This window comes from Cryobacterium sp. MDB1-18-1 (genome assembly GCF_004402735.1).
Lineage (GTDB): Bacteria > Actinomycetota > Actinomycetes > Actinomycetales > Microbacteriaceae > Cryobacterium > Cryobacterium glucosi.
Map to the genome: position 1 here is coordinate 112643 of NZ_SOFR01000055.1, position 57671 is coordinate 170313.

52 protein-coding genes and 1 tRNA gene (2 of these 53 running past the window's edge) are annotated in these 57671 nt (G+C 68.3%); 25 read left to right on the forward strand and 28 right to left on the reverse strand.

The window, feature by feature from the left end; genetic code table 11:
• On the forward strand, positions 1-317 hold the end of the coding sequence (locus E3O50_RS14490; protein ID WP_134559457.1) for a beta-ketoacyl-ACP synthase II. 916 nt of this gene lie to the left of the window's left edge; only the last 317 of its 1233 coding nucleotides appear in the window; its start codon lies beyond the left edge, outside the window; its stop codon occupies positions 315-317.
• A 93-nt stretch (positions 318-410) separates the two neighbouring features.
• The gene (locus tag E3O50_RS14495) at positions 411-1739 is read left to right on the forward strand and encodes a nicotinate phosphoribosyltransferase (RefSeq protein WP_134445817.1); all 1329 of its coding nucleotides are present in this window, start codon (positions 411-413) and stop codon (positions 1737-1739) included.
• A gap of 37 nt (positions 1740-1776) precedes the next feature.
• Here the strand turns inward: E3O50_RS14495 and E3O50_RS14500 are convergent, their stop codons facing one another.
• The 4 genes from E3O50_RS14500 to E3O50_RS19710 are packed head-to-tail and all read right to left on the reverse strand — an operon-like array spanning position 1777 to position 4922.
• The gene (locus tag E3O50_RS14500) at positions 1777-2070 is read right to left on the reverse strand and encodes a DUF3039 domain-containing protein (RefSeq protein ID WP_134445818.1); all 294 of its coding nucleotides are present in this window, start codon (positions 2068-2070) and stop codon (positions 1777-1779) included.
• 20 nt (positions 2071-2090) lie between these two features.
• Complete coding sequence (locus tag E3O50_RS14505; protein WP_134445819.1) at positions 2091-2573, reverse strand: DNA alkylation repair protein; 483 nt, start codon at positions 2571-2573, stop codon at positions 2091-2093.
• 7 nt (positions 2574-2580) lie between these two features.
• Complete coding sequence (locus tag E3O50_RS14510; RefSeq protein WP_134559459.1) at positions 2581-4158, reverse strand: hypothetical protein; 1578 nt, start codon at positions 4156-4158, stop codon at positions 2581-2583.
• The gene (locus E3O50_RS19710) at positions 4134-4922 is read right to left on the reverse strand and encodes an ABC transporter ATP-binding protein (RefSeq protein ID WP_241975394.1); all 789 of its coding nucleotides are present in this window, start codon (positions 4920-4922) and stop codon (positions 4134-4136) included. Before E3O50_RS19710 ends, E3O50_RS14510 begins: the two co-directional genes overlap by 25 nt.
• Before the next feature lie 1665 nt (positions 4923-6587).
• On the opposite strand from E3O50_RS19710, the gene E3O50_RS14520 reads away from it, so the two are divergent.
• From E3O50_RS14520 to E3O50_RS14530, 3 genes are read left to right on the forward strand one after another with little or no spacing between them, the layout of a single operon-like run.
• Positions 6588-7280, forward strand: coding sequence for a phosphocholine cytidylyltransferase family protein (locus E3O50_RS14520; protein ID WP_134559461.1), 693 nt, complete (start codon positions 6588-6590; stop codon positions 7278-7280).
• A gap of 42 nt (positions 7281-7322) precedes the next feature.
• Positions 7323-8123 (forward strand): ABC transporter permease, encoded by an 801-nt coding sequence (locus E3O50_RS14525; protein ID WP_241975384.1) that lies wholly within the window; start codon positions 7323-7325, stop codon positions 8121-8123.
• Positions 8123-8905: an ABC transporter ATP-binding protein gene (locus tag E3O50_RS14530; RefSeq protein WP_134445822.1), complete on the forward strand. Its 783-nt coding sequence runs from the start codon at positions 8123-8125 to the stop codon at positions 8903-8905. Before E3O50_RS14525 ends, E3O50_RS14530 begins: the two co-directional genes overlap by 1 nt.
• A 6-nt stretch (positions 8906-8911) precedes the next feature.
• Here the strand turns inward: E3O50_RS14530 and E3O50_RS14535 are convergent, their stop codons facing one another.
• Positions 8912-9187, reverse strand: a complete 276-nt coding sequence (locus tag E3O50_RS14535) for a helix-turn-helix transcriptional regulator (RefSeq protein ID WP_134445823.1) — start codon at positions 9185-9187, stop codon at positions 8912-8914.
• A gap of 117 nt (positions 9188-9304) precedes the next feature.
• Here E3O50_RS14535 and E3O50_RS19715 point away from each other — a divergent pair, with 117 nt between their 5' ends.
• Entirely contained in the window at positions 9305-10336 is a 1032-nt protein-coding gene (locus tag E3O50_RS19715) for a hypothetical protein (RefSeq protein ID WP_241975385.1), read from the forward strand.
• A gap of 8 nt (positions 10337-10344) precedes the next feature.
• Here E3O50_RS19715 and E3O50_RS14545 read toward each other — a convergent pair whose 3' ends face one another.
• The 5 genes from E3O50_RS14545 to E3O50_RS14565 all read right to left on the reverse strand — a co-directional run bounded on the left by E3O50_RS14545 (position 10345) and on the right by E3O50_RS14565 (position 16188).
• Positions 10345-11571, reverse strand: coding sequence for a hypothetical protein (locus tag E3O50_RS14545; protein ID WP_134445824.1), 1227 nt, complete (start codon positions 11569-11571; stop codon positions 10345-10347).
• 24 nt (positions 11572-11595) lie between these two features.
• Positions 11596-12474, reverse strand: a complete 879-nt coding sequence (locus E3O50_RS14550; RefSeq protein ID WP_134445825.1) for a glycosyltransferase — start codon at positions 12472-12474, stop codon at positions 11596-11598.
• A gap of 3 nt (positions 12475-12477) precedes the next feature.
• The gene (locus E3O50_RS14555) at positions 12478-13305 is read right to left on the reverse strand and encodes a CDP-alcohol phosphatidyltransferase family protein (RefSeq protein ID WP_134445826.1); all 828 of its coding nucleotides are present in this window, start codon (positions 13303-13305) and stop codon (positions 12478-12480) included.
• Positions 13302-14288, reverse strand: a complete 987-nt coding sequence (locus tag E3O50_RS14560; protein ID WP_134445827.1) for a glycosyltransferase family 2 protein — start codon at positions 14286-14288, stop codon at positions 13302-13304. Before E3O50_RS14560 ends, E3O50_RS14555 begins: the two co-directional genes overlap by 4 nt.
• Before the next feature lie 199 nt (positions 14289-14487).
• The gene (locus E3O50_RS14565; RefSeq protein WP_134445828.1) at positions 14488-16188 is read right to left on the reverse strand and encodes a trypsin-like peptidase domain-containing protein; all 1701 of its coding nucleotides are present in this window, start codon (positions 16186-16188) and stop codon (positions 14488-14490) included.
• Positions 16189-16391: 203 nt separating this feature from the next.
• Between E3O50_RS14565 and E3O50_RS14570 the strand changes: the two genes are divergently transcribed.
• A complete protein-coding gene (locus E3O50_RS14570; protein WP_134445829.1) occupies positions 16392-17627 on the forward strand; it encodes an aminotransferase class I/II-fold pyridoxal phosphate-dependent enzyme in 1236 nt (411 codons plus the stop codon).
• Between the two features lie 109 nt (positions 17628-17736).
• On the opposite strand, the gene E3O50_RS14575 is transcribed toward E3O50_RS14570, so the two are convergent.
• A complete protein-coding gene (locus E3O50_RS14575; RefSeq protein WP_134559463.1) occupies positions 17737-18822 on the reverse strand; it encodes an alkene reductase in 1086 nt (361 codons plus the stop codon).
• A 230-nt stretch (positions 18823-19052) separates the two neighbouring features.
• On the opposite strand from E3O50_RS14575, the gene E3O50_RS14580 reads away from it, so the two are divergent.
• Complete coding sequence (locus tag E3O50_RS14580; RefSeq protein ID WP_134559465.1) at positions 19053-20174, forward strand: alpha/beta hydrolase; 1122 nt, start codon at positions 19053-19055, stop codon at positions 20172-20174.
• 53 nt (positions 20175-20227) lie between these two features.
• Here E3O50_RS14580 and E3O50_RS14585 read toward each other — a convergent pair whose 3' ends face one another.
• Complete coding sequence (locus tag E3O50_RS14585; RefSeq protein WP_134445832.1) at positions 20228-20962, reverse strand: glucose 1-dehydrogenase; 735 nt, start codon at positions 20960-20962, stop codon at positions 20228-20230.
• Between the two features lie 151 nt (positions 20963-21113).
• Here E3O50_RS14585 and E3O50_RS14590 point away from each other — a divergent pair, with 151 nt between their 5' ends.
• Together E3O50_RS14590 and E3O50_RS14595 are read left to right on the forward strand one after the other, a co-directional pair.
• Positions 21114-21845 (forward strand): TetR/AcrR family transcriptional regulator, encoded by a 732-nt coding sequence (locus tag E3O50_RS14590; protein ID WP_166790664.1) that lies wholly within the window; start codon positions 21114-21116, stop codon positions 21843-21845.
• A gap of 116 nt (positions 21846-21961) precedes the next feature.
• Positions 21962-22348 (forward strand): ATP-dependent DNA ligase, encoded by a 387-nt coding sequence (locus E3O50_RS14595; RefSeq protein WP_241975386.1) that lies wholly within the window; start codon positions 21962-21964, stop codon positions 22346-22348.
• Positions 22349-22361: 13 nt separating this feature from the next.
• Here the strand turns inward: E3O50_RS14595 and E3O50_RS14600 are convergent, their stop codons facing one another.
• Positions 22362-23219, reverse strand: coding sequence for a carbon-nitrogen hydrolase family protein (locus E3O50_RS14600; protein WP_134559469.1), 858 nt, complete (start codon positions 23217-23219; stop codon positions 22362-22364).
• A 118-nt stretch (positions 23220-23337) separates the two neighbouring features.
• On the opposite strand from E3O50_RS14600, the gene E3O50_RS14605 reads away from it, so the two are divergent.
• The 10 genes from E3O50_RS14605 to adhE all read left to right on the forward strand — a co-directional run bounded on the left by E3O50_RS14605 (position 23338) and on the right by adhE (position 36765).
• A complete protein-coding gene (locus tag E3O50_RS14605) occupies positions 23338-24015 on the forward strand; it encodes a response regulator transcription factor (RefSeq protein ID WP_134445835.1) in 678 nt (225 codons plus the stop codon).
• A gap of 13 nt (positions 24016-24028) precedes the next feature.
• Entirely contained in the window at positions 24029-25411 is a 1383-nt protein-coding gene (locus E3O50_RS14610) for a HAMP domain-containing sensor histidine kinase (RefSeq protein WP_166790665.1), read from the forward strand.
• 84 nt (positions 25412-25495) lie between these two features.
• Positions 25496-27034 (forward strand): glycosyltransferase family 39 protein, encoded by a 1539-nt coding sequence (locus tag E3O50_RS14615; protein ID WP_134559473.1) that lies wholly within the window; start codon positions 25496-25498, stop codon positions 27032-27034.
• A gap of 5 nt (positions 27035-27039) precedes the next feature.
• Positions 27040-27780: a polyprenol monophosphomannose synthase gene (locus E3O50_RS14620; protein WP_134559474.1), complete on the forward strand. Its 741-nt coding sequence runs from the start codon at positions 27040-27042 to the stop codon at positions 27778-27780.
• A 187-nt stretch (positions 27781-27967) separates the two neighbouring features.
• Positions 27968-28684 carry an NUDIX domain-containing protein gene (locus E3O50_RS14625; RefSeq protein WP_134445839.1) on the forward strand — a complete coding sequence of 239 codons (717 nt, stop codon included), beginning with the start codon at positions 27968-27970 and terminating at the stop codon, positions 28682-28684.
• Between the two features lie 44 nt (positions 28685-28728).
• Entirely contained in the window at positions 28729-30054 is a 1326-nt protein-coding gene (gene nadA, locus E3O50_RS14630; protein ID WP_134445840.1) for a quinolinate synthase NadA, read from the forward strand.
• A complete protein-coding gene (gene nadB, locus E3O50_RS14635) occupies positions 30051-31760 on the forward strand; it encodes an L-aspartate oxidase (RefSeq protein WP_241975387.1) in 1710 nt (569 codons plus the stop codon). The genes nadA and nadB overlap by 4 nt, the downstream gene beginning before the upstream one ends.
• On the forward strand, positions 31754-32638 hold the full coding sequence (gene nadC / locus E3O50_RS14640) for a carboxylating nicotinate-nucleotide diphosphorylase (RefSeq protein ID WP_134445841.1): 885 nt from the start codon (positions 31754-31756) through the stop codon (positions 32636-32638). Before nadB ends, nadC begins: the two co-directional genes overlap by 7 nt.
• A gap of 35 nt (positions 32639-32673) precedes the next feature.
• Positions 32674-33819, forward strand: coding sequence for a cysteine desulfurase family protein (locus E3O50_RS14645; RefSeq protein ID WP_134559476.1), 1146 nt, complete (start codon positions 32674-32676; stop codon positions 33817-33819).
• 216 nt (positions 33820-34035) lie between these two features.
• Positions 34036-36765, forward strand: a complete 2730-nt coding sequence (gene adhE / locus E3O50_RS14650; protein ID WP_134445843.1) for a bifunctional acetaldehyde-CoA/alcohol dehydrogenase — start codon at positions 34036-34038, stop codon at positions 36763-36765.
• Between the two features lie 77 nt (positions 36766-36842).
• Here the strand turns inward: adhE and E3O50_RS14655 are convergent, their stop codons facing one another.
• Entirely contained in the window at positions 36843-38351 is a 1509-nt protein-coding gene (locus tag E3O50_RS14655) for a CoA-acylating methylmalonate-semialdehyde dehydrogenase (protein WP_134559478.1), read from the reverse strand.
• 88 nt (positions 38352-38439) lie between these two features.
• Between E3O50_RS14655 and E3O50_RS14660 the strand changes: the two genes are divergently transcribed.
• Complete coding sequence (locus tag E3O50_RS14660) at positions 38440-39063, forward strand: LysE family transporter (protein WP_134445845.1); 624 nt, start codon at positions 38440-38442, stop codon at positions 39061-39063.
• Positions 39064-39093: 30 nt separating this feature from the next.
• Here the strand turns inward: E3O50_RS14660 and E3O50_RS14665 are convergent, their stop codons facing one another.
• The 4 genes from E3O50_RS14665 to E3O50_RS14680 form a co-directional block, all read right to left on the reverse strand.
• Positions 39094-39561, reverse strand: coding sequence for a GNAT family N-acetyltransferase (locus tag E3O50_RS14665; RefSeq protein ID WP_134445846.1), 468 nt, complete (start codon positions 39559-39561; stop codon positions 39094-39096).
• A 120-nt stretch (positions 39562-39681) separates the two neighbouring features.
• Positions 39682-39755, reverse strand: a tRNA-Met gene (locus E3O50_RS14670).
• Between the two features lie 177 nt (positions 39756-39932).
• Positions 39933-42833, reverse strand: coding sequence for a UPF0182 family protein (locus E3O50_RS14675; protein WP_174774617.1), 2901 nt, complete (start codon positions 42831-42833; stop codon positions 39933-39935).
• A 126-nt stretch (positions 42834-42959) separates the two neighbouring features.
• Positions 42960-44093 carry a S16 family serine protease gene (locus tag E3O50_RS14680; protein ID WP_241975389.1) on the reverse strand — a complete coding sequence of 378 codons (1134 nt, stop codon included), beginning with the start codon at positions 44091-44093 and terminating at the stop codon, positions 42960-42962.
• A gap of 186 nt (positions 44094-44279) precedes the next feature.
• Between E3O50_RS14680 and E3O50_RS14685 the strand changes: the two genes are divergently transcribed.
• Entirely contained in the window at positions 44280-45596 is a 1317-nt protein-coding gene (locus tag E3O50_RS14685) for a zinc-dependent metalloprotease (RefSeq protein ID WP_134445988.1), read from the forward strand.
• A gap of 8 nt (positions 45597-45604) precedes the next feature.
• Here the strand turns inward: E3O50_RS14685 and E3O50_RS14690 are convergent, their stop codons facing one another.
• The 5 genes from E3O50_RS14690 to E3O50_RS14710 form a co-directional block, all read right to left on the reverse strand.
• On the reverse strand, positions 45605-46468 hold the full coding sequence (locus E3O50_RS14690) for an aldehyde dehydrogenase family protein (protein WP_134445847.1): 864 nt from the start codon (positions 46466-46468) through the stop codon (positions 45605-45607).
• Positions 46465-47994 carry an aldehyde dehydrogenase family protein gene (locus tag E3O50_RS14695; protein ID WP_134445848.1) on the reverse strand — a complete coding sequence of 510 codons (1530 nt, stop codon included), beginning with the start codon at positions 47992-47994 and terminating at the stop codon, positions 46465-46467. The genes E3O50_RS14690 and E3O50_RS14695 overlap by 4 nt, the downstream gene beginning before the upstream one ends.
• Before the next feature lie 10 nt (positions 47995-48004).
• Entirely contained in the window at positions 48005-49024 is a 1020-nt protein-coding gene (gene deoC / locus E3O50_RS14700) for a deoxyribose-phosphate aldolase (protein ID WP_134445849.1), read from the reverse strand.
• A 63-nt stretch (positions 49025-49087) separates the two neighbouring features.
• Positions 49088-50038, reverse strand: a complete 951-nt coding sequence (locus E3O50_RS14705) for a sugar-binding domain-containing protein (RefSeq protein ID WP_134445850.1) — start codon at positions 50036-50038, stop codon at positions 49088-49090.
• 190 nt (positions 50039-50228) lie between these two features.
• Positions 50229-51452 (reverse strand): MFS transporter, encoded by a 1224-nt coding sequence (locus tag E3O50_RS14710; RefSeq protein WP_134445851.1) that lies wholly within the window; start codon positions 51450-51452, stop codon positions 50229-50231.
• A 40-nt stretch (positions 51453-51492) separates the two neighbouring features.
• Between E3O50_RS14710 and E3O50_RS14715 the strand changes: the two genes are divergently transcribed.
• On the forward strand, positions 51493-52188 hold the full coding sequence (locus E3O50_RS14715; RefSeq protein ID WP_166790666.1) for a maleylpyruvate isomerase family mycothiol-dependent enzyme: 696 nt from the start codon (positions 51493-51495) through the stop codon (positions 52186-52188).
• 42 nt (positions 52189-52230) lie between these two features.
• Here E3O50_RS14715 and E3O50_RS14720 read toward each other — a convergent pair whose 3' ends face one another.
• The 5 genes from E3O50_RS14720 to E3O50_RS14740 are packed head-to-tail and all read right to left on the reverse strand — an operon-like array spanning position 52231 to position 55753.
• Complete coding sequence (locus E3O50_RS14720) at positions 52231-53181, reverse strand: bifunctional riboflavin kinase/FAD synthetase (RefSeq protein WP_241975390.1); 951 nt, start codon at positions 53179-53181, stop codon at positions 52231-52233.
• On the reverse strand, positions 53178-53666 hold the full coding sequence (locus tag E3O50_RS14725) for a hypothetical protein (RefSeq protein WP_134445853.1): 489 nt from the start codon (positions 53664-53666) through the stop codon (positions 53178-53180). The genes E3O50_RS14720 and E3O50_RS14725 overlap by 4 nt, the downstream gene beginning before the upstream one ends.
• 37 nt (positions 53667-53703) lie before the next feature.
• On the reverse strand, positions 53704-54072 hold the full coding sequence (locus tag E3O50_RS14730) for a hypothetical protein (RefSeq protein ID WP_134445854.1): 369 nt from the start codon (positions 54070-54072) through the stop codon (positions 53704-53706).
• Complete coding sequence (truB, locus tag E3O50_RS14735) at positions 54069-55073, reverse strand: tRNA pseudouridine(55) synthase TruB (protein ID WP_134445855.1); 1005 nt, start codon at positions 55071-55073, stop codon at positions 54069-54071. Before truB ends, E3O50_RS14730 begins: the two co-directional genes overlap by 4 nt.
• On the reverse strand, positions 55070-55753 hold the full coding sequence (locus E3O50_RS14740) for a TetR/AcrR family transcriptional regulator (protein WP_241975391.1): 684 nt from the start codon (positions 55751-55753) through the stop codon (positions 55070-55072). The genes truB and E3O50_RS14740 overlap by 4 nt, the downstream gene beginning before the upstream one ends.
• A 94-nt stretch (positions 55754-55847) precedes the next feature.
• On the opposite strand from E3O50_RS14740, the gene E3O50_RS14745 reads away from it, so the two are divergent.
• A complete protein-coding gene (locus E3O50_RS14745; RefSeq protein ID WP_241975392.1) occupies positions 55848-57272 on the forward strand; it encodes a DHA2 family efflux MFS transporter permease subunit in 1425 nt (474 codons plus the stop codon).
• A gap of 123 nt (positions 57273-57395) precedes the next feature.
• Positions 57396-57671, forward strand: partial view of a 2-dehydropantoate 2-reductase gene (locus tag E3O50_RS14750; RefSeq protein ID WP_134559482.1) — the start only. The gene runs 732 nt beyond the window's last position; the window shows 276 of its 1008 coding nt (coding positions 1-276); it begins with the start codon at positions 57396-57398; its stop codon lies beyond the right edge, outside the window.

Here is a 57671-nt window from a genome sequence, read left to right on the forward strand (position 1 = left end):
CGCAGGCCAACGACCGCGCCGAGACCTCCGCGATCCGGCGGGCGCTCGGGCATGCCGCCGACCGCATCGCCGTCACGGCGCCCAAGTCGATGACCGGCCACATGATCGGTGCGGCCGGGGCGCTGTCCGGACTGCTCTGTGCGCTGAGCATCAAGACGGGCATCATCCCCCCGACGATCAACTACACGACGCTGGACCCCGACTGCACGCTCGACTACGTGCCGCTCGTGGCCCGTGAGCGGCCCGTGCGCTACGCCCTCGCGAACGCCTTTGGCTTCGGCGGCCAGAACTGCATCGTCGCGTTCGGCGCGCTGTAGGGAGAGTATGACCAGGCGCGGCCGGGGCAGGCTGGGAACGCCGGCCGCGGCCCGTCCGCTGGGGCAACCCCGCCGGAGGAATAGGCTGGCCGCGTGACTGAATCCTCCGCGTTCCGCACCGACCGATACGAGCTCACCATGGTGGACGCCGCCATCCAGAGCGGCACCGCAGACCGGGAGTGCCTCTTCGAGGCGTTCGCCCGGCGGCTGCCGGATGGGCGCCGCTACGGCATCGTCGCGGGCACGGGGCGCCTGCTCGAGCTCATCCGGGACTTCCGATTCACGGATGCCGAGCTCACCTGGCTGCGCGACAACCACGTCGTGCGCACGCCCACCCTCGACTGGCTCGCCGACTACGCCTTCCGCGGCAATATCTGGGGCTACCAGGAGGGCGAGGCGTACTTCCCCGGCTCTCCCCTGTTCTCCGTCGAGGGCAGCTTCGCCGACGCCGTCGTGCTCGAAACCCTGGTGTTGAGCGTGCTCAACTACGACAGCGCCGTCGCTAGCGCGGCCGCGCGCATGGTCTCGGTGAGCCTCGGCCGGCCGATCGCCGAGATGGGCTCGCGCCGCACGAGCGAGTACGCCGCCGTCGCCGCCGCCCGCGCGGCGTACATCGCCGGGTTCGCGTCCACGAGCAATCTCGAGGCCGGGCGCAGCTGGGGCATCCCCACGATGGGTACGGCGGCCCATTCCTTCACGCTCCTGCACGACAGCGAAGCGGATGCCTTCGAAGCCCAGGTGGCGGCGTTCGGCTCCTCGACGACCCTGCTCGTCGACACCTACAACATCCAGGCCGGAATCGACAGGGCCGTCGCGGTCGCCGGGACAGGGCTCGGTTCGATCCGGATCGACTCAGGGGACCTCCCGACCGTCGTCGCCGGCGCGCGCGCCCAGCTCGACTCGCTCGGCGCGGTCAACACCCACATCACGGTGACAAGCGACCTCGACGAGTATTCGATCGCCGCACTGTCGGCGTCTCCCGTCGACGCGTTCGGCGTCGGCACCTCCCTCGTCACGGGTTCTGGTGCCCCCGCCGCCGGGATGGTCTACAAGCTCGTCGCGCACCGGAACGACGCCGGCGAGTGGGTGTCTGTCGCGAAGACATCCGCGGCCAAGGTCTCGGTCGGGGGCCTCAAGCGGGCCGTTCGACGTCTCGACGCGAGCGGAACGGCCCGCGCCGAGGTCGTCCTGCTCGGCGGCGACCCCGCAGACACGACGGAGCCCGCGGAGGAATCCGGGCGGGACCGGGTGCTGCTCGTCCCGCTCGTCACAGACGGCGTGATCGACGAAAGCCACCTCGGGGCGGCCGGCACGGAACGCGCGAGACTGCACCATGCCTCTGTGATGCGTGAGCTGCCGATCGAGGCTTTCCGCCTCGGCCGCGGGGAGCCCGTCATCCCGACGATCTACGAGCAGGGGTAGACAGGTACGGGTAGACCGGAAGGGGTCTGCGGAACCGCTACTTCTTCATCGTGTCGTAGATCTCTTTACAGGTCGGGCAGATCGGGAACTTCTCCGGGTCGCGACCGGGAATCCACATCTTCCCGCACAGTGCCTTGACCGGCTTGCCGGAGATGGCGCTCTCGAGGATCTTGTCTTTGGGTACGTAGTGGGAGAACCGCTCGTGGTCGCCCGGTTCGATCTGCTCGGTGTTGAGCAGTTCCTCGAGCTCGCGGTCGAGCGTGGACGTACCGCCGCCCGGCTGGCCGGGGTTGCCCGGTTCGGCGATACTGGCGCGAATGATTCTGATCATGGGTCCTAGTCTAGGCAGCGTCAGGCTTCCCTCACGAGGGCGGCGGTGCGGCGGAGCCACGGGTCCTGGTCGCGCGCCCAGCGCTCGATGGCGGCATCCGCCCTGGTGCGAGGGAGTCCGGAGAGCCGTCCGACGAGGGGGCGGGTGACATCGCGGGCGAGCGGATCCGCGAGCGCGGCCAGCCGGGCGTCGCGGAGGAAGCCTTCGATCCGGGTGAGATCGGTGTTGGTCAGCAGTGCGACGTTCGACTGCAGCAGGACGACGGCGGCGAACCGGCGCTCGAAGACGGGAACGTCCCACAGCTCTGTGCTGAGCGCCGTGACCTCGTCATGCGTCAGCCCCGGGTACCGCCGGGCAGCGTCCCGGATCGTGCCCCGGATCGCCCCGATCGTCGCCCCGTAGAAGTCCAGGTCGCTTCCGAGTCTGGTCTTCTCCGCCTGGGCCCGGTATTCGTCCCCCTCGTTGCGCAGGGTGGTATCGACGAACTCGCAGGCGGCGCTCACCGACGGGTCAGGCGCGCAGCGCCGAGGCGAGCATCTCGGGTCCGCGGGCGTCGAACGTTCGGCCCCCGAGCCAGATGCCGCCCCAAAGGGTGAGCAGGCCGACGACGACACCGCTCGCGAGGGACGGCAGCAGCCAGACCGGATCGACAAAGAGGCCGAGGACCGCGAACCCGATCGCCGGGAGCGAGAGGATGACCGATCCGACGAGGGTCACGGACTGGATCAGCGCTGCCGCGGTGTCGGAGGCTTGCGGCTGCGTGAACGGACTGTCGCCTGGCTTGGATGCCGGGTAGGGGAAGCGCGCCGAGCTGTAGCTCGAGAAACCGAGTCCGGTCAGCAGGATGCAGGTGCTCACGCCGAGCACGGCGGGGAACGCGCCCCAGTCGCCGTACACGGCGACGCTGATGCACGAGCCGATGCCGATCAGTGGGATTCCGACCAGGAACGCGGGAACGAGCCGGCCCATCCGGTCGGCCATGCCCCGGGTGCCGGAGACGACGTGCAGCCAGATCGCGGTGTGGTCGAACGCGACGTCGTTGTGAAGCGCCCAGCCGAGGAAGATGCACATCAGCGGCACCGGCAGGAGCGCGAGGGCCTGGACCGGAACCCCGGCGAACGCGAGCGGGAGAACGACGAGCACCGGGATCACCGGGATCATCACGAGGGACATGCCGTAGCGGGGGTCCCTGCGCCAGTAGGTCAGGCTTCGTGCGGCAATGGCGCCCGCGGCATTGTTCGGCAGGCGGTCGAACCAGCCGAGGCCGCCGTACTCCTTGGCGACGGCTTCCCTGCCGGGTGAGACGAGCATCCGGCTCACGAGCGCTTGCCAGGCGACCCAGAGGACGAGCAGGAATGCCGCGGCCTCGAGCAGCTTGAGGAGTGCAGCACCCCAGTCCCCACCTGCCGCATCGCCGGGCGCCGACCAGGCCGCCCCGAGCGGAGTCCAGCCGAGGATACTGCTGAGGCCGCCCATGAAGCCCGTGCCGTAGAGACTCCAGTCGAGGTTGACCACGAGCACGGTGACGGGAGCGAACATGACGAGCAGGAGAACGCCGACGATTCCGGCGATCTCCCGCGCGCGGCGAGTGGCCAGCAGGAACGAAGCAATGGACGTACTGACCCGGGAGCCGAGCATGCAGGTGGCAAGGAGGAGCGCCGCGGACAGGACGGCGAACACGGTCTCACCGGGTCCGCGCGACCAGGTCACGATGGTGCCGAGCAGCACGATCGTGAGCACGATTGCGGGGACGCCGATCAGTGCGGACACGGCAAGCCCCAGCGACAGTTGCCGGTTGGGGATGCCCATGACCGCGAACTTGCGGGGGTCCATGCTGTCGTCGATGCCCGTCATGAGCGGAATCAGCAGGAAGCCGAGCACGACGAGCGAGCCGGCGACCACGATGCCGTCACGGATCGAACCGACGCCGTCGTCGACGAAGCGCAGGCCGACAAGCAGGGCGAAGATCCCGGCCGCGACCGCGAGCCCATAGAGCAGTCCGATCACGATGCCGACGACCTGCCAGGGGCTCCGCCGGAAGAGATTGCCGAAGAGCCGGAGCTTCAGTCCGAGAAACTGTGCAACCATTCCATCCCCTCCGCCACTTTTCGCCCTCCGGCGAGTTCGATGAACCGTTCTTCGAGGGTCTGCCCGCCACGCACCTCGTCGACAGTGCCGGCCGCGAGGACCTTGCCGTTGACGATGATCGCGACGTGATCGCAGACCCGCTGGATCAGGTCCATGCTGTGGCTCGAGAGGACGACGGTGCCGCCACTTGCAACGTACTTCTGCAGGATCTCGGTCACGTTGACTGCCGAGACCGGGTCGACGGATTCGAACGGTTCGTCGAGAACGAGCAGGCGCGGCGAGTGGATCATCGCGCAGGCCAGGGCGATCTTCTTGGTCATGCCCGCCGAGTAATCGGCGACCAGTCGGTTGAGTGCGTCCTCGAGTCCGAACGCAACGGCGAGGTCGGCGGATCGTTTCCGGACGGTCGCCCCGTCGAGCCCGCGGAGCACGCCGGCGTAGTAGAGCAGCTGGGCGCCGGTCAGGCGGTCGAAGAGACGCAGTCGGTCCGGCAGCACCCCGATGACGCGCTTCGCGGCGACCGGGTCGCTCCAGACGTCGATGCCGTGGACCTCGATCGAACCGTCGTCCGGACGGAGGAGGCCGGTGACCATGGAGAGGGTCGTGGTCTTGCCCGCACCGTTCGGGCCGACGATGCCGTAGAAGGAGCCGGTGCGGACCTCGAGGTTGATTCCGGAGACGGCGAGCGTGCTTCCGAAAGACTTACGCAGGGCCGTGACAGAGAGGACGACAGGGGCGGGTGCGGTACGGGCACCGGGAGCGATGGCGAGGTTCGCGGCAGCCGGCTCGGCAGGCTCGACCTCTGGCTCTGGCTCCGGTTCCGGTTCGGGTTCCGGCTCGGGTTCTGGTTCCGGTTCCGGTTCGGACACGAGCTCCGGCACGGGCGGGGCCTGCGGCTCCACCGAGTGCACGGTTTCGGGCTCGGTTTCTGTCTCGGGCACGAGTTCGGTTTCCGACTCGGTGACGGGCTCAGTTTCGGGCTCACTGGGGAGATCGGTGACGGGCTCCGCGTCAGGCTCGGTTGCGGGCTCGGTGACGGTCGCCGGCTCGTCGAGAGTCGAGGACCCTGCCGCCTTCGCGACGATCGGCACGGGTGCTGCGGCGACGACGGGCCCGGGGTCGGGCTCCGGAGCGTCGATCGGCTCAGGGACAGCGACGAGTCCCGGTTCCGGAACGGATGGGGCAATCGGCTCACCAGCACGAACCGGTGCCGGTACCGGCATGACCTTGGTCGCGGGCGGAGGTGTCGGGTCCGGACGGACCGTCGACACCTCGTCGTCCTTCGGCTGCGTGGCTGCCGGCGTGGTGGACTTGTTCTCGACGGGGGGCAGGTGCAGGCCGAGGACGGCCGTGGCGACCCAGTCTCTGGAGGTCCCGACTCCCGGGCGGATGCGTGGGGGCTTGGGAACGGCGGGAGGCGCTGAGACAACGGATGGCACGACGATCGGCACGACGCCGGGTACGGGAAGCCGGCCGCCGCGTGCGGGCGCGTCCGGCGGCATGGGGCCGAGTGAACGCTTGGCGAGGGCCTCGGTGCGGGCCTGCGCCTGGGCGCGGGCAAGCGCCTCCGGGTCGGGACGCGGTTTGATCGCGGCCAGAGCCAGGGCATCGGCCTGCGCCTTCGCGCGTGCGGCGGCATCCGCCTGGGCGCGCGCCTCGGCCGCCTCGTACTCGCGAGCCTGGGCAGCTGCGTACTCTTCGGCTTCGTCACGGGCACGAGCCTCCGCCTCCGCCTCGGCCTGCGCCTGGGCGAGGGCTTCCGCGGCGGCAAGGGCCTCCGCACGGACGACGGCAGCCTTCGCGGCACGCGACTTCGCCGCGCTCGCCCTCGCGGCGCGTTGACGAGCGGCCGTCTCGGCCTTTTCTGCGGTCGTGCGGGTCTTGGCCGCGGCTCCTGCCGCAGGGGCGACATGGGTCGGGGACGGCTCGGCCGGATCAGCGGGTTTCTGGGGAGCCGCGGCAACCTTGCGAACCGGGCTGGCGCGGGGCTTCTGGGTTCGGGCGACGGGGGTTCGGGCTGCCGGAGTTCGGGGTGAAGCGGTGCGCGCCGAGGTTGCGCGGTCGGGCGTCGTCTTGGCCGGACGCGCCGGAATGGCTGCGTCGTTCGACGGGGCCGAATCGGACGCGGGCACAGTTGTGGTCGGCTCGTTGGGCTCGGAGTTGGGAGGCACGTGAGTCACCTCGCCAACCCTACCAACGACCCTCCGACAAGACTGGATGGCGGGCGCGAATCCCGCCGAAAACGCGCTCGACCCGGCCCGTTCACCGGGGCCGATTCCACGCGGCGGCACCCGAAAGGGGCACTTCGGGTAGACTGACCCTTTCATGTTGGTGTGTCTGAACGGAAAAGACGAGGTGAACCACAGGCAAACTGGCTCGACATTTTTCGAACCGGGCGCAGGTAGCCCGACACTGTTAAGGAGACAAATATGGCCACCCAGGTAGTCATTTTGGCAGCGGGAATGGGCAGCAGACTGGGTCGTTCACTGCCCAAGCCGCTCACGGAACTCAGCGACGGCCGGTCGATCATGCGTCAGCAGTTCGACAACATCGAGCACGCATTCGGATCCCTGGCCCGCGTCACCATCGTCGTCGGTTACAAGCTCGAGCACATCATCGAGGCGTTCCCCCAGGCATCCTTCGTCTACAACGAGGAATATGACCAGACCAACACGTCCAAGAGCCTCCTGCGCGCCCTGCAGGCCTCCGGCGCGGGCGGGGTGCTCTGGATGAACGGCGACGTCGTCTTCGATCCCGCCGTCCTCGATCGGGCGCACGCCATGGTCGAACGCGACCAGTCTTTCGTGACGGTCAACACCTCACAGGTGTCCGAAGAAGAGGTCAAGTACACGACCGACGACGAGGGATACATCAGGGAACTCTCCAAGACCGTGACCGGTGGACTCGGAGAGGCCGTTGGCATCAACTTCATCTCCAGTGCGCACAAGGCGATCCTGGTGCGCCATCTCGCCAGGGTGAACAACCAGGACTACTTCGAGCGCGGCATCGAACTCGCGATCGAGAAGAACGGCCTGCTGATCGAACCCCTCGACATCTCCGACTTCTACGCTGTCGAGGTCGATTTCGCCGAAGACCTCGAGCGCGCGAACCTGTTCGTCTGATTCGCATTCACCCTGATTTTGTGAACATCTAGAGTGGAGTCTGTGAGTAGCTACGCAGAAGTGCGCCCTGAACAGCTCACCGCTCTCTCCCGCTACCGCCACTCACTGTGGCTCCTGACCCAGCGCGACCTGCGGGTCCGCTACTCCACCTCGTTCCTCGGCTATTTCTGGTCGATCCTCGACCCGCTCGTGATGGCCGGGATCTACTGGTTCGTGTTCACCCAGGTGTTCCACCGGGGCGTCGGGCACGAGCCGTACATCATCTTCCTGCTCAGCGCGCTGCTGCCCTGGATGTGGTTCAACGGAACCGTCTCCGATTGCACGCGCGCGTTCCTGCGCGAGGCGAAGCTGATCCGGTCGACCCGGATCCCCCGCACCATCTGGGTGAACCGGCTCGTGCTCTCCAAGGGCATCGAATTCCTCGCCTCGATCCCGGTGCTCGTGCTGTTCGCCGTGTTCGCCGGCGCCCGGCCGAGCGTCGAAATCGTGTTCTTCCCGCTCGCCATCGTGATCCAGGCGATCCTCACGGCGGGGGTCGGCCTCATCGTCGCGCCGCTCGTCGTGTTCTTCCGCGATCTGGAACGCGCCGTCAAACTCATCCTGCGCTTCCTGTTCTACGCATCCCCGATCATCTACAGCACCCAGGACCTGCCGCACCAGCTGCACTTCTGGGCGGCGTTCAATCCCCTCAGCGGCATCTTCAGCCTCTACCGGGCGGCCTTCTTCCCCGGCAACCTCGACTGGTTCACCGTCGGCGTCAGCGCGGCCATGTCCGTCGCCTTCCTCGGACTCGGGCTGCTGGTCTTCACGCGCACCGAGCGCGCGGTCCTGAAGGAGCTGTGATGACGGGAACAGTCCGGACGCCGGGATCGGCCGTGACCGGGGCGCCTGTGATCGCCCTGGCCGGGGTCGGCATCCGTTTTCGCCGTAACCGACGCGGCAGGCGCAGCTTCAAGGACCTGTTCGCGAGCGGGGCCCGGCGCACCAGACCCGGCGAATTCTGGGCCTTGCGCGCCGTATCCTTCACGGTGCAGCGCGGAGAGGCCATCGGCGTTGTCGGTCGCAACGGCCAGGGAAAGTCGACCCTGCTCAAGCTCGTGACCGGGGTCGTCCTGCCCGATGAGGGCACTGTGCGGGTGACGGAGGGCGTCGCACCACTGATCGAGATCACCGGCGGTTTCGTCGATGACCTCACCGTGCGCGACAACGTCTATCTCACGGCGGGCCTGCACGGCATGACGAAGAAACAGATCGGCGAGCGTTTTGACGAGATTCTCGACTTCGCCGAGATCGGAGACTTCGTCGACACCCCGTACAAGCACCTCTCGAGCGGTATGAAGGTGCGCATCGCCTTCGCGGTCATCTCCCGGCTCGAGGAGCCGATCATCCTCGTCGATGAGGTGCTCGCCGTCGGCGACAAGGCCTTCCGGGAGAAGTGCTATCGCCGGATCGAGGAACTGCTCGCCGGCGGCCGCACCCTGTTCTTCGTCTCGCACAACGAACGCGACCTGCGTCGCTTCTGCGCCAGGGGCCTCTACCTCGACAAGGGCGCGCTCGTCCTCGACGGTCCACTCGACGAGGTCCTCGCCCGGTACGACGCCGATTACGGCGTGCGGCCCGCCTGAGCCGGCTCAAGGATCGACGATGGCGAGGCTGTCGCGATCGGGCGGCAGCTGTTCCTTGGTCAGGCCGGTGAGGAGGTCCCCGACCTCGAGGCTCAGCACGTCCGCGAGCCGGATCAGGGTGTGGAAGGTCGGATTCCCAGTGCCGCGGTCGATCCTGGCGTAATTGGACACGTTGAGTCCGGCCCGGTGCGCGACAGACTCCTGGTTGAGCTCGAGTTCCGTTCGGCGCTGCCGCAGGCGCAGTCCCAGCAGGCGGCTCGCTTCTGACTTCGGCTCCGGCATCCTCCATCTATAGGCTTGAAGTGGGAAAACCGCCAGTGGCCGGGGAAAAGATGTGAATACCTTCCCCTGTCAGACCGGCAACGTAAACTCGACGGAAATCGGAAGGACGGCATCGACATGGCACGAAGAGTGAAACCCCTCGTCTCGACGACCGGGGGTCTGCCGCAGGGCGGCCAGCTTCCGACCGGCATCATCCGGGGATTCGACCGGGTCATGGCCATCCACCGCCCGGCTGTGCTCGCCCACATCCGCGGCATCCGCCGGCGCTCACCGGACTCGGACCCCGCACAGATCATCAGGATCCTCGAACGCCGCTACCTCGCCATGGTCACGACCGGCGGCGCGGCCGTCGGGGCGACGGCCGTCATTCCCGGCGTCGGCACCGGGGTGACCCTCGCACTGTCCGGCGTCGAGACCGCCGGGTTCCTCGAAGCGACAGCCTTGTTCGCCCAGTCGGTGAGCGAGGTGCACGGTATTGCCGTCGACGACCCGGAGCGCGCCCGCGCCCTCGTCATGACGATGATGCTCGGCAGGGAGGGCTCCGACCTCGTCCGCCAGCTTGCCGGCCAGTTCAGCGGAACGGGTGCGGTCCGAACGGCCTATTGGGGCGAACTCGTCACCGCGAGCATTCCGCGCGCCATCATGGGTCCGCTCACCGATCGCCTGAAGAGCTCGTTCATCCGCCAGTTCGCGACCCGCGGCTCCGCGAGTTTCGTCGGCAAGGCGCTCCCCTTCGGCGTCGGCGCCGTCGTCGGCGGCGCCGGCAACCATATTCTGGGCAAGCGGGTGCTGACCTCGTCCCGGCTCGCCTTCGGCCAGCCGCCTGCGGGCTTCCGTCCCGAACTCGACCCGCGCATACGCGAGGCGATCGTGCGCGAGGGCGGCGGCCTCGAGGGAGTCGGCCGTGCCGGCGCGCTGCGGGTCGCCGCCGGCCACCGCATCACCCAGCTCGGGCAGCTCGGGCACGGCACCCTCACCGTGCTCCCCCGCATGGTCCCGCGGCTGCTGCGCCGTGGCCGACCGCTGGAGTCAGGGGTTCCAGGCACCGCAACGGCGGATCACCCGGATTCGGATCACGCGGATTCGGATCACGCGGCCGCCGGGCAGGACGTGTCTCCCCGCGAACCGGCCTCCTCTCCGCGACCGTAGCAGGCCGCTCAGGGCCGAACGGCGTCGAACCGCTCCCACTCGTCCATCAGGTGCTGCACGGCCGCGTGGAAGCGAGCGGTGGCCGCACCGGGTGCCGCGTCGCCGAAGTAGCGTTCGACCCACACACCCAACCGGGCCTCGGCCTCCGGGTCGTGCGCGAGCGCATCCACCGTGCCCACGATCGAGGAGGCGGCGGACGCGTCGAGCCATTCGCACGCCGCGAGGTACCCGCCGGTGTCGATCTCGGCAGCGGGATCGGCGGGGCGGGTGACGAGAAGGGCCTTGCCTGCGGCGAGCCGGTCGTAGACCATGGCTGAGATGTCGACGATGGCAACGTCCGCCGCCGCGAGCTGCCAGCCGAGCTCCGCACCGGTGTCGTACATGTGGTGAGCGGCGGGATCGCGGGCGTTCGCCGCCTTGATCAGGGCGATGATCCTGCGGTTGGCTGCGCCGTATGCCTCGTCGGTGACCCCGCTGCGCGGGTGCGGCCGGTAGATCAGGCGATGCCGCGACGAGGCGAGGAGCGCAGTGGCGAGTGCGACGCCGTGGCTCGCGATCGAGCCGTATGCCGCGGTGGGCCGGTCTCCTTCCCAGGTCGGCGCGTAGAGCACGACCTGCCGGTCGTCGGGAACGTACGGAAGCACGCCGCTGTAGTGGTCCGCCTGCGGGCGGCCGATGGTGATCGCCCGCTTGTCGAAGTCGTAGTCCCAGAGCACCCGGTCGAGACGGGCGAGGGCGGCGTCACCGGCGACGAAGGCGTAGTCGTACGCCTTGATCTGGTTCGTGACCATGTACATCTTGTCGCTCTCGCCATGGTTGATGAACACGTGCCAGCACCGCGGGTAGCGCATCATCTGGAAGTTCCGGGCGTTCTGGTTGACGTAGAACACGATGCGGATGTCCTGTTCCGCGACGACCCGCTCGAGGTCGGCGACCTTGCGCACGTAGGTCACCGGCACCGGGCACTCCTCGGACATCGGCAGCGCCCCGGTCCCGGTGCGGCTCAACACGATGACGGGCCAGGTCTCGGCGAGCACGGCGAGCGGCCGGTACCACTGCCGCATCTGATACAGGTTGACGGCGCCGTCGGCGAAGTAGACCGCGATCTTGAAACGGCCGAGCGGAAGCGGACCGTCCCCGAGGAGCCGGCCGGCGAGCAGTTTCTGTGCCCGGCGCGACGCGGCGACATCCTTGACCAGCTTGACGGCCAGGCCGATGTCTTTTCGAATGGTCATCCCTCCAGAGTACCGAGCACCGGGTCAGACGATGGGGGGACGGCCGGCCAGGGACATCCGCCAGACCGTGCGAGCGCTGATCGGCCGCCGCTCCCCCGGGTTGCTGCGCCAGCCCTCCCGGAATCCGGCGAGCCAGGCCCGCAGTGCCGGCCGGTCGCTGCGGAATCGCAGCAGCTGGATCGCGAGCCAGGAACCGGCGTAGACCGGGACCAGCACGGCAGGCAGGTTGCGCCGGGCGAGCCAGACCCGGTTGCGCGCGTTCAGCCGGTAGTAGTCGGCGTGCCGGGTGGGCTGGATGACGGGATGATTTGCTTCGAGGTTTCCCGCGTACCAGGTGCGCAGCCCCTGGTCCCAGACCCGCCACGCCAGTTCGATGCCCTCGTGCGCGTAGAAGAACGGTTCGGCCCAGCCTCCGGTGGCCAGGAAGACCGCACGGGGCATCACCACGGCACCTTCCCAGACCGAGAAGACGGCGCCGGACTCGGTCGCGGCTCCCTTACGGATGCGCGGAATCCAGCGGGTCGGCGCCGCCGCGCCCGTGGGATCGGTCACCCGGGGTTGCAGCAGGCCGATCGACGGGTCCGCGCGGAGCTGCGCGACCGCGCGACTGAGGAACCGGGGGTCCGGGATGCTCGCGTCGTCGTCGAGGAAGAAGAGGTACTCGCCCGTCACAAGGGGGACGCCGCGATTGCGACCGGCGGGGATGCCCAGGTTCTCCGTCAGGGCCAGCGCCTGGACGGCACCCGGTAACCCGGTCGGTACCCAGCCGTTGCCCACGCAGACCACGTCGAGGACGACCTCCTGCTGGGCGAGCACCGAGCGGATGCCGCTGGCGAGGTCATCCGGCCGGGTGCCCTGGGTGAGCACGACGACACCGACCCTCGGCAGCACGGTGTCGCTCACCGCTCAGGACCGGACGCGGCGCGACGCCATGATTGCGACGAAATGGCCGAAAAGAGCGAGGATCGACAGGGGCACGAGAGCGATGAGCACGATCCGGTCCATGAGAGGCTCGCCGACGAAACGGCCGATCACCGCGGAGGCGAAGATCAGGATCGTGAGTTCGACGGAGTGGTACAGGCGGTGGAACGGCAGGAACCGGGCGAGCCTGCGCAGCTGGGCGATCCTGCCGGGAGTCGGGGTCTGCTCACCGCGCGTGTCGGCGAGCTTGGTGAGCCCCGCGTTCGCCCTGGCGACGTGCACCATGTCGTTGAGCGCCTTGTTGAGCACGATCACGAGGGCGAGCAGCAACGCGAGAGTCGTCCAGAGGAAATCCTCCGGCGATTCGAACGGGTAGGCCGCCGCGCGAATGCCGAACGCGATCGGAATGAGCGCCTCCGTCGAGTAGTGACCGACCTTGTCGAGGAAGACCCCGGCCGGCGACGATTCGCCTCGCCAGCGCGCGACTTCGCCGTCGCAGCAGTCGACGAGCATCTGCAGCTGCCCGAGGATCAGCGCGAGCAGGGCCCCCCAGACACCGGGGATGAGCAGCGCCGCAGCGGTCGACCAGCCGACGAGGATCATCAGCGCCGTGACACCGTTCGCGGTCACGCTCGTCTTCAGCAGCAGCCAGGTGAGATACGGCGACACGTCGCGCAGGTAGAGCGAGGCCGTCCAGTGCTCGGCGTTCGCCCGCAGGCGTACCTCGGGCGGCTGCGCGACGGCCCGCAACTCGGCGATCGACGTCGGCCGGGGCTGGCGCACCCGACCGGTGGAATGTGAGTGGGATGTCATAGGTGTCTCCCGGTCCGTGCCGCGATATTGCTGGTGAGTTTCAGGTATCCGAGCAGGAAGCCGAAACCCCAGCAGAAGTGGATACAGGGCAAGACTAGAAGGAACCAGGCGCCGGAGCGCCCGCCATCAGGGCGAGTCACGACGACGGTGGCCAGGAGGACGACGAGCAGGTATCCGACCGGGGCGATCCAGCCCAGCAACAGCCACGGTACGACGACGCCGGCGAAGCCCAGGACCACTCCGGCGGTGACGAGGAGCACCATCACGGGAGGCACGAAATAGCGGATGCCGTTGTCTGCGGGGAAGCGCCGCGCGAGTTCCCCGCGCCACATTCCGGTGGACAGCATCTGGCGGGCGAGTCTGGACAGGCTCGGTCGCGGCCGGTAGACGACGCGCAGCCTCGGTGTGAACCAGACCGTGCCGCCCTGCTCGCGGAGGCGCCGATTGAGCTCCCAGTCCTGGCCGCGCTTGATGGTCTCGTCGAAGAGCCCGGCACGCAGGAGGCTGTCGCGGCGGAAGCAGCCGAGGTAGACCGTCTCTGCGGCGCCCTCCGGCCCACCGACGTGGAGGGGCGTTCCGCCGAGGCCGATCCGGGTGCCGTAAGCCCGGGCGACGGCGCGCTGGAACGGAGCGGTGCCCCGCGCGTCCATGACTCCGCCGACGTTGTCCGCCCCGGTGCGCTCGAGGGTATCGACGGCGACGCGCGCATAGTCGCTCGGCAGCACCGAGTGGGCGTCGACCCGGATCACGACGGGGTAGGCGGATGCACGGATCGCGGCGTTGAGGCCGGCAGGGGTCGATCCGATCTCGTTGGGCACGACACGGATGCGCGGGTCGAGTTCGGCGAGTTCCGCGACGAGTTCCTCCGTGCCGTCGATGCTCGGTGCAAGGGCCAGCGTGACGTCGAACGGACCGGTGTAATCCTGGCCCAGGAGGCTCGTCACCGCGGCCCGGACGTGCAGCACATCGTTGAGCACGGGCATCACGTAGGAGACACCGATCAGGGGCGCTTCGCCGGTGTGTGCTGCCTGTTCGATCGGGTGTCCATTCCGTTGCGGACTGTCCAGACTACCAGCCCACCCCTTTGGGGGCCTCCTGACGGCTGGCGCACCGGAGCGGAAACACGACTGCGCCGCCGGTCGATGACCGGCGGCGCAGGGCGTGGAAGGAGGACGGGAGCTGCTAGCTGGACAGTTCCCCGACCGTGACGGTCACGGTGTACGACTTGCCGTCGCGGACGTAGACGAGGTCGGCGGTGGCGCCGGCGGCGAGTACCCGCACCTGGGCGGTGAGATCCTTCGCGTCGGTGATCGGCACTCCGTTGAACTTCGTGACGACGTCGCCCTTCTTCAGGCCCGCCTTCTCGGCTGCGCCACCGGAGCTGACCTCGCTGACGAGGGCGCCGACCGTGCTGCTCGTGTCACTCGTCGCGCTCGTGATGCTCGCACCGAGCAGCCCGTGGGTGGCCTTGCCGTTGGCGATGAGCTCGTCGGAGACGCGCTTGGCGAGGTTCGACGGGATCGAGAAGCCGACGCCGATGCTTCCGGCAGCCGTTCCCGATGAGGAGGACCCGCCCGCGTTGGCGATGGCGACGTTGATGCCGATCAGTTCACCCTTGGAGTTGAGCAGGGCGCCGCCGGAGTTGCCGGGGTTGATCGCGGCATCCGTCTGGATTACGGAGAGCGAAATGCTGCTCGTCGTGCTCGGAGTGGTCGACTGCGCGCTTCCGTCCTTGTTCGGGAGGTCGAAGTTCCAGAAGTACGGGTTGTCCGTGCTCGGGGCCGTGGTGTCCGGCGTGTCCGTGGTGGGCGCCGCCGATGAGGCGATCGAGATGCTCCGGTTGAGGGCGCTCACGATGCCGTCGGTGACGGTTCCGGAGAGGCCGAGCGGTGCGCCGATGGCGATCGTGGTGTCGCCGACGTTGAGCTTGCTCGAGTCTGCCCAGTTGATCGGGGTGAGGCCGCTCGCGTCGGTCAGTTTGACGACCGCGAGGTCGGAGATCGGGTCTGTGCCGACGATTGTCGCCTTGTAGACCTTCCCGTCACTGGCCGTGACTTCGAGGGTCGCGTCTGCGCTCGCGCCGTCGAGTGTCACGACGTGGGTGTTGGTCAGGACATAGCCATCGGAGGTGAGGACGACTCCGGAACCGGTGCCGCCGGAGGTTCCGCTGGTCGCGTTGATGGTGACGACGCTCGGCATGGCCTTCGCGGTGGCTGCCGTGATCTGGTTGACGCTCTCGGTGTTGTTGACGACGACGGTGCTCGACCCCTGGGCCTGACTGACGGGGGTGCCGTTGCCCTGGCCTCCGGAAAGGAGCGCCATCACGCCGGCGCCGGATGCGCCGCCGATGAGGGCGCCGATCGCGAGCGCCGCAACGAGGCTGAGTCCGGCACGGCGGCGGGCCGGGTCCTTCGGATGGGGGGCCGACGACGGGCCGGTCGGTCCGTTCGGGCCGCCACCCTGGGGAGCGTAGGAGAAGGGTGCAGCCGATGCTGCGAAGTGCGGCGGGACAGAGCCGTCGGCTCCGCCGAGGGGCCGTCCGAAGGCATCCGTCGCGTAGGGAAGCGTCGGCTGGGTGATCTGGTTCGACGCGTTCGCGACGGGCTGCTGGGGAGCCTGGGCGGCCTGGACGTCTGCGGGGGCGGACGCCTGCTGGGCGACGACGCCCTGCGGCTGCTCTGCAACCGGCTGCGCGGCCTGCGGGAAGCCGACGACCTCGGTCGTGTTGTCCGCGTTCGCGGAGGGGGCCGGGTACTCGGTGGTATCGGCGGGGACGGCGGCGTTGGCCGGCTGTCCGGACGCGGCGGCCTGGCCGGCGTCGGAGGGAACGTCGGCAGCGGGACGATCTCGATTAATGTCTGGGTCCTGAGGGTGTTCGGTCATGAGGTGCTCCTTCCAAGCGATGCCAGCTTCGCGCCCGAACCTGAACGAATCCTCCGCCCAAGCTGAGAGCATTCAATGACGAAGCCGTGATGTTGCTTGGGGTGGCAGCCCAGCGACCGGGGTCGGCCGGATCGGCGCAGCAATCCTCGCCTGCGAACCGGTCCCGTGAGCCACCGACACGGGGGATGTCGTAGTTTGGAGTCATGCACGGCTCCCCCGAGACAGTTCCGACCGCGGCCATTCCGGGCGCCTGGCGCCGGACGGCCCGTGGTGCCGGCCTGCTGGGCGCCGACGGCACGATCGCCGCCACCATCTTCGCCGAGATGAGCGCGCTCGCCGTCCGCACCGGCGCGATCAATCTCGGACAGGGGTTCCCGGATGAGGACGGACCCATCGAGGTTCTCGACGCCGCCAGACAGGCCATCACGGACGGGGTCAACCAGTACCCGCCTGGCCGCGGCTTCCCCGTGCTTCTCGACGCGATCGCCCGCCACCAGCAGCGTTTCTACGGCCTCAGTGTCGACCAGGAGACCGAGGTCCTCGTGACCGCGGGGGCGACAGAGGCGCTCGCTGCGACGATCCTCGCCCTGATCGAGCCCGGCGACGAAGTCGTGACGTTCGAACCGTTCTATGACGCGTACGGCGGCCTCATCGCACTCGGCGGCGGCATCCATCGCACCGTGCGCCTGCGCACGCCGGACTTCCAGCCGGATCTCGACGAGCTCAGTGCGGTGATCACCGATCGCACCCGGCTCATACTCGTGAACAACCCGCACAATCCGACCGGGACCGTGTTCTCCCGCGAGACGCTCGAGTTCATCGTGCGGCTCGCCGAACAGCACAACGCGATCATCGTCACCGACGAGGTCTACGAACACCTCACTTTCGGTGTGCAGCACCTGCCCGTCGCGACGCTTCCGGGGGCTTTCGAGCGCACCGTGACGATCTCCTCCGGCGGGAAGACCTTCAACACGACCGGATGGAAGATCGGCTGGCTGACAGCACCCGCCGCGCTCGTGACGGCGATCCTCGCGGTCAAGCAGTTCCTGACCTACGTGAACGGTGCGCCGTTCCAGCCGGCGATCGCGAGGGGGCTCGATCTCCCGGACTCGTACTTCACGGGTATCGCGGCCTCGCTGCAGGGCAAGCGTGACGTCCTCGAGCGCGGCCTGGTCGCCGCGGGCTTCGCCGTGTCGCGCCCGAGCGGTTCGTATTTCATCGTGGCGGATGCCGCGCCGCTCGGATACGAGGACGGCGCTGACTTCTGTCGCGACCTTCCCGCCCTCGCCGGCGTGGTCGCCGTGCCGATCGGTGCGTTCTGCAGTCCGGAACACCGGCCGCAGTATGCCTCGCTCGTGCGCTTCGCCTTCTGCAAGAAGGTGGACCTGTTGGAGCAGGCTGCCGCACGGCTCGCCGCCCTGCGCCCGGCCGCCCGGTAGCGCGAGGCCGCCCGAACCGATTCGACGGAGATGCCGGGTTTTCGTAACCTGGGCGGCCGCAAACCGGCCCAGAAACTCAAAAAGTCCGTCGAATCGGTTCGGGCGAGTGTTACTCCGCGGCGGCGGCGGCGAGCGCCGGGTAGTCCGTGTAGCCGGCGGCCGTGCTGCCGTAGAGGGTCTGCGGGTCGAGGGCATTGAGCGGGAGGTCGTCGCGCCAGCGGTGCACGAGGTCGGGGTTGGCGATGACGGCGCGTCCCACGACGACGGCGTCTGCGACGTCATCGGCCAGGATGGCCATGGCCTCGGCCCGGGTCGTGACGGTGCCGAAGCCGGTGTTGATCAGGAGCGGTCCGCCGAAGCGGGTGCGCAGTCCCTGGATCAGGTCGCCGGTCGGGTCCTGGTGCAGCACGCTGAGGTAGGCGAGGCCGAGCGGGGCCAGCCCGTCGACCAGGGCGGTGTAGGTCGCGAGGGTCTCTGCGGCATCCGTCTCGAGCACGTCCTGGATGTTGTGCTCCGGTGAGATGCGGATCCCGACCCGGCCGGCGCCGATCGCGGCGGCAACAGCAGTCGCGACCTCGATCACGAAGCTGGCGCGGTTCGCGGGCGAACCGCCGTGGGCATCCGTGCGCTGGTTCGAGGCCGGTGACAGGAACTCGTGCAGGAGGTAGCCGTTGGCACTGTGGATCTCGACGCCGTCGAGCCCTGCCGCGATGGCGTTCTGCGACGCGCGCACGAATTCCGCGACGATTCCGGGGAGTTCGGCCTCGGTCAGCGCGTGCGGAACGGGGTATGGCTTCTTGCCCTCCGGGGTGTGCGTCTCGCCCTCGATGGCGATCGCGCTCGGCGCGACGACGTCGAAGCCGCCGTTGACGAGGTCGTGCGAGACCCGGCCGGCGTGCATGACCTGGGCGACGATGAGGCCGCCGGCCTCATGCACGGCCGACGCGACGGAACGCCAGCCGTCGACCTGCTCGGCGGTGACGAGTCCGGGCTGGCCGGTGTAGCCCTGTCCGGCGTGGCTCGGGTAGACCCCCTCCGACACGATCAGGCCGAGGGACGCGCGCTGGCGATAGTGCTCGATGACCATCGGTCCGGGGATGCCGTCGAGGCCCGCCCTGGTGCGGGTCAGCGGCGCCATCACGAGTCGGTTCGGCAGGTGCAGGTCGCCGAGGGTCAGCGGGGAGAACAGGGTCACAGTCGCTCTTTTCGTAGTACGGAAGTTCCGCCGGGCGCGGCCGAACGGGCCGGCGCAGGGAAACGCAGGGTGCGCTGCAGACAACGGGCCCGGGCCCGGTCCTATTCCACACGCGGTCCACACCGTCGTCCGCCGCCGGGACGCCGACGCCGGGCCGGGCCGGGCTGCGAGCGGTCTCAGCCTGTCCCGACGCGGGCAAACCGATCGCCCCGCGGCGACGAATACCAGGCATGACCATCCTGGTGACACGAACTCCCGACCGCACGGCGGCGCCCGCCCCGGTGACGTCTCTCGTGCCGGCCGGGACGTCCAGGACGTCCGTGACGTCCGTGCCCGAAACTCGGCGGGATGAGTATTGCCCGTTCCCACTCTCGACAGACGCACGCGCCTTCGGCCTCACCACGAGTTCGATGCGCCTCGGCTCCGGCACGCTTGCGGTGCGTCACGGCCGCCGCACGGGCAGCGACACGGCGACGGTCCTGCTGCACGGGGCTGCCGGCTCCTGGACGACCTGGACCCCGCTCCTCTCGGCGGCGACGAACGGTGGCTCGGCGGGCTCGACGGGACGCGTTCCATCCGGCGCACTCGCCCTGACCGACCTGATCATTCCGGACCTACCCGGCTGGGGCGACAGCGAACCAGCGGATGCCTCCGGCCGGCACTCCACCCGGCCCGCCCCGGGCATCACGACCGTCGCGGCCGCGATCGCCGAAACCGTCCGTGCACTCGGCTACGAGCGCTGGCACGTCGTCGGGCACTCGCTCGGCGGTTTCCTCGCCCTCGAACTGGCCGCACTCGAACCTGCCGCAACCGTGTCGGTCTCCCTCGTCTCTGCGACGACGTTCTCGGTGGTGGACAGCGTGCGGCATCCGATCACCAGGTTCACCCTGCTGCCCGGGTACACGGCCCTGCTCGGCGTCATGCGCGCCCTCGCGGTCGCCGAGCCCCCCGGCCGCGGCCTCGTGCGCTGGCTCAACAGGGTGGGTGTGCTGCGCGGGCTCACCGCGCCGCTGTTCAGCCGGGTCGACGCCGTACCGGCGAGCGTGATCTCGGCCCTCGCGACGGAAGTCCGTCCGCGGGCCTTCGTCGAGGCATCCGCCCTCGCCGGAGCCCATGACCCGGAACGGTCCTGGGCCCGCATCACCTGCCCGGTGCGCGCGATCCAGGGCGACGCGGACATCTTCGTCGCCGATTCGGACCGCGCCCGGCTCTCCGCCGTCATTCCCGGGTTCGTTTCGCGAACGATCGCGGGCACGGGCCACTTCGCCCACATCGAGAAGCCCTTCGCCGCCCTCGAAGCCCTGAGCAGCCTCCGCGAGAGTACACTTTCGGCCCCTAAACCGATGGTTTAAGGGCCGAAAGTGTACTCTCGCGGGCCCGCCGGGCGGAGCGGGGACGTGAACGATCAGTTGTGCGGGATGCCGATCGTGAGGCCGCCGTCGATGACGAACTCTGCTCCGGTCGAGTAGCTCGACTCGTCGCTCGCGAGGTACAGCACCAGGCTCGATACTTCCTCGGGCTTGGCGCCACGGCGCAACGGGATCTCAACCATGTCGACGTCGAGGGACTTCGTCATGGCCGTCTCGATGAAGCCGGGGTGGATCGAGTTCACGCGGATGCCGAGGGGCGCCACGTCGAGCGCGACCGACTTCGTGATGCCGCGCACGCCGAACTTCGACGCGACGTAGGCGTGCAGGCCCGCGCTGCCGAGGAGGCCCTCGACCGATGAGACGTTGACGATCGAGCCGCCGCCGCGGCGTGAGAGCGCAGGGATGGCGGCCCGCATGCCGAGGAACGTACCGGTGAGGTTGATCTCGATGGTGCGGGTCCAGACGTCGATCGGGAAGCTCTCGATCGGCGCGGCGCTCGCGATTCCGGCGTTGTTGACGAGGATGTCCAGCCCGCCGAAGGTTTCCACGGCGAACAGGACAGCGGCAGACCAGTCGTCTGCGTCGGTGACGTTGAGGTGCACGTAGCGTGCGGACGGGCCGAGTTCGGTCGCCATGGCCTCGCCCTCGGTGTCGAGGAGGTCTCCGATGACCACCTGCGCTCCCTCCGCGATCAGCCGACGCGCGTGTGATGCTCCCATTCCGCGGGCACCGCCACTGATCAGTGCCACTTTGCCTTGAACGCGACCCATGATGGCCACCTTTCTCTTCGGGTTCAATGAATCTGTACTCTACTCAAAAATGAGCGTACTCCGTTATATTGGAATCAGCTGATTGAATCTACGATTGAGAAAACCCCGTGGCACCGTCCCGGGAAGCAGCCGACCCAGAGTGAGGATCCCCGTGCGCCGACCAGACGAAGGCACGACACCGGCCGCCGGTGCCGCCGCCGTTGCCGACGCCGACGCCGCCAGTGCCACTCCTGGCCGCCGCGAACGCAACAAGCGTGACAAGCAGGGCCGCATCCTCGCGGCCGCCGAGGATCTCTTCGCCGAGCGCGGCTACGCGCTCGTCACGACCCAGGACATCGCCGATCGCGCGGATGTCGCGGCGGGGACGCTCTTCCGGTACGCGAGCTCGAAGCCCGAGCTCCTCCTGATGGTCTTCAACAACGAGTGGCGCAGGGCCCTGACCGGAACCCGGCACGATCCAACGAAGGCGGACGCATCCCTCGCCCCGACGGACGCGATCATGGCCCTCCTCCTCCCCCTGCTGACCTCCGCCGCGCGCCACCCGGAGAACACCGCCTATTACCAGCGCGAGATCCTGTGCGGCGAGCCCACCGGGACCTACCGCGCCGAGGCCCTCGAGCTCGTCGACGGGCTCGAGGCCACCATCGCGACCGTGCTCAGCGGCTACGGGACGGAGACCCCCGGAGAATCGGAGCGGCTCCGGCGGGGGGTGGACCCGGCGCTTGCGGCACGCAGTATCTTCTCGCTGCTCCACCTCGCCCTGATCCGATGCGGGCTGGGACGGGAGCCGATGGAGAGCCTGCCGGACTCGCTCCGCACCGAGATCGACCTCGTGCTGCACGGCATCGTCGAGCAGGTGCCGGCCGCGACCGCCGAGGCCTGACGATTCCCTTGTATTGACCGGGAATTACGACCACACTTAAAGTGCGAACCCAGCGGATGCCCCACACGGGCGGTCTGCTGTTCGCGCGAGAGTTCACCGACTGAAAGCGGCGCCCCATGGGTTCGTTGACGTATGACCGGGTCACCGTCGAATTCGACGACCGGATCCTCGCGCACCTGCAAATCGTGATCGTGCAGAAGTTACGCCGCGGCGAGAGTTTCCTGTTGTCCTGGCGGAACGCCGCAGAGGCAGGAGACGGTCGCAGTTCCGCCTGGCTGCACCCGGCCATCCCGCTGTACTTCAAGTTCTCCGGCGGCCAGCCGCCGACCATCAATCCGCTGTGGCTCGCCCAGCTCACCCGCTCGGCGAACAGCTCCCAGGGACTCGTCGCCACGGGAGAGGAGCGGGCGATGTCCGAGCAGGACCACGTGATGCGCAAGGAACCCGGTTTCCGTTCCCGGGCGGCAGCGGCCTCCCAGGACACGATCGCGACCGAGGGCTGAGGCTCCCCGGCGGCTAGACCTCGACGATCCCGAAGCGCCGGAGCCGGAGTGCGGGGTTGACCGCACGCACCTGCCCGAGGCGAGCCGAGGTGAGCCAGGCGAGGCCGACATCCGTCGTCTCGCCGATCGTGACCAGTTCGACCCCCATCGGGTCGACGATCATGCTCGTGCCGACGCCGATCGGCGGGGCGTGGTCGGCGGCGGCGACATAAACAGTGTTCTCGATCGCGCGCGCGGTCAGGAGGGTGCGCCACTGCTGCTCCTTGAGCGGGCCCCGCACCCATTCGGCGGGCACGAGCACGAGCTCGGCACCCGCGTCGACGAGTCGCCGGGTGACCTCGGGAAAGCGGATGTCGTAACAGGTCTGCAACCCCACCCGCAGCCCTCCGACCGAGAAGGTCTGCGGCGGCTCGATCGCGCCGGGCAGCACCCAGTCGGATTCGCGCTCGCCGAATGCGTCGTAGAGGTGCAGCTTGCGGTAGCGGGCGAGGAGCTCGCCCGTCGGCCCGACGCTCACGATGGTGTTGAAGAATCGTCCGGCACCGACGGCCTCCTCGAGCATGCCCGCGACGATGACGAGGCCGAGGCCTTCGGCGAGCGCCGCGAGCGCCGTCACGAACGGCCCGTCGATCGGCTCGGCGGCCGCGACGAACGCGGGCCCGAGGGTCGGCTCGAAGAACGCGGAATACTCGGGGAACACGACGAGCTGCGCGCCGCGGTCGACCGCGATGCCGGCCAGGCGGGCGACCTCGGCGAGGTTCGCCTCCCGGTCGGCCCCTGGGACGAACTGGGCGACGGCGACACCGACGGCCGTCGGGTCGACAGGCACCGTCCGGGCGGGCGCTGGCGTGGCAGGCGGGGTTTCGACCATGGCGTCAGCCTAGCCACGAGGGCGGCGCGATTGGAGCGGAACCCTCAGACTGGTCACGCTCCGCACCGGGAACGTGCCAGCATGAAGAGGTAGCGGCGTACGAGCAAAAGGGGCGGGCATGACGAAGATCCTGGTCGTGGAAGACGACGAACAAATGGGCGCGCTGATCGAACGCGGACTCGAGGCAGAGGGCTACGAGATCGTCAGGGTCGGGAACGGGATGGATGCCCTGATCGCGATCAACAACAACGAATTCGACCTTGCGGCCATCGACGTGATGTTGCCGCAGATGACCGGGTTCGAGATCTGTCGGCGCATCCGCGACTCCGGCAACACCATGCCGGTCCTGCTCCTGACCGCCAGGGACACCGTCGACGACCGGGTCTTCGGGCTCGACAGCGGCGCGGACGACTACCTCACCAAGCCCTTCGCCTTCCTCGAGCTCACCGCCCGGGTGCGCGCCCTGCTCAGACGCCAGTCGATGGCAACACCGCTGAGCCTCGAACTCGGCAACCTCGCCATCGATTCCCGGGACCTCAAGGTGACCGTGGCCGGCCGGTCCGTCTCGATGAGCCCCAAGGAAGTCGCGCTGCTCCGCCTGCTGTGCAGCCGGGCGGGGACGACCGTCGACCGCACGACGATCCTCGAAGAGATCTGGAACGGCACCGAACACATCGACCCGAACATCGTCGACCAGTACATCAGCTACCTGCGGCGCAAGATCGACTCTGCGGCGGCCGGGATGCGGATCGTGACCGTACGCGGCTCCGGGTATGCCGTGGAACTCGTCGAGTGAGCGGAGCACGTCCATGAGGTTGCCAGGGCTGTCGATCCGGGCCCGCATCACCGTCGGCAGTCTCGTGATCGCCGCTGTCCTGTTCAGCGGTGCAGCGGCGTTCTTCCGCGGCGAGGTCCAGGCGATCCTGATCGAGACGACGACGACACTGCTGCACAGCGACGCTGCCCCGATCGTGACGGACCTGATCCGCAACCCGACCGAACCCATCGACGGCCCGAGCGAGGGCCAGCTCATCGCGATCGTCGGTCCGGACGGCCAGATCTCCAAGTCCTCGCTGCCGATGGCGCTGCGGAAACGCGTGAGTGAGCTCGCGACGATCGGCGAGACGCCGCAGACGATCGACGCGGGCAACGCCAGGTACCTTGTCGCCGCGACGACGGCCGTGACCAACCAGGGCAACTGGGTCGTCATCACGGCGCGGAACGAGGAGGCACTCGGCTTGCTGCTCGACGAACTGGGCCGGGTGCTCATCATGGGCACCGTGCTGCTGACCGTGGGATTCGGCCTCGCCTCGTGGCTGCTCACCGGCGCGGCCCTCCGCCCGGTGAACCGGCTGCGCAAGGAGGCGGAGAGCCTGAGCACGACCGGGTCGTCCGCGCAACTGCTCGTCCCGGCGGGCAGGGACGAGGTCAGCCGCCTCGCGGTCACGCTCAATGACTTCATCTCCCGGCTGCGCCGCAGTCTCGACAGGGAGAAGCAGGTGGTGTCGGATGCGAGCCACGAGTTGCGCACTCCCCTCGCCGTGCTCAAGGCGCAGCTCGAGCTCGCGCATCTCAATTCCGGCGACGCTCCGGCCCTCGAGGCGGACATCGACGACGCCTCCCGCACCGTGGACCGCCTCTCCCGGCTCGCGACGAACCTGCTGGAACTGTCCAAGCTCGAGAGCCAGCAGGCCCCGCCGGAGTGCGGCTGGGAGAACCTGATCGCCGAGATCTCGGCCTCGGTCGACCGCGCAAGGGTGGTTCGCAACGGGGAGGATCTCGACGTCGACTACGAGATCGAGGGCGAGGACCCGACCGGCCGCTATGCGATCTCGGTGACCAACGTCGGGCAGCTCATCGACAATCTCATCTCGAACGCCATCAACGCCATGGGCGGCCGCGGCGCCGTGACCGTCACGCTCCGCAGCCTCGCAGAGGGTGCCATGCTGAGCGTCGTGGACACGGGGCCCGGCATGCCGGAATCGTTCATCCCGGTGGCCTTCGACCGGTTCTCCCGGCCGGAACAGTCCCGCGCGAGCGGCTCGATCGGGTCGGGGCTCGGCCTCGCGATCGTGCACGCCATCGTGACGCGGGCGAAGGGAACCATCAGCCTGCGCAACACGGGGACGGGCCTGGCCATCGACATCCGCCTGCCGCGAAGCACCCGCACCGGACAGGGCCCGCGGGCCTGACGACAGCGCCAAACTGAGAGCCTTCGCAGGCGCCCGACACCGGGTCGTCGGGAAACCCCCGACCGGGTGGCATAACGTAATGGGGTGACTTATCTGCCCGCGACCCATGATCCAGAGCTGCGCCCGCAGCGGCGATCCTGGCCCACCCACCGGCAGCTGGCCCCGCTGTACGTCGGTGTTCTCGGCCTGTTGATCTCCGCCGCGGCGGCCTGGAACCCGTCCTATTGGGGCGATGAAGCCGCGAGCGTGATGTCCGCGGAGCGTTCGTTGCCCTCCCTGTTCCGGATGCTCGGCACGATCGATGCCGTTCATGGCACCTATTACCTGATGCTGCACTTCTGGATCGACCTCTTCGGTGCGTCCGAGTTCTCCACCAGGCTCCCGAGCGCGATTGCGATCGGTGTCGCAACGGCGGGAACGTTCGTCCTCGCCCGGATGCTGACCGGGGCCAGGGTCGCCTGGATCGCAGCCCTCGTCTTCGCGGTACTTCCCCGGGTGACGTACATGGGCGCAGAGGCGCGATCGACGGCGCTCGCGACGGCTATCGCCGTGTGGCTCGTCGTGCTGCTCGTGCATCTGGTCCGCGCAGGGACGGCGAGCCGGTCGACCCAGAGCTGGCTCTGGATCGGCTTCACCGCGCTCTTCGCCCTCGGAATCTATGTCTTCCTCTACGTCGCGCTTCTCGTCCCCGTACTCGGGATCGCGGTGTTCCTGCTCGCGCCCGATCGGGCCCGGCGACGCGGACAGCTGATGGCCTGGTCGGGCGCGACCGTCGTCGGTCTCATCATCGCTTCCCCGGTCCTGTTCGCGGGCGTCAGTCAGAAGGACCAGCTCTCGTTCATCGGGCGGCGAGCCCAGACGGGCGTGCTCGACGCGGCCGTCAACCAGTGGTTCGGCAACGTGCCCGCGGCGGTCATCGCCTGGGCTCTGATCCTGCTCGCGGTCGTTCTCGCCTGGTTCAGTCGCGGAAGGGTGCCCGCCCTCGAGCGGAACAGGGCAGCGTTGGGCGTGATGCTCGCCTGGATGCTCGTGCCGAGTGCGGCTCTGCTGATCGGCACGCATGTCGTCACGCCGATGTACTCGCTACGGTACCTCTCCATCTGCACGCCGGCCGCAGCAATCGCGCTCGGGATCGCCGTGGCCTGGATCAGGCCCCGCTGGGCCGGGATCGCGGCACTCGTACTACTCGTCGTCGCCGTGGTGCCGAGTTACGTCGACCAGCGCGGCCCGTACGCCAAGAACGCCGGGAGCGACTGGCGCCAGGCCGCATCCATCGTCCAGGCCGGTGCGCACCCCGGAGACGCGATCGTGTTCGACGAGAGCGTGCGGCCCTCACGGAAGCCGCGGCTCGCGCTGCACCTGTACCCGGCATCCTTCACCGGGCTGCGCGACGTGACCCTCGACACGGCCTATGGGGACACCGGATCGCTCTGGGACACCACCCGGCCGCTCACGAGCGTCCTGGATTCACTCGCGGGCACGGATACGGTATGGCTGGTGCAGTATTCGGGCAGCAGTGAAGAAAAAGCGGGCACCGACCTGCACACGCTGCAAGACCTGGGATTTTCCGTCGCCTCAACGGCCACGGTCGTACACACAACAATCACCGAACTGACAAGGTAGTTTTCATGGCACAGACACTGGTCATCATCCCGACCTACAACGAACGCGAGAACATCAATCCGATCGTGGCCAGGGTGCGCGCGAGCGTCCCGGCCGCGGACATCCTCGTCGTCGACGACGCCTCCCCCGATGGCACCGGCCAGCTCGCCGATGCCATCGCCGCAGCGGACTCCCAGGTGCACGTCCTGCACCGCACGAAGAAGAACGGCCTCGGAGCGGCCTACCTCGAGGCCTTCGGCTGGGGCCTGTCCCGCGGCTACGACGAGCTCGTGCAGCTCGATTCGGACGGTTCGCACCAGCCTGAGCAGCTCCCCGACCTGCTGGCGGCGGCGAAGACCGCCGACGTCGTGATGGGATCGCGCTGGGTTCCTGGCGGAGCCGTGCAGAACTGGCCGTGGCACCGCCGCGCGCTGTCCCGCGGTGGATCGACATACTCACGCCTCGTGCTCCGGCTCCGCCAGCACGATGTCACAGGCGGCTACCGCGTCTACACGGCGCATGCCCTCGAACGCATGGACCTCGCGAGCGTCGAGAGCCTGGGCTATTGCTTCCAGATCGACATGCTGCTCACGAGCGTGCGGGCCGGCCTGACCGTCGTCGAGGTGCCGATCACCTTCGTCGAGCGTGTGCTCGGCTCATCCAAGATGAGCGGAAGCATCGTCGTCGAAGCGATGGCCCGCGTCACCCTGTGGGGCCTCACGGGCAAGGGCGCCCGTCGGTCCGTCGTTGCCGCCGCCAAGAACTGAGCCGCGCGTTCCGAATTCAGGAGTCGAGCCATCTTGACGCCGGAACCCGGCCGATAAACCGGTTCAGACCAGTCCTACTCCTGAATTCGGAACAGGAACGAAGTCGGGGGCGACTTCGGGTCAGAATGACTATATGATGGGTTCACCCAGTTAGAGTCATACTGACCTTTACCTAGTGGATGCCCCCATGAGCGCTCAAGCCGCTGTCGCACTCGCCGTGTCGACCGTGATCTTCGCCCTGCGCTCCGACGCGGAATCCGACTTCAAGACGCTGTGGCTCCCCCTGGTCCGCCGCACCAGGGACCCATACCTCGACCAGTGGGCGTTGCCGGGCGGCGGGCTGCCCGGCGACGAGGAACTCGCCGCGGCCGCCGCCCGTACCCTGCACGAGACAACCGGCCTCGCGCCCAGGTACCTCGAGCAGCTCTATACCTTCGGCGATCCGGGCCGCTCTGCCGGCGGCCGCGTGGTGTCCGTCGTCTACTGGGCCCTCGTCGAGTCCGGTGAGGCCGACCTCGCCGTCGTCGGCGACAATGTGCGCTGGTTCGCCGCAGACCGCCTGCCGCGGCTCGCCTTCGACCACAACCGGATCGTCGAGTACGCCCTCTGGCGGCTGCGGACCAAGGTCGAGTATTCCCGGATCGCCCACGCCTTCCTCGGCGAGACCTTCACGCTCTCCCAGTTGCGCGACGTGCACGAGGCCGTGCTTCAGAAGTCCCTCGACCCGGCCAATTTCCGTCGCACGATCGAGGCATCCGGTTCCATCGTCGACACCGGCGAACGCGTCGCGGGCACCCGGCACCGTCCGCCCCGTCTCTACCGGTACAACGACTCCGGACGACAGGGCGAACCGGATCCTTTCGGGCCGGAACCCGCGACCGCCGCCATCCCCACCACGAACTGAATCACCGTGTACAACGCTTTTTGTGAAAATCGAGGAGTTACAGCATGACCATCGCATCGGTCGACCGCACCATTCGTCTGATCAGCACGGGCACCGCGCCCGGAAGCACCTGCAGCCCGCAGCTGGCCGCAGGCCCCTGGGAATTCGACTCCGGCACCCCCGGCTACGGCCCAGGGTCCTCGATGGGCGATGTGCTCCCGACCGGGTCCCCGCGCCAGGGCGCGCTGCCCGAGCGCTACCGGACCGCCTCCGCAGAGGAACTCGACGCGCGCATCCGCTCGGCCAAGGCCACCCTCGGCGACCGGGTCGTGATTCTCGGGCACTTCTACCAGCGCTCGGAGGTCCTCGAGCACGCCGACTTCGTCGGTGACTCCTTCCAGCTCGCGCAGGCGACGAAGAGCCGCCCCGATGCCGAGGCGATCGTCTTCTGCGGCGTGCACTTCATGGCCGAGACCGCAGACCTCCTCTCCGGGCCCGACCAGGCGGTCATCCTGCCCAACCTCGCCGCCGGCTGTTCGATGGCGGACATGGCCGACATCGACTCGGTCACCGACTGCTGGGAACAGCTCGAAGAACTCTACGGAACCGAGGCGGATGCCTCCGGCCGGGTCCCGGTGATCCCGGTCACCTATATGAATTCCTCGGCGGCCCTCAAAGCGTTCTGCGGCGCCAACGGCGGCATCGTCTGCACCTCCTCGAACGCCGAGACCGTGCTGAAGTGGGCCTTCGAACGCGGCCAGCGGGTACTCTTCTTCCCCGACCAGCACCTCGGCCGCAACACCGCGAAGGCGATGGGCATCCCGCTCGAGCGGATGCCGATGTGGAACCCGCGTAAGCCACTCGGCGGCAGCACCGGGACCGAACTGGAGGCCGCCCAGGTCATCCTGTGGCACGGATTCTGCAGTGTGCACAAGCGCTTCACCGTCGACCAGATCACCACCGCCCGTGCAGAGCACCCCGGGGTGCGTGTCATCGTGCACCCGGAGTGCCCGATGGCGGTCGTCGACGCCGCCGACGAATACGGCTCCACCGACTACATCAAGAAGGCCATCGAGGCCGCCCCTGCCGGATCGACCTTCGCGATCGGCACCGAGATCAACCTCGTGCAGCGCCTCGCGGCTGAGCACCCCGAGCACACCATCTTCTGCCTCGACCCCGTCGTCTGCCCGTGCTCGACGATGTACCGCATCCACTCCGGCTATCTCGCCTGGGTGCTCGAAGCCCTCGTCGGCGATGCCGGGCAGCCGCCCGCCGTGCTCAACCGCATCGAGGTCCCCGCGACCGACGCGACGAACGCCAGGGTCGCCCTCGAGCGGATGCTTACCGCGCGTCCTCCCGTCGGCGCACCGGTGAGCGGAGCACGCGCGTGACGCCCGCAGCACCGATCGCACCCGTCGCACCATCGCTCCGGATCCTCGTGATCGGGAGCGGCCTCGCCGGACTCATCGCCGCGGTGCGCGCGACCGACGCGGGTCATTCCGTCACCCTGGTCACCAAGCAGGGACTCCCGGACAGCAACACCCGCTATGCCCAGGGCGGCATCGCCGCGGCCATGTTCCCCGACGACTCGGTGGACCTGCACATCCTCGATACCCTCCGCGCCGGGGCAGGCCTCTGCGACCCGGCGGCCGTCGAGGTGCTCTGCGGCGAAGGGCCTGCCAGGGTCCGCGACCTGATCCGCTTCGGCGTCGACTTCGACAAGGACGACTCCGGCGTGACGCGCGGGCTCGAGGCCGCCCACTCCCGCTCCCGGGTGCTGCACGCCGGCGGGGACGCGACCGGCGCCGCGATCGAAGCCGCACTCGTTTCGACCGTCCGCGAACGGGCCGCCCGCTCGGCCCAGACCCCGGGTATCCCGCGCGTCCAGCTCCGTGAGCACACCATGCTCGTCGACCTCCTCGTCGCGGGCGACCGGGTGACCGGCGCCTCCCTGCTCGGACCGGACGGGCTCGTGCACCGGGCCGACGCCGACGCGGTGATCCTCGCCACCGGCGGGGCGGGCTCGCTCTTCCCGCACACCACCAATCCCGCGCTCGCGACCGGCGACGGCGTCGCAGCGGCCTGGCGCGCCGGCGCGGCGATCGCCGACCTCGAGTTCTACCAGTTCCACCCGACCGCCCTCGCGGTGCCGGGAACCCCGCTCGTCTCCGAGGCGGTCCGCGGCGAGGGCGCCGTGCTCCTGAACGCTCGCGGCGAGCGCTTCATGCTCGCCATCCACCCCGGCGCCGAACTCGCCCCCCGCGACATCGTCGCCCGCAGCATCGCCCGCGAAATGTCCGCCCAGGGCGGCACACCCGTGCTCCTCGACGCGACCGGCCTCGGCAGGGAACTCCTCGAAACCCGCTTCCCCACGATCACGGCCGCGTGCCTCGCCGCCGGGATCGACTGGGCCGTCGAGCCCATCCCCGTCGCACCCGCCGCCCACTACTGGATGGGTGGCGTCAGCACCGACCTGTGGGGCCGCACCTCACTGCCCGGCCTCTACGCCGTCGGCGAGACCGCACGAACCGGGACCCACGGCGCCAACCGCCTCGCCTCGAACTCCCTGTTGGAGGCCGCGGTCTTCGCCGACCGAGCCGTGCGCGCCCTCGGCACTGGCCAGGTCGACGCCGACGGCAGGCGCCTGCCGCCAGTGCCGGCCTCCAGCGGCACGGCCGACGCGACCGTTCCCGCCAGGGCCGTCGACGGACCCGGCGCGCATGTCGACCGCGCCGAACTCCAGCGCCTGATGTGGGACGCGGCCGGTGTGCTGCGCGACGGTGACGGGCTCGCCGCGGCATCCGCTGCCCTCGCCGGCTGGAAGCACCCGGCACCCGCCGGTCAGGACGCGACCCCGGCCGACCGGGTGCGCGCCGTCGAAGACGCCAACCTGCTCGACCTGGCGAGGGTCACCGTGGCCTCCGCGTTCGCCCGCGAGGAATCCCGGGGCGCGCACTACCGCGCCGATTTCCCCGAGAGCCGGCCGGAGCTGGCCCACAGCCAGGCGTGGGTGCGACCCGCCGATTCCGACGATCCGTTCCTCGTGCTCGAATCCCCTGAACGCGCCAGAGAGGCCGAGGAGGCCATCGCATGCTGAGCACCACCGCCATCGACACCGTGGTGCGCGCCGCACTCGACGAGGACGCCCCCTGGGGCGACCTGACCTCCGAGGTGCTCATCCCCGCAGACGCCACGGCGACCGCGAGGCTCGTCGCCCGCGAACCCGGCGTTTTCAGCGGCAGCGCCGTCTTCGAATCCGCCTTCCGGCTCACCGACCCCGCCATCGCGGTCACGCTGCTCACAACCGACGGCACTCCCTTCGCGACCGGCGACGTGCTCGCAGAGGTCGCCGGCCCCGCCAGGGGCATCCTCCAGGCCGAACGCATCGGCCTGAACTTCGTGCAGCGGATGAGCGGCATCGCGACGCTCACCGCCCGGTACGTCGCCGAGACCGCCGGCACCCGCGCCCGCATCGTCGACACCCGCAAGACCACGCCGGGGCTGCGGGCCTTCGAACGCACCGCCGTCCGCGACGGCGGCGGCCACAACCACCGCTTCAGCCTCTCCGACGCGGTCATGGCCAAGGACAACCATCTCGCCGTCCTGCAGTCCGGCGGGCTTGGCCTCACCGAGGCGCTCCTGCTCGTGCGCGACCGGATCTCGCACACCACCCACCTCGAGGTCGAAGTGGACCGCATCGACCAGATCGAAGCCGTGCTCGCGGCCCGCGTCGACACGATCATGCTTGACAACTTCGACCCCGATCGGCTCGCGGAAGGCGTGCGCCTGGTCGCAGGCCGCGCCATCGTCGAAGCGAGCGGCGGCGTGAACCTCGACACGGTCCGGGCCATCGCGTTATCCGGCGTCGACGTCATCTCCGTCGGCGCGCTCACCCACAGCGTGCGCTCCCTCGACCTCGGCCTCGACGTCGTCGTGGTCGCCGGCACCGAACTCGACGGCGCCGTCCGGAACTGACCGCCGACCGCCAGCAGACACCCAAGGAGCCCGGAGTGATCTACCTCGACAACGCAGCGACGACGCCCGTGCGCCGCGAAGTCCTCGAGGCCATCTGGCCGTTGCTCACCACCGGCTTCGGCAATCCCTCGAGCCACCACCGGGTCGGCGAGGCCGCGGCGGCCGCCCTCGCCGACGCGCGCGCAACGGTCGCCGCCGTTCTCGGCTGCCGACCCGCCGAGGTGCTGTTCACGAGCGGCGGGACCGAGTCCGACAACCTCGCGATCAAGGGCATCGCCCTCGCCGCGCCGCGGGGCCGGCACCTGATCATTTCGGCGGTCGAGCACGAAGCGGTCCTCGAATCCTGCGACTACCTGCACCGGTTGCACGGCTTCGACGTGACCCTGCTGCCGGTGGATGCCCAGGGTCTCGTCGATCCGGCAGACCTCGCCCGTGCGCTCACCCCCGCCACGACCCTCGTCTCGGTGCAGTACGCCAACAACGAGGTCGGCACCGTGCAGCCGATCAGAGATCTGTCCGCGCTCGCCCGCGCCCAGGGCGTCCCGTTCCACACCGACGCCGTCCAGGCCGCCGGCTGGCTGCCACTGTCCGTCGCCGACCTCGGAGTCGATGCGCTCAGTATCTCCGGCCACAAGCTCGGGGCGCCCCAGGGAACGGGGGCGCTCTTCCTGCGACGCCGGGTACCGCTCGAACCCGTCCAGCATGGCGGCGGCCAGGAGCGCGGCAACCGGAGCGGCACCGAGAACGTCGCCGGAGCCGTAGCCCTCGCGACAGCGTTGCGGCTCGCCGAGACCGAACGCGCATCGAATGCTCCCAGGGTCGCGGCCCTCCGCGACACCTTCATCGCAGAAGTGCTCGGCGCGGCGCCGGGCGCACGCCTCACCGGGCATCCGCTGCAGCGCCTGCCCGGAACGGCGTCGTTCGTGTTCCCCGGCACGAGCGGGGAGGCCGTGCTGCTCGAGCTGGAAGGACACGGGATCGTCTGCTCGAGCGGCTCGGCGTGCGCGGCGGGCAGCGACGAACCCTCCCCCACCCTCACGGCCATGGGGCTTCCCGCGGAGGTCGCCCAGACCGCAGTCCGGTTCACCCTTGCCTCGTCGACGACCGGAGCAGAGCTCTCCGAAACGGCCCGGGCCGCCGGTCTCGCTGTCGCGACAATCCGAGGTCTCGGCCGACGCTGAATCGGGCCGTGGAATCTGCGGAATTTCTACGAATCGTAGAAATCGACCAGCCGATCACGTCGAATGAGAAACAGACGGCTAATCAGCCAAAATGCTCAATTGAAACGTCGCAATCCCGGCACCCTGCCCATCGTTAAAGATGCGTCCCTCGGCGCGGGGTCGTAAGCTTGCCTAAAGAGGCGAAAAGCCCAAGTTGGGCCGCCGAAGAGGGGCACCATGACCATTACGGACAAACCAGTCACTGAGTCACTTGCTAGCCAAATCGACTCACTCGTTCAGGGAGCACAGCAGGCGCTCACCGAATACGCTGACTTCACCCAAGAGCAGATCGACCACATCGTAAAAAAGGCCTCCGTCGCGGCCCTCAGCAAACATGCTGAGCTCGCCGTCCACGCAGTAGCCGAAACCGGTCGTGGCGTATTCGAGGACAAGGCCGTGAAGAACCTGTTCGCGTGCGAGCACGTCACGAACTCGATGCAGAATCTTAAGACCGTCGGCATTATCAGCCGCGACGCTATTACCGGAATTACAGAAATCGCCGAGCCGGTCGGTGTTATCGCAGGTATCACCCCGGTGACCAACCCCACCTCGACTGCAATCTTCAAATCCCTTATCGCCATTAAGACCCGCAACCCGATCATCTTCGGCTTCCACCCGGGAGCCCAGCAGTCTTCTGTCGCAGCTGCCCGCATTGTGCGCGACGCGGCAATCGCCGCCGGCGCCCCCAAGAACTGCGTGCAGTGGATCGAAGTTCCCTCCCTCGAGGCGAGCACGCTCCTGATGAACCACCCCGGTGTTGCGACCATCCTCGCGACCGGCGGCAACGCAATGGTCCGCGCCGCGTATTCCTGCGGCAAGCCGGCCCTCGGCGTTGGTGCGGGAAACGTTCCGGCATTCATCGAGAAGAGCGCCAAGCTCAAGCGTGCCGTCAACGACGTCGTGCTCTCGAAGTCCTTCGACTACGGCATGATCTGCGCTTCCGAGCAGGCCGTCATCATTGAAGAGCCGCTCTATGCAGAGGCACTCGTCGAATTCAAGAAGCTGCACGCGTACCTCGTGACCCCGGCGGAGAAGACCCTCCTCGAAGAGTTCATCTTCGGTGTCCAGGCACACTCGGAAAACTGTGGCGGCGCCAAGCTCAACGCTTCCGTCGTCGGCAAGTCGCCGGTGTGGATCGCGCAGCAGGCCGGATTCACCGTTCCCGAAGACACCTCGATCATCATGGTCGAGGTCGGCAGCGTCGGACCGCAGGAACCGATGACGCGCGAAAAGCTCGCCCCGGTGCTCGCGGTCCTGCACGCCAAGGATGCAGAAGAGGGCATCACGCTCTCCGAGCAGATGGTGGAATTCGACGGACTCGGCCACTCCGGATCGATCCACAGCGAGAACCCCGCGATCATCGAGGAATTCGGTATCCGCGTCAAGGCCGTCCGGATCATCACCAACGCCCCGAGCTCGCTCGGTGGCATCGGTGACATCTACAACGCCTTCATCCCCTCGTTGACGCTCGGCTGTGGCTCGTACGGACACAACTCCGTTTCGAACAACGTGTCGGCCATCAACCTCATCAACATCAAGCGGATCGGTCGAAGGAACAACAACTTGCAGTGGTTCAAGGTCCCCGCCAAGACGTACTTCGAGCCGAACGCCATCCGCTACCTGGCGGACATGCGCCACGTCGAACGCGTCACCATCGTCACCGACGCGACCATGACGAAGCTCGGCTTCGTTGACAAGATCCTCGACGTGCTCAACCGTCGCGAGAACCGCGTGTCCCTCCAGATCATCGACAACGTGCTCCCCGAGCCGACCGTCGCCGCGGTCAAGAAGGGTGCAGAGGAAATGCGCGCCTTCAAGCCCGACACGATCATCGCCCTCGGTGGCGGTTCGCCCATGGACGCCGCGAAGGTCATGTGGCTCCTGTACGAACACCCCGAAATCGAATTCGCCGACATGAAGGAAAAGTTCTTCGACGTGCGCAAGCGCGCGTTCAAGTTCCCCGACCTCGGCGAACTGGCCCAGCTCGTCTGCATCCCGACCACCTCGGGTACCGGTTCGGAAATGACGCCGTTCGCGGTCATCACCGATGAGGTCTCCGGAGTCAAGTACCCGCTCGCGGACTACGCACTCCTGCCGAACGTCGCGATCATCGACCCCGCGCTCACCGCCGCAATGCCGTCCTTCCTCGTCGCCGACTCCGGCTTCGACGCTCTGACGCACGCGACAGAGGCTTACGTGTCGGTCTACGCGAACGACTTCACCGACGGCATGTGCCTGCACGCGATCAAGCTGATCTTCGAGAACATCGAGACCTCGGTCAACGGCACGCAGAACAGCACCGACGACAAGGTCATCAAGGCGCGCGAGAAGATGCACAACGCATCCTCGATCGCCGGCATGGCGTTCGGTAACGCGTTCCTCGGAATTTGTCACGCGATGGCTCACGTCACCGGCGCCCAGATGCACCTCATCCACGGACGAGTGAACGCGACCTACCTGCCGCACGTGATCCGCTACAACGGCAAGATCCCGACCAAGCTGACCAGCTGGCCCAAGTACGAGACCTACATCGCTCCCGAGCGCTTCCAGCAGATCGCGAAGCACCTGGGGCTGCCGGCCTCGACTCCTGAAGAGGGCATCGAGTCGTACGCGACCGCCGTTGAGAAGCTGCGCGACGCCGTGCACATCAAGCCGTCGTTCCAGGCCCAGGGTGTTGTGGAGGAAGACTTCATCGGTCGCCTCGACTCGCTCGCCATGGGTGCATACGGCGACCAGTGCGCACCGGCCAACCCGCGGATGCCGATGCTCGCCGACATGAAGACCATCATGGAGGCCGCGTACTACGGCACCTCGTTCGAAGAGGTTCGTGCCGGTCGTTCGGCCGCAGCGGCCGCCGCCGAGTCCAACACGGACGCCAAGAAGCCGGCCCGCAAGGCAGGCAAGTAGGTCTTCACCCGCTGAATCAGTACTGAAACAGGTTGGGCCCCGCACTTCGGTGCGGGGCCCAACCTGTTTTTCGGCTGTTATCGGTTCTGGGGGAAGCCCAGGTTGATGCCTCCGTGGCTCGGGTCGAGCCAGCGGCTGGTGATCGCCTTGCCGCGGGTGAAGAAGTGCACGCCCTCTGCGCCGTGGGCCTTGGTGTCACCGAACAGCGAGTTCTTCCAGCCGCCGAACGAGAAGTACGCGACCGGGACCGGGATGGGCACGTTGATGCCGATCATGCCCACCTCGATCTCGTTCTGGAACCGGCGCGCGGCCCCGCCATCGTTGGTGAAGATCGCGGTGCCGTTGCCGAACGCACCGGCGTTGATCAGGGCGACGCCCTCCTCGTAGGTGTCGACCCGGACGATGCCGAGCACCGGGCCGAAGATCTCCTCGGTGTACGCCTTCGAGGTGACGGGGAGGTGGTCGATCAGGGTCGGGCCGAACCAGAACCCGTTCTTGTCTCCGTCGACCTCGATGCCGCGACCGTCGACGACGATCGTCGCGCCGTCATCCGCTGCGATCTCGATGTAGCTTGCGACCTTGTCGCGGTGAACTTCCGTGATGAGCGGGCCCATGTCGCACGAGCGACGCCCGTCACCGACGGTCAGGGCCGTCATCCGGGAAACGATCTTCCCGACCAGCTCGTCGGCGACCGGTTCAACCGCGACGACGACGCTGATGGCCATGCACCGTTCCCCGGCACTGCCGAAGCCGGCATTGACCGCCGAGTCCGCGACAAGGTCGAGGTCGGCGTCCGGAAGCACGAGCATGTGGTTCTTGGCGCCACCGAGTGCCTGCACCCGCTTGCCGTGCCGCGTGCCGGTCTCGTAGACGTAGCGGGCGATCGGGGTCGATCCGACGAAGGAGATCGCCTTGACGTCGGGGTGCGTGAGGAGGCCGTCAACGGCCACCTTGTCCCCGTGCAGGACCGTGAAGACGCCGTCGGGTAGACCGGACTCCTTGAGGAGCCTGGCGAGCCAGATGGCTGCGCTCGGGTCCTTCTCGCTCGGCTTGAGGATCACGGTGTTGCCGGCCGCGATGGCGATCGGGAAGAACCACATCGGCACCATGGCCGGGAAGTTGAACGGGCTGATGATGCCGACGACGCCGAGGGCCTGGCGGGTCGAGTACACATCGACGCCCGTGGCGACGTTCTCGGAGTATTCGCCCTTGAGCAGGTGCGGGATGCCGCAGGCGAATTCGACGACCTCGAGCCCCCGCGTGATCTCGCCGAGGGCATCGGAGAGCACCTTGCCGTGTTCACTCGTGAGGATCTCGGCCAGCTCACCCTTGCGGGCGTTGAGCAGTTCGCGGAACGTGAAGATGATCGACTGCCTCTTGGCGATCGACAGGTCGCGCCACGCCGGGAACGCGGCTTTGGCGGATGCGACGGCGGCTTCGATCTCGCCGGCGTCGGCGAGGGGGACGTCTTTCGTGATGGTGCCGAGGGCCGGGTCGAAGACCGGAGAAGTACGGCCGGACACCCCGGCGTGCTCGGCGCCATCGATCCAGTGCGGGACAACGGGTACTTCGCTCATGGCACTCATCTCTCTCGGACAACGACGTCGGGGAACGGGTCGATTCTGACACAACCCACCGCAATCCACGGGTTCAGGCAGGCCCTAGGCTGGAGCGGTGCAATTCTCCCTCTGGCTGGCCCTCGTGGGTGCGGGTGCGCTGATCAGTTTCACGCCCGGGGCTGGGGCGATCAACACCATGAGCAATGCCCTCAATTCCGGGTTCCGCCGCTCCATCTGGGGCATCCTCGGCCAACAGGCTGCACTGGTCGTGCACATCACGATCGTTGCCCTCGGCGTTGGGCTGCTCGTCGCCAATTCGCCTGTCGCATTCAACATCATCCGCTATGCGGGCGCCGCGTACCTCGTCTACCTGGGCATTCGGCAGTTCCTCGCGAAGCCGAGCCTGGACGCCGAGAGCGCCCGGGCTCTCCGTGACGAGCCGCGCTGGTCGATGTTCCGTCGCGGCCTGTGGGTGAACCTGCTCAATCCGAAGGCGATCGTCTTCTTCCTGGCCTTCCTCCCCCAGTTCATCCGGCTCGACCGCCCCGCGCTCCCGCAATACCTGATCGCGGCAGCCACGGTGATCGTGATCGACGTGCTCGTGATGTGGCTCTTCTTCGCGGGAACGGCGCGGTCATTCCAGCGCTTCACCAGGGACGCGCGCGGCCAGCGGGTACTCAACCGCATCTTCGGAGTTCTCTTCGTCGGCGTCGGCATTCTGCTCGCTGCGATCCACTGACCGATCACCGGCGGCCCACCGGAGTAAGGCTCACTCCCGAGCGAGCCGGATGGTCAGGAAGACGCTGCTGGGGTCGAGGGTGTACCCGGCGAACGGCGGGCATTCGACGAAGCCGGCGCGCAGGTACAGCCGCCGGGCCGGGGCGAAAGAGTCCTGGGTCCCGGTTTCCAGGCTGACGCGCCCGATGCGCCGGTGGAGTGCGTCGTCGAGGATGTGCGAGAGGAGCCCGGCCGCCACTCCGCGACCGCGCGCCTCCCGCGTTGTGCGCATGGACTTGAGCTCGGCGTGGTCACTCGTCAGCTCTTTCAGGGCCCCACAGCCGACCAGGGTGCCGCCTTCCCGAGCGGTCCAGAATCGGATCTCCGGTGCGGACAGGGCTTCGAGGTCGAGGGCGTGGACACTCTCGGCCGGCGAGGAGGCGAACATATCCGCAAGATGCTCGTCGAGCAGCCGATGGACGTCCGGTCGCGCAGGATCGTCCCTGTCGATGGTGAACATTCAGGCATGCCCGGTCTCGGCGTAGGCCAGGGGCCGGGTCGTGGGGCAGGTCATCCACCGAGGGTATCGGTTCCGGGTATGAAAAAAGCCCCCGGAACCTTACGGTTCCGGGGGCATCTGTTGCGGGGGCAGGATTTGAACCTACGACCTCTGGGTTATGAGCCCAGCGAGCTACCGAACTGCTCCACCCCGCGCTACAAGAAGTAGCTTATCACAGCCTTGAGGCCCAGTCGAACCACGCGGCGCCGTGCATGCTGCGCGGGTTCTGTGCCGGCGCTCGTGCGTTGTGCCACACGCACGGACGGCCGGCTCCCCGAGGGGAACCGGCCGTCACGACCACGGATGCTGTCCGCGGCCGGTGCTGCTGTCTGCTACTGGCCCAGCAGGGCGAGCATGCTCGCGACGGTGTCGGAGAGCTTCTTGTCCGCCACACCGTAGGCCGCGAAGTCGCCGGCGGTCAGCGCCGCCTGCTTGTCGGCAATAGCCTGCTTGGCGACGGCCAGGAGCGCCTGGAGCTGGGCATCCGTTGCCGGGTTGCCCGTCGTCGTCGAGGGTGTCGTGGTGCCGCCTGTCGTCGGCGTCGTCGTTCCGGTGGTCGGCACCGAAGTGTCACCGGCCTGCGCACCCGAACTGCCGCCGAAGAGCACGTCGAGCGCCTTGTTCAGGGTGTCCTCGAAGGCGATCTGGTCACCGAAGGCCACGAGAACCTTCTGCAGCAGCGGGTAGCTGGTCTCACCCGTCGACTGCACGTAGACCGGCTGCACGTACAGGAGCCCGCCACCGACGGGCAGCGTCAGCAGGTTGCCGTTGAGCACCTTCGACTGGCCCTGCTTCAACAGGTTGAGCTGGGTCGATACCGTCGGGTCGGCGTTGAACTTCGCCTGCACCTGGCCGGGGCCAGGCACCGTGTTCGCCTTCGGCAGGGTGAGCAGGCGGAGCTTTCCGTATTCCGCCGATCTGACTCCGTCGGTCGCGCCGGCATCCGAGTCGACGGCGAGGTACCCGGTGAGCACGTTCCGGCTCGTGGTACCCGTCGCGTCCGGGATGAAGGTCGAGTACAGGGTGAATGCCGGTTTCTCCGAACCGGGCACCTGCATCGTGAGGTAGTACGGGGGCTGGAGAGTCGTGTTCGTCGACGGCGACACCGGGTCGTTCGGCGTCGTCCACGCGTCGTCGTGCGAGTAGAACGAGCCGGGGTCTGTCACGTGATACTGGCTCAGGATGTGGCGCTGCACCTTGAAGAGGTCGGCCGGGTACCGGACGTGGCTCATCAGCTGGCCGCTCATATCGCTCATGGGCTTGACCGTGGACGGGAAGATCTTCTGCCACGTCTTCAGGATCGGGTCCGTGGTATCCCACGCGTAGAGGGTGACCGAGCCGTCATAGGCGTCGACCGTTGCCTTGACCGAGTTGCGCATGTAGTTGATCTTGTCGAGCGCGAACGGCTGTGCGGGCGTCTCGGTGTCCGTGATGGCGTCGCTCAGGCCGACCGGTGTCGAGTACGGGTAGTCCGCGCTCGTCGTGTAGCCGTCGACGATCCACTTGACCCGGCCGTCGACGACAGAGGGGTATGCGGAGGAGTCGAGGGTCAGGTAGGGGGCGACCTTCTGCACGCGCGTGACGGGGTCGCGGTCGTAGAGGATCTGCGACTGGTCGTTGACGTCGTTGGCGAGGAATATCTGCTCGGACTGGAACTTCAGCGCATAGATGAGTTTGTTGAACGCGTTGTCGAGCTTCGGACCGCCGTTGCCGGTGAACGTCGTGTAGGTCTGCTGGGCGCCATCGGTGCCGGACGGATAGTCGAGCTCGACGGGCTTGCTGTCCGCCGCGGCCCCGACGATCGAGTAGGTCGGTGAGTTCTCACCGAAGTAGATCCGCGGCTCGTAAGTTCCGAGCGATCCGGTCGTCGGGATGCCGGACTCGAGGAACACGGGCTGGCCGTCTGCCGAGCGCTGGTTGCCGTATGCCGCGACGACGCCGTACCCGTGGGTGTAGACGATCGTCGAGTTCACCCAGGTGTTCCCGGCGTTGAGCCCGGACAGCTTGAGATCACGGACGGAGACGACGGTGTCCTGGGACTTGCCGTCGATCGTGTACCGGTCCACATCGAGGTTCTTCGGGAACTGGTAATACTGCTTGAACTGTTCCAGCTGCGAGAAGGCGTCGCTCACGAGCGCCGGGTCGAGGATCCGGATGTTGGCGGTCGTCGTCGCGTCCGCCCGGAGTGCCCCTGGCTCTGCGGTCGTCGTCGCGTTGTACGGGACCTCGGTGACACCGGAGAGGTCGTATGCGTTCCGGGTGAGATCGATGTTCCGTTGGATGTACTCGGCCTCGAGGGACTTCGCGCTCGGGTCGACCTGGAAGCGCTGCACGACCCACGGGTAGAGGGAGCCGAGCAGGAGGCTTGTCACGATGAGGAGCGCCGTGCCGATCACGGGGAGGCGCCAGCGACCGATGATCGCCGTGACGAGGAAGAGGATGGCGACGACGGCGGCGATGCCGGCGAGGATCGCCCGTCCGGGGATGGTGGCGTGGGTGTCGGTGTAGCCGGCACCGGTGATCAGGTCGTTCGTGCTGGTGAGCGTCGAATACTGGTCGAGCCAGATGCTGAGCGCCTGCAGGACCAGGTAGAGACTCGCCGTGACGGCGATCTGGACGCGAGCGGCCTTGGACACGAGGATTTCGCGGCCGCTGACCCGGATCGACCCGTACAGGTAGGTGGTCGCGATCGCGACGATGGCCGAGATGAGGACGACGGCGGATGCGAAGCCGAGGAACGCCTGGAAGAACGGCAGGTCGAACAGGTAGAACGACACGTCGAGGTGGAACTGCGGATCGGTGGTGCCGGTGTCGGTGCGGTTCAGCCACATCAGCACGACCTGCCAGCGGGTGGCGGCGGCGACGCCGGCGAAAAGGCCGAGCAGAGCGGGGATGCCGTACATGGCGAGGCGGCGGAGCGGCTCGATGACCTGCTGGTAGCGGTCGAGCTGCGAGTTGAGCTTCGCGTAGACAGGACGCATCCGGTAGGCGATCTGGATGCTGACGAAGACCGGGATCGCCATGGCGAGGAAGCCCACGAAGAAGAGAGCGGCTCCTGCCGCCCACTGGGTGGTCAGTACGCTCAGGAAGCCGAGCTGGTTGAACCAGAGCACATCGGCGTACAGGCCGGCGAACACAAAGAACAGGATCACCAGCCCCGCGATGATGGCGGCCGTAATGGCGAGGGGGGCACGACTCCTGCGAGGAGCGTTTCCGGTGGATTGTGACGTCACGAATGGGCCTCTTGGTCTGTAAATCGGCGGTCAGGCCTCATTCTAGACAGGGGTTCTGGGAGCAGGCCTGCCAGCCGGCCCCAAGCCGGCTCAGAGTTCCCTGCAAGGCCGCTGGGGTATCCCCCGTTATTGCACGGGGCAGTGCGGGAGTGCGCTCGTGTCCGCCCCGGACTTGATGGCGTCCAGCGCGGTGAGTGCCTGGTCGAGGGTCGTGACCGAGAAGACCGTGAGACCGTCCGGGATGTGCCCGGTGACCTCGTCGCAGTCGTCCGCGGGGGCGAGGAACCAGTCTGCTCCGGCGCTCCGGGCGCCTGCGAGTTTCTGGCGGATGCCGCCGATCGGGCCGACCGTGCCCGCCTGATCGATCGTGCCGGTGCCCGCGACGTTCTCGCCGCCCTGGAGGAGCCCGGGGGTGAGCTTGTCGATGATGCCGAGCGCGAACATCATGCCGGCGCTCGGGCCGCCGACCTGGTCGAGCTGGATGGTGACCGTGAACGGGAACTGATACTCGGTCTTCACGTTGATCCCGATGATCGCGGAGCCGTCCGAGTCGACGGGGGTGACCGTGAGGTCCTGCGCGACGCCGCCGCGCACGATGCCGACAGTGGCCGGAACGCCGGCGCCGTTCGCCGTGAGCGCGGCACGGAGGGAGGCGATGTCGGTGACGGCGGCGCCGTTGACGGTGGCGATCTGGTCGTCCGCTTTGAGGACGCCCGTCGCCGGCGAACCGTCGGGCAGCGAAACAACCGAGACGATCGTCGGGTAGGTGTAGCCGAGGTTCGTCAGGGCGGCGGCGATCGCATCCTGCTGGGAGTTGACCATCTGCGCGGTGTTCTCCTCGTCGCGCTGCTGCGTCGTGGTGTTCGAGGGGAACGCCGCCTCGATCGGGATGACGGCCTGGCTGGAATCCAGCCACGCTCCGGCGACCTTGAGCCAGCTCGGGCGGTTGTCCGGGTTGCCGACGAGGGACACGGTGAGCATGTCCAGCGTTCCGTCGGTCGGGAAGGTCTCCGCGCCGTCGATGGTGATCAGGGGCCTGTCCGCACCGTCCTCAGAGATGGTCGAGCCGATGGTGTTGTAGACGGGGCCCGGCTTCTCGATCACGTATGGGGCCGGGGTGACGCCGAGGATGATGCCGCAGGCCAGGGCGATGCTGAGCACGATCCAACCGGCCTTGCTTGCACGCCGGGAGCGCGGCGATCGCTCTTCCCAGGTGGTGCCGGAGTCGGATGGCGTCGGGTCGTCGGTGAAGAGGGCCACCGGGCTCCTTCCAGGTTATGCCGGGCGTTCGCGGCAAGCGGACACCAGACCTCTCAGCGTAGGTCATTTCCCAGTTCGGGCCGGGCGTCTCGGACTAGCGTAGAAGCAAGCGACTGAGAGGTGCCTGAAGTGCCCGACGACTCCCGACCCGACGAGGGTCCCAACCCGGAAGACGAATTCCGGGACATGTTGCGCGACATCCTGTCGGGCAAGTCCTCCATCGATCCGAGCCAGCTCGCCGGAGCCGCCGGCCTGCCGGCAGACCCGGCCAGCATCAACGCTCTCATGCAGCAGTTGCAGGGTGCCCTCCGCGGCAACGGCGAGGGCGGCATCAGCTGGGACGCAGCGCTCACGCAGGGCCAGAACAAGGCGGCCGAGAGCCAGGTCTCGGTGACTCCCGCCGAGCACGCCGCCCTCGACCAGGCGTTCCACATTGCTGCGCTCTGGCTCGACGAGGTGACCGACATCGCCGAACTCACGGTGGTCCCGCGCCTTCTCACCCGCAAGGAGTGGGTCACGGAATCCATGCCGGTCTGGACCCAGTTGGCGGAGCCGGTCGCGAACAGCATCTCCGATTCCCTGACCAAGGTCCTCACCGACCAGGCGCCGGAGGAGCTCAAGGGCATGATGGCCGGCGCGAGCAAGATGATGCGCAGCATCGGAGGCACCCTCTTCGCCATGCAGCTCGGCCAGGTCGTCGGCCAGCTCGCGAGCGAGGTCGTCTCAGGAGGCGACATCGGCATCCCGCTCATGACCGACCAGCAGGCCGCCCTCGTGCCGCAGAACGTCGCGGCCTTCGGCGAAGACCTCGACGTGCCGATCGACCAGGTTCAGATCTACCTGGCCGTGCGGGAACTCGCCCACGCCAGGCTGTTCCGGCATTCGCGCTGGCTGCGCCTGCGGCTGATCAGCTCGATCACCGACTTCGCCCACGACATCAGCATCGACTCAGGGCGTCTCGAAGAACTCGCCGAGGGCTTCGACCCGTCCAACCCCGAGGAACTGCGGCAGGCGATCCTGAACGGATCGCTGATCCCGCCGAAGTCGGAGACCCAGCTCGCCGCCCTCGCGAGGCTCGAGACGATGCTCGCGCTCGTCGAAGGCTGGGTCGACGTCGTGACCGTCGAGGCCACGAGCAGGCTCCCCCGCGCCGATGCCATCAACGAGACCGTCAAGCGCCGTCGCGCCTCTGGCGGTCCGGCCGAGTCCGCGTTCTCGACCCTCGTCGGGCTCGAGCTGCGTCCGCGCCGGCTGCGCGAGGCTGCCGCGATGTGGCAGGCCGTGACGGATGCCGTCGGTAACGACGGTCGGGACGCGCTCTGGGCGCACCCCGACCTTCTGCCGACGTCAGCGGACCTCGACGACCCGAAGGCGCTCGTCGCGCGGCTGACGAGCACGGCCGCGAGCGTCGCGGCGGGCACGGAACCCGAACTCGACGAGGTCGACCAGGCGCTCGAGGACCTGCTGCGTGAGGACGGCCCCGACCGCCCCCACGAGGAGTAGCCCCGCGCCTAGAGCAGGCCCTTGGTGTGCCAGACGGTCTTCGTCTCCGTGAAGGCGAGGATCCGGGCGAGGGAGGGCGCCGCGGCATCCGCCCCGGATTCGGGCTGGAGCACCCGGGTGAGGGTTTCGGCCGCGTCGATCTCGAGGTGCACCCAGTCGAGGTCGCCTGCACCGAGGAGGTCGATCGCGTTGACGTCGGCGTGGCTCGCGAGCCACGGCGCCATCTCGGCCGGTGACCCGGTGAGGATGTTGACGACCCCGCCGGGGACGTCGCTCGTGGCGAGCACCTCGCCGAGAGTGATCGCCGAGAGCGGCCTGGTTTCGTCGGCGACGACCACGACCGTGTTGCCTGAGACGAGGGCGGGGGCGACGGCGCTCACGAGACCGAGCAGCGACCCGCCGGACTGCGGGGCGATGATCGCGACGACACCGGTCGGCTCTGGCACGGAAATGTTGAAGTACGGCCCGGAAACCGGGTTCGCATTGCCGGCGACCTGCGCGTACTTGTCGGCCCAGCCCGCGTACCAGACCCACCGGTCGACGGCCTCGTCGACCTGCCGGCCAGCGGCCGACGCGGACACGCCCTCTGACTGCACGATCTCCTCGACGAACTGGGCGCGACGGCCCTCGAGCAGCTCGGCGATGCGGTAGAGCACCTGGCCGCGGTTGTACGGGGTCGCACGCGACCACCCCGCGAAGGCGGAGCGTGCCGCGACCACGGCATCCCTGGCGTCCTTGCGGGATGCCTGCGCCGCGTTCGCGAGGAAGTCGCCGCTCGGCGTCGCCACGGCATAGACGCGACCGGATTCGCTCCGCGGGAACTTTCCGCCGATGTAGAGCTTGTAGGTCTTGGGGACGGCGAGGCGGGTCACTTGGTGGCCTTCTTTCGTGCTGCGGACGGCTTGACGGCATGATCGGCGTCCACGGCCACGGCGTGGCGGGCGGCGGCGACTGCGGCGCTGCCCGCCGGCTGGAGGTACGCGGCGAGGCCGTGGCGGCCGCCTTCGCGGCCGTAGCCCGACTCCTTGTAACCGCCGAAGGGGCTCGCGGGGTCGAACCGGTTGAAGGTGTTCGCCCAGATCACGCCGGCGCGGAGCCGGTCGGCGACGGCGAGGACGCGGCTGCCCTTGTCGCTCCAGATCCCGGCGGAGAGACCGTACGGCGTGTTGTTCGCCTTCGCGATCGCCTCCTCGGGGGTGCGGAACGTCAGCACGGAAAGCACGGGGCCGAAGACCTCGTCGCGGGCGATGCGGTGACTCGTCGACACATTGGTGAAGATGGTCGGCCGGAACCAGAACCCGCTCTCCGGCAGGTCGCAGTCGGGACTCCAGCGTTCGGCGCCTTCGTCCTCGCCGATGGCGGACAGTTCGGTGATGCGCTTCAGCTGGTCTGCGCTGTTGATTGCACCGATGTCGGTGTTCTTGTCGAGCGGATCGCCGAGGCGCAGCGTCGAGAGGCGCTGCTTGAGCCGGTCGACGACCTCGTCGTGGATGCTCTCCTGGACGAGCAGGCGGCTGCCCGCGCAGCAGACGTGGCCCTGGTTGAAGAAGATCCCGTTGACGATGCCCTCGATGGCCTGGTCGATCGGAGCGTCGTCGAAGACGATGTTCGCCGCCTTGCCGCCCAGCTCGAGAATGATCTTCTTGTCGGTCCCTGCGACGGCGCGGGCGATGGCCCTGCCGGCCCCTGTCGAGCCGGTGAAGGCGACGAGGTTGATGCCGGAGTGGCCGACGAGCGCCTGCCCGGTCTCGCGGCCCCCCGTGACGATGTTCACGACGCCGGCCGGCAACTCGGCCTGCTGGAGGATCTCGGCGAAGAGGAGCGCGGTGAGCGAGGTGGTCTCCGCCGGCTTGAGGACGACGGTGTTGCCCGCGGCGAGGGCCGGGGCGATCTTCCACGCGAGCATGAGCAGCGGGAAGTTCCACGGGATCACCTGGGCGGCGACGCCCCGCGCCGCGGGGTTGACGCCGAGGCCGGCGTGGTCGAGCTTGTCCGCCCAGCCGGCGTAGTAGAAGAACCAGGCGGCGACGAGGGGGATGTCGACGTCACGGCTTTCGGTGATCGGCTTGCCGTTGTCCAGGGTCTCTGCAACGGCGAGCTCGCGGGCGCGCTCCTGCACGAGACGTGCGATCCGGAACAGGTACTTGCCGCGGTCGCTGCCAGAAAGGGTCGACCAGCGCCGTTCGAATGCACGACGGGCCGCGGCGACCGCGGTGTCGACATCCGCCGCGTCGGCGTGTGCGATCATGGCGAGCTGCTTCTCGGTCGCGGGGTTGATGGTCTGGAAGGGCTCGCCGCGGCCGGCGACGAATTCGCCGTCGATGAAGAGTCCGTATTCGGGGCGGAGGTGCAGCAGCGCCTGGGACTCCGGCGCGGGAGCGTAGTCAAGAAAGCTCATCGTGGTTCCTTCAGTCGATCGTCACGTAGTCGGGGCCGGAGTAGTGTCCATCGCGCATCTTCTGCCGTTGCATCAGCACGTCGTTGAGCAGGCTTGAGGCGCCGAAGCGGAAGAGGCTCGGCGTGAGCCAGTCCTCGCCGACGGTCTCGGCGACGGCGACGAGGTACTTGATGGCGTCCTTCGAGGTGCGGATGCCACCTGCCGGTTTCACGCCGACCCTCGCGCCGGTGAGGCGATGCCAGTCGCGCACGACCTCGATCATCGAGAGGGTCACGGGGAGGGTGGCCGCGGGCTGCATCTTGCCGGTTGAGGTCTTGATGAAGTCGCCCCCGGCGAGGATGGCGAGCCAGGAGGCGCGGCGCACGTTGTCGTAGGTGTTGAGTTCGCCGGTCTCGAGGATCACCTTGAGGTGGGCGACACTGCCGTCGGCGCGGCGGCAGGCTTCCTTGACGGCGACGATCTCGTCGTAGACCTGGCCGAAACGACCGGAAAGAAAGGCCCCGCGGTCGATGACCATGTCGATCTCGTCTGCGCCGGCCGCGACGGCGTCGGCCACGTCGGCGAGCTTCACCGCGAGGGAGGCGCGGCCGCTCGGGAAGGCGGTGGCGACGGAGGCGACGAAGATGCCCTGGTCGCGACCGGCCGCGTGTGCGGAGCCGAGCGCCTCGACGGTGTACGGGACCATGTCTCCGTAGACGCAGACGGCGGCGACGCGGGGGCAGCCCGGGTCACCGGGGTCTGGCGTGAGCGCCTTGCCGACGAGGGAACGAACCTTGCCCGGCGTGTCGGCGCCCTCGAGGGTCGTCAGGTCGATCAGGCCGATGATCGTGTCGATCGCCCGCTTCTTCGAACTCGTCTTGATCGAGCGCGTGCCGAGGGCGGCGGCACGCTGTTCGAGCCCGACCGCGTCGATCCCGGGGATCCCGTGCAGGTAGCGGCGGAGGTTCGCGTCTGTGGCCTCGCCGCCGATGAGGGCGAGGGCACGGGACCTCGTCGACGGCTGGGTCGCGACCACTGGGATGCTTGTCATGAAATGTCCTCGCAGGGTGGTGGTGGGTGTCACGGGGGCTCCGGGCGCCTGAGGGCGTTCCGGTCAGTGGGTTTCGCCCAGGACGGCCAGGGCGGTGTCCTCGTCGGTGACGAGCACGGTGCAGAGGCCGCTGGAGACGATGGCGCGGGCGACGGCGTGTTTGGTGCTTCCCGCGATCACGGCGATCGCGGTCGGTGCCCGGCGCAGTTGTTCGAGCCGGATGCCGATGGTCCGCTCGTCGAGCTCGAGGTCGACGATATGGCCGTCCGCGTTGATGTACCGGCCGACGATGTCTCCGACGGCGCCCTTGCGCACGAGTTCGGCGACCTGGTCGGCAGTGAGGTAGCCGCTGTCGACGAGCGCCGAATTCTCGTCGGCCTGGCCTGCGCTGAACAGGTAGGCGGATGCCGCGCTGCCCAGGTCGAGGACCGTCGCGACGGCGCGGTCGGATTCGATCGCGAGCTTGGTTTCGACGCGCTCGAGGATCGCGGGACTCGGCAGCAGGGTCGCGGAGCCGAGCGCTTTCTGCGCGATCGTGACCGCGGTCGCCGCGGCCGTTCCCTCCCGCCGGTTGAGGCTGACGCCGCCGTTGATCTGCACGACGTTGACGCCGCGCGCCCAGCCGGGCTTCAGGCCCTGGGCCACCTCGTGCAGGGTGCGGCCCCAGCTGATGCCGAGGGTCGCCGGAACAGGACGGAGCGCAGTGAGGTAGTCGGCGGCGGCCTGGGCCGCCCGGGACTGCAGTTCCTCGTCGGTGGAGACGCCGGCTGCGGAGACGACGACGGCGTCGCTCAGCCCGGTGTGTTCCCGCAGGCGACGCTCGACGATAAGGCGGCGGGCCCGCGGGTGCACGATCTCGATCCGGATGAAGCCGCTCGCCTTGGCCTGCGCAAGGAGCCGGCCGACCTTCCAGCGGGTGAGCCGGAGGACGGCGCCGATCTCGTCCTGGGTCTTGTTCTCTTCGTAATAGAGTTCGGCGGCGCGGATGGACAGCAGTTCGTCTGTATCGATCACGCGGTCCTCCGTTGGCTCCCCATCCAGCGTAGGACGCCTCGACGCACGCCTCAACTGTTGTGGGAAATCTTGCTCACATGAGCAGAGCCGCATCGGTGCCTTGCTGCGACCCCCGACTCCCTCCTGAGGTGTCGCATATCGAGGTTCCGTGGCCCAGGAACGTCGATATGCGACACCTCAGCCCACGTGGTCAGCGGGAACGGTCGAGGTCGTCTTCGAGGAGATGCGGGCGGGCGATCACGCGCGCGGCGAAGCCCACGGCGAGGCCGGTCGCGATCAGGAACCAGATCGGCCAACTCCAGCCCCCCGTGAGCTGGTGCAGAACGCCGACGACAAGCGGCCCGAGGGCGCCGAGGGTGTACCCGACGCTCTGGACGAACCCGCTGAGCGCGACGGAGCCCTCGTGGGTGCGCGTACGGAGGTTGATCAGCACGAGCGCGAGCGGGAAGTAGAGCGGGCCGAGGCCGGCGAGCAGCACCCAGAGAACCGTGAGCGTGCCCGGTGCGAGGAGGAGACCCACGTCTCCGGCGATGAAGGCGAACATTCCGACGTAGATCAGGAGGCTGAGGTTCTTCATCCGTACGGCGAGCCACGGCACGACGAGCGCGCACGGCAGTCCGACGGCGGCGTAGAGGGAGAGCAACGTCCCGGCCTGGCCGGGGCTGATCCCCGCGGTCTGGGTGAGCATCAGCGGAAGCCAGGCGAAGAGCGCGTATGCGTTGAGCGACGACGTCCCGAAGACGACGGCGATCGCCCAGGCGATCGAAGAACGGCCGATGCGGGCCAGCAGCACCGGCTCGGCCTCCGGAACCGCCGGCGGGGCGCTCTGCGACATCCGGTGCCGCACGAGCATGGTGGCCCAGGGCACGAGGGCGAGGAGCGCGGGGATCATCCACATGCCGAGGGAGACCCGCCAGCCGGCGGCATCCGCTACCGGGACCGCGATGAGAGGCGGAACGAGGGTGCTCAGAGACAGCACCGTGACGTAGAGGGAGGTCACGAGGCCGACCCGGTCGGGGAAGTACTTCTTGACGAGCGGGGGCAGCAGCACGTTACCGGCGCCGAGACCTGCGAAGGTCACGATGCTTCCGCCGATGAGCCAGGTCAGGGAACCCGCGCTGCCACGGAGGAGGTGACCGGCGAGGATTGCGACAAGGGCGACGACAACGACCCGCTCGAGCCCGATGCGGCGCGTGAAGACGGGAGTGAAGATGCCGAAGACCGCGAAGCAGACCGGCGGGAGCATGCCGAGCACGCCGATGGCGAGCGCCCCGAGCGGGACGTCGACGCTGATCGCCAGGACGATCGGAGACAGCGCCGCGACCGCCGTGCGCAGGTTGGCCGCGACGAGGAGGATGCCCAGAAGCGCGAGGGTTCGCCCGGCCCAGAGACCGCGGATCGGGGTGGGGTTCACCGGCCAAGTCTATTCACCGGGCGAGTCTAGGCTGGACGTCATGCCCGACATTTCCCAGTACCTGCCGTTCAGCCGCAAGCCCCAGGTGGACGACACCGGGACGACGTCCGACTGGAGCGCGGATATCGCGGCGACCCTGACCGGAATCGCCGGAATCCTTGAGACGCTTTCCGCGGAGGAATGGGAGACACCGAGCCTCTGCGGCGGCTGGCGGGTGCGCGACGCGGCCGGGCATCTTGTCTGGCGGGTCGGGACCCCGACGCGGGAGCTGCTCGGCACCGGGTGGACGGCACTGCGGGAGCAACTGCCGAACCTGAGTGTGGACCATGCCGTCGACACCCTCAGCCGCCGGGCCGCCGAGGCAGAGCCGGCTGAGCTCATCGCGTCGCTGCAGACCACCGCCGCCGAGTACGCCGCGGGGCGGGTGACCGCCCGGGGGCGGCACGGCATCACCGAACTGACGGAGGTCGTCGTCCACGGACTCGACCTGGCGCATCCGCTCGGCAGGGCCCTTGAGGTCTCGCCGGTCGCGCTCGGCGCGGTTGCCGTGCGCCGGGCGCTGATGGCACCCACCCCGGTCAAGGCGGTCGTGCGCCGCCGCACGCTTGTGGCGACGGATGCCGGCTGGCGCGTCGGGCGCGGAGCCGTGATCGAGAGCACGGCCGTGAGCATCGTGCTCTTCCTCTTCGGCCGGGAAGGCTTCACACCGACCGGGCCGCGCTCCCCCGCGGCCTAAGCCCTGAGCGCTGAGCACTGAGCCCCTGCAGCGCGCTCGCTTTCAGTGGCGGGTCGAGCCGGCGAGGAGAGTGCGGATCTGGTCGACGTCTGCCCGCATCTGCAGGATCAGCGGATCGATTCCGGTGAACGCGACCATTCCGCGGATCCGGTCGACGAACGACACCTCGACGACGTGACCGTAGAGGTCGAGCTCCCGGTCGAGTACGTAGGCCTCGACCTGCTTCTGCGCGACCCCGTCGAAGGTCGGATTGTTGCCGACCGAGATGGCGGCCGGGTAACGATCCGCGCCGTCGGTCAGCCAGCCGGCATAGACGCCGTCGGCAGGAATGAGCCCCTCGGACTCCGCGGAGAGGTTGGCCGTCGGGAACCCGAGTTCGCGGCCCCTGGCCGCGCCGTGCACGACCTCGCCGCGCACGGTCGGGGTGTGGCCGAGCAGTTCGCCGGCAGCCCTCACATCACCGCTCGCGAGCAGTTCCCTGATCCAGGTCGACGAAACCCTGCGCACCCGGTCGGGCTTGACATCCTCGATCAGGTCTACGGCGAAGCCGAAGCGTGCGCCGAGCTCGGTGAGCAGGGCCACGTCACCGGCGCCGTGCGCGCCGAACCGGAAGTCCCTGCCGACGAGCACGTGCCGGGCGTGCAGTCCGTTCACGAGGACGGTCTCGACGAAGACCTCAGGCGGCAGGCTCGCGAGGTCCCTGGTGAACTCGAGCACGAGGGTGCAGTCGACGCCGGTCTCTGCGAGCAGCCGGAGCTTCTGCTCGGCGCTGATCAGGAACGGCGGGCACTTCTCTGGGGCGAGCAGGGCGAGCGGATGCCGGTCGAAGGTCACGACGACCGCCGTGAGCCCCTGCGTTCCGGCGATGTCTTTGAGCCGGTCGATCACGGCGCGATGGCCGGCGTGGACGCCGTCGAACTTCCCGATCGTGACCGCGGAGCCGGAGGTGGCGGTTTCGAGCGGGAGGGAGCCGATGCCGGAGAGGACCTTCACGAGCTGGCCTGTCGACCGGCCTGGCCCTGTGGTCGTGCCGGGCCCTGTGGACGAGCAGGGCGGTGGCGGACGAGCCACATCATCCCGAGGATCGGAAGCACGAGCGGGATGAAGAGATAGCCGCTGCCGAAGACCGACCAGACCGAGTCGTGCGGGAAGAGCGCGGGGTCGACGATGCTCAGGGTGCCGACGACGAGCACGCCGAGAAGCTCGAAGGAGATGGTCACCCACGCGACGCGGTACCAGCGGCCGCTGCTGCGCACGAGCGCGATGGTCGCGACGATGTACACGACCGCGGACAACGCAGACAGCGAGTACGCGAGCGGCGCCTGGTCGAACTTGGAGGCGATCTGGACGAACGACCGCCCGGTCGCGGCGAGCGCGAGCAGCCCGTAGACGGCGATCAGCAGGCGTCCGACGCCGGTGACCCTGCGCTTCTGCGGTCCATCGACGACGTTCTCGGCTGCGCTCTGTGGTCCGGTCATGGCCTGTTAATTATCGCAGCTTGTGGGAGCGAGACTCTCACAAGCCCTGCACTGTCCAGATCTGGAACATCCGGTACACCATGACCGCGATCGCGAGGCACGCGCCGCCGAGAATGACCGTGCTCCAGCGGCTGCGTTCGATGAGCGCCCAGGCGGCGGCGGCGACGGGAACGATGAGGGCGCTCACGAGGTAGGTGTAGAACTCGAGCAGGCTGCCGCTCGCCGTGTTCCCGGCGAAGGGTGCCGCGATCGAAACGACGAGTTGCCCGACGAGGAGCAGTTCGACGAGCGCCGTCGCGCCCATCGTGAGGTCGTTCGGGACCCGGCCGAACAGCCCGAGAAACAGGCAGAGCACGCCGGCGAGCACCGCGACACCGACCTGGAGCCAGGTGAACCACTCGATCACGAGGACTCCCCCGCTGCGGCCTCGTCGGGCGGGAAGTTGATCACGGTGCGGGCTTGGGTGCCCCGAAGCTCGACGAGGCCGACGAGCCGGCCGCCGGGGGCGATCGCGGCGAGCGGAGCCGCGGTCCCCGCTGCCCCGGTATCCGCGATCTCGGTCGTGACCTCGATACGTTTGCCGTGACCGAGGTCGATCGCCTGTTGTTCGGTGAGGTCGAGGCGCCCGAGCACACGCGTCGCGGCATCCGCCGGACTGATGAGAGCGGCGGCGACGTCGAGCTCCGCGAGGGGCTGGGCGTTCTCGATACGGAACGGGCCGATGCGGGTGCGGCGGAGCGCGGTCAGGTGCCCTCCGACGCCGAGCCCGGCGCCGAGGTCGCGGGCGAGGGCCCGGATGTACGTGCCGGAGGAGCACTCGACGCGCACCTCGAGGTCGAGGAAGCCGTCGACGGGCGTGCTCGAGAGCAGTTCGAAGGCGGCGATGGTGACAGGCCGGGCGGGCAACTGCACGTCCTCCCCGTCGCGGACGCGGGCATACGCGCGCTTTCCGTCGACCTTGATCGCGCTCACCGCGCTCGGCTGCTGGCTGATATACCCGGTCAGCTGGCCGATTCCGGCCGCAATGGCCGCGGGCTCGATGAGTGCGACGGATGCCTCAGGCGCGCGGGAGACTTCCTCGCCCTCCGCGTCGTCCGTGGTCGTCGCCGAGCCGAGCCGGATCGTGGCCAGGTATTCCTTGTCGAGCCCGACGATGAAGGTGAGCAGTCGGGTCGAGCTGTTGATGCCGAGGATCAGCAGGCCGGTGGCCATCGGGTCGAGGGTGCCCGCGTGGCCGACTTTGCGGGTACCTGCGAGGCGCCGCGTGCGGGCGACGGCGTCGTGGCTCGTCCAACCCTGCGGCTTGTCGACGAGGAGGAGACCGCTCGCGGTGGAATGCACCCGCGCGCTGTTTCGGGACGACGTCTCGTCGTTGGGTTCGGTCTCGCGCTCGATGTCTGCACTCATGAGTGTGTCCCTGCAGTGCCGGTCGGGGCGGACATGGCGTGCGAGGCGTGCGAGCCCGTCGCGTCGAGCACGACGTCGAGCTTGCCCCGGAAGGCGCACCGCATCAGCTCCTCGGCGGCCTCGTCGTCCTCGAAGATGTCCGGGAGCCGGATGGCGAGCAGGGTGTTGAAGAGCATGCCGTTCGCGAGGAAATCCCGGATGATCTCCGGGGGGAACCCGGCTTCGTCGCGCAGCATCCGGTAGATCTGCAGGAAACCCTCCCTGGCCTTGGCGCCGATCACCGGGTCATGCCCGGTGATGAAGGCCTGCATGAGCGAGAGCAGGATGCCGCGGTCCTCGATCAGGTCGACGTATGCGGCCCCGAGACGGGCGACGAGCGAGTCGGCGTCGTCGTCGCCGGCCGGCTGGGGCTCGGCAAGGACCACGCGAAAGGTCGTGATGAGTTTGTCGAGAGCACGGGCGACGACCTCGAGGAAGAGGTTCTCCTTCGTGCCGAACATCCGCACGACGTACGGCTGGCTGATCCCGGCGGCCTGCGCGACCTGGTCGGTCGTGGCACCGGAGTATCCACGTTCGCCGAAGACGCGGCTCGCCGCGGCCAGGATCTGTTCCCTGCGCAACGCCGCGGGGATTCGTTCGGTGGTCGTTTCTTTGGCTGCCGTACCGGATTCTTCACTCACTCTTGACATGGTATCCGCGAATAACTATCGTCTCTATTTGTAATCATTCGATTACAACATTCCGTGCTTCTTCGCCCCCTCGATTGGATACCACGTGTCCCAGCCCATCACGCGTCGCGTCCCGATCTGGCTCGCCATCGTCGCGTCCTCACTCCCCATGTTCATGGCCACCCTCGACAACCTCGTCGTGACCGGTGCCCTCCCCGTGATCAACCGAGACCTCGGCGCTTCCATCGAGGAGCTGCAATGGGTGATCAACGCGTACTCGCTGAGCTTCGCGACCTTCATGCTGATGGCCGTCGCCATCGGCGACCGCTTCGGCCGGCGAACCGTCTTCCTCGCCGGGATCGCGATCTTCACGGTCGCCTCCGCGCTCGCCGGTCTCTCGACAGAGCCCTGGCAGCTCATCACCGCGCGGGCGATCCAGGGTGTCGGGGCCGCTGCCCTGATGCCGTTGTCGCTCACCCTCCTCGTCGGCTCGGTCAGCGAGAAGCGCCGCCCGGCCGCGATCGGTATCTGGGGCGGAATCTCCGGCCTCGGCGTCGCACTCGGCCCGCTCATCGGCGGCGCCGTCGTCGAAGGCTGGAACTGGCAGGCCATCTTCTGGTTGAACGTCCCGCTCGGCGTGATCTCGATCCCACTCGCCCTGGTCGCCCTTCCGAACAGCTTCGGGGCCAGGGTCCGGGCGGATGTCGTGGGTCTCGTCCTCGCCGGGGTCGGCGTCTTCGGTCTCGTCTACGGCATCGTTCGCGGCAACGACGCGGGCTGGACCAGCCTCGAGGTCCTCGGCGCGCTCGCCGGCGGCGCGGTCCTGCTCGCGGCCTTCATCGCCTGGGAAGCCCGCACGCCTGACCCTTTGCTGCCACTCCGGCTGTTCCGGGACCGCAGCTTCACCGTCGCCAACCTCGTCGGCCTCACCTTCAGCTTCGGCATCTTCGGGTCCATCTTCATCCTGATCCAGTTCCTGCAGATCGTGCAGGGGCACACCCCGCTCGAGGCCGGCCTGATGACGATGCCCTGGACCCTCGCGCCCATGGTGATCGCCCCGCTCACCGGCCTGCTCAGTCCGCGAACGGGCACCCGGCTTCCGATCGTGCTCGGACTCTCCTTCCTCGCCATCGCGATGGGCTGGCTGGCGGTGGAGATGAGTGCGACGGTTGCATACATCGACCTCGTGCCCGCGTTCCTCCTCGCCGGCGTCGGAATGGGACTCGTGTTCGCGCCGAGCTCAACGGCAGTGCTCGCGAACATGGTCCCGAACGACCACGCGAAGGCAACCGGAACCAACTCGACCCTGCGCGAGATCGGCGTGGCGCTTGGTGTCGCGGTCCTCACGGCCGTCTTCACAGGTGCCGGAGGAGAGCTGACCCCGACCGGCTACGTGGATGCGGCGGTCCCGGCGATCGTCGTCGGGGCATCCGTGCTCGGTCTGGCCGCCCTGATCGGACTCGCCCTGCCCCACGGTCGCCGTGCGCCCGCAGCGACTCCCGTCCCCGAGCCCGCCACCCTCTCCGCCTGACCCTTCCGGTAGCTCGCGAGAGTACGTTTTTGGCCCTTAAGAACGGGTTTTAAGGGCCAAAAGTGTACTCTCGCGGGAAGGACGGGCGGGATGGGCGGGGCGGGGGCGACCTAGGCTGGGGGAATGCGAATTGCTGTGATCGGTGCGGGTGCCCTCGGCGGAACGTTCGCCACGCTACTGGAGAAGGCCGGGCATACCGTGACCGTGACGGCACGGGGAAAGGCCCTGGGCGTCATCCGCTCGGAGGGCATTCACCTGACCGGCGCCTTCGGCGACGAGACCGCCCGGCCGGCTGCGGTCGAACTGCTCACCGAGACTCCCGAGCTCACGCTCGTCTGCACCAAGGCGCAGGATGCCGCCGCCGCGATCACGGCCAACGCGGCGGTCCTCGACGGCTCG

Bases quoted from the DNA above. Each gene is read 5' to 3' on its own strand.
- nadC (WP_134445841.1), top strand. From the start codon at position 31,754: ATGCTGAGCACCACCGCCATCGACACCGTGGTGCGCGCCGCACTCGAC.
- E3O50_RS14570 (WP_134445829.1), top strand. From the start codon at position 16,392: ATGCACGGCTCCCCCGAGACAGTTCCGACCGCGGCCATTCCGGGCGCC.
- E3O50_RS14685 (WP_134445988.1), top strand. From the start codon at position 44,280: ATGTTGCGCGACATCCTGTCGGGCAAGTCCTCCATCGATCCGAGCCAG.
- E3O50_RS14535 (WP_134445823.1), bottom strand. From the start codon at position 9,187: ATGCCGGAGCCGAAGTCAGAAGCGAGCCGCCTGCTGGGACTGCGCCTG.
- E3O50_RS14600 (WP_134559469.1), bottom strand. From the start codon at position 23,219: ATGGTCGAAACCCCGCCTGCCACGCCAGCGCCCGCCCGGACGGTGCCT.
- deoC (WP_134445849.1), bottom strand. From the start codon at position 49,024: ATGACAAGCATCCCAGTGGTCGCGACCCAGCCGTCGACGAGGTCCCGT.
- E3O50_RS14545 (WP_134445824.1), bottom strand. From the start codon at position 11,571: ATGACCATTCGAAAAGACATCGGCCTGGCCGTCAAGCTGGTCAAGGAT.
- E3O50_RS14620 (WP_134559474.1), top strand. From the start codon at position 27,040: ATGGCACAGACACTGGTCATCATCCCGACCTACAACGAACGCGAGAAC.
- E3O50_RS14580 (WP_134559465.1), top strand. From the start codon at position 19,053: ATGACCATCCTGGTGACACGAACTCCCGACCGCACGGCGGCGCCCGCC.
- E3O50_RS14605 (WP_134445835.1), top strand. From the start codon at position 23,338: ATGACGAAGATCCTGGTCGTGGAAGACGACGAACAAATGGGCGCGCTG.
- E3O50_RS14520 (WP_134559461.1), top strand. From the start codon at position 6,588: ATGGCCACCCAGGTAGTCATTTTGGCAGCGGGAATGGGCAGCAGACTG.
- adhE (WP_134445843.1), top strand. From the start codon at position 34,036: ATGACCATTACGGACAAACCAGTCACTGAGTCACTTGCTAGCCAAATC.
- nadA (WP_134445840.1), top strand. From the start codon at position 28,729: ATGACCATCGCATCGGTCGACCGCACCATTCGTCTGATCAGCACGGGC.
- E3O50_RS14560 (WP_134445827.1), bottom strand. From the start codon at position 14,288: ATGCCCGTGCTCAACGATGTGCTGCACGTCCGGGCCGCGGTGACGAGC.
- E3O50_RS14655 (WP_134559478.1), bottom strand. From the start codon at position 38,351: ATGAGTGCCATGAGCGAAGTACCCGTTGTCCCGCACTGGATCGATGGC.
- E3O50_RS14665 (WP_134445846.1), bottom strand. From the start codon at position 39,561: ATGTTCACCATCGACAGGGACGATCCTGCGCGACCGGACGTCCATCGG.
- truB (WP_134445855.1), bottom strand. From the start codon at position 55,073: ATGAGTGCAGACATCGAGCGCGAGACCGAACCCAACGACGAGACGTCG.
- E3O50_RS14725 (WP_134445853.1), bottom strand. From the start codon at position 53,666: ATGACCGGACCACAGAGCGCAGCCGAGAACGTCGTCGATGGACCGCAG.
- E3O50_RS14510 (WP_134559459.1), bottom strand. From the start codon at position 4,158: ATGGTTGCACAGTTTCTCGGACTGAAGCTCCGGCTCTTCGGCAATCTC.
- E3O50_RS14595 (WP_241975386.1), top strand. From the start codon at position 21,962: ATGGGTTCGTTGACGTATGACCGGGTCACCGTCGAATTCGACGACCGG.
- E3O50_RS19715 (WP_241975385.1), top strand. From the start codon at position 9,305: ATGGCACGAAGAGTGAAACCCCTCGTCTCGACGACCGGGGGTCTGCCG.
- E3O50_RS14585 (WP_134445832.1), bottom strand. From the start codon at position 20,962: ATGGGTCGCGTTCAAGGCAAAGTGGCACTGATCAGTGGCGGTGCCCGC.
- E3O50_RS14555 (WP_134445826.1), bottom strand. From the start codon at position 13,305: ATGACATCCCACTCACATTCCACCGGTCGGGTGCGCCAGCCCCGGCCG.
- E3O50_RS14565 (WP_134445828.1), bottom strand. From the start codon at position 16,188: ATGACCGAACACCCTCAGGACCCAGACATTAATCGAGATCGTCCCGCT.
- E3O50_RS14715 (WP_166790666.1), top strand. From the start codon at position 51,493: ATGCCCGACATTTCCCAGTACCTGCCGTTCAGCCGCAAGCCCCAGGTG.
- E3O50_RS14695 (WP_134445848.1), bottom strand. From the start codon at position 47,994: ATGAGCTTTCTTGACTACGCTCCCGCGCCGGAGTCCCAGGCGCTGCTG.
- E3O50_RS14530 (WP_134445822.1), top strand. From the start codon at position 8,123: ATGACGGGAACAGTCCGGACGCCGGGATCGGCCGTGACCGGGGCGCCT.
- E3O50_RS14625 (WP_134445839.1), top strand. From the start codon at position 27,968: ATGAGCGCTCAAGCCGCTGTCGCACTCGCCGTGTCGACCGTGATCTTC.
- E3O50_RS14500 (WP_134445818.1), bottom strand. From the start codon at position 2,070: ATGATCAGAATCATTCGCGCCAGTATCGCCGAACCGGGCAACCCCGGC.
- E3O50_RS14610 (WP_166790665.1), top strand. From the start codon at position 24,029: ATGAGGTTGCCAGGGCTGTCGATCCGGGCCCGCATCACCGTCGGCAGT.